At 73.1% G+C, this 57,671-nt stretch carries 54 protein-coding genes and 1 pseudogene (2 of these 55 cut by a window edge); 13 read left to right on the top strand and 42 right to left on the bottom strand.

All coding sequences use genetic code 11. The annotated features are described in order from the left end of the window. The 3 genes from ABD352_RS44740 to ABD352_RS44730 all read right to left on the bottom strand — a co-directional run. Positions 1-311, bottom strand: partial view of a hypothetical protein gene (locus ABD352_RS44740; RefSeq protein ID WP_344618687.1) — the beginning only. Its footprint begins 421 nt before the window's first position; only the first 311 of its 732 coding nucleotides appear in the window; its start codon is at positions 309-311; its stop codon lies off the left edge, out of view. A gap of 52 nt (positions 312-363) precedes the next feature. Next, positions 364-1,272, bottom strand: a complete 909-nt coding sequence (locus ABD352_RS44735; protein WP_344618686.1) for a hypothetical protein — start codon at positions 1,270-1,272, stop codon at positions 364-366. An 80-nt stretch (positions 1,273-1,352) separates the two neighbouring features. Continuing rightward, positions 1,353-2,138: a hypothetical protein gene (locus ABD352_RS44730; protein WP_344618685.1), complete on the bottom strand. Its 786-nt coding sequence runs from the start codon at positions 2,136-2,138 to the stop codon at positions 1,353-1,355. A 173-nt stretch (positions 2,139-2,311) separates the two neighbouring features. Here ABD352_RS44730 and ABD352_RS44725 point away from each other — a divergent pair, with 173 nt between their 5' ends. From ABD352_RS44725 to ABD352_RS44715, 3 genes are all read left to right on the top strand, one after another. After that, complete coding sequence (locus ABD352_RS44725) at positions 2,312-3,571, top strand: bifunctional pyridoxamine 5'-phosphate oxidase family protein/GNAT family N-acetyltransferase (protein WP_425553912.1); 1,260 nt, start codon at positions 2,312-2,314, stop codon at positions 3,569-3,571. After that, positions 3,547-4,188, top strand: a complete 642-nt coding sequence (leuE, locus tag ABD352_RS44720) for a leucine efflux protein LeuE (RefSeq protein WP_344618684.1) — start codon at positions 3,547-3,549, stop codon at positions 4,186-4,188. Before ABD352_RS44725 ends, leuE begins: the two co-directional genes overlap by 25 nt. A gap of 155 nt (positions 4,189-4,343) precedes the next feature. Continuing rightward, positions 4,344-8,852 carry an ATP-dependent helicase gene (locus ABD352_RS44715; RefSeq protein WP_344618683.1) on the top strand — a complete coding sequence of 1,503 codons (4,509 nt, stop codon included), beginning with the start codon at positions 4,344-4,346 and terminating at the stop codon, positions 8,850-8,852. 12 nt (positions 8,853-8,864) lie between these two features. Here the strand turns inward: ABD352_RS44715 and ABD352_RS44710 are convergent, their stop codons facing one another. Further along, complete coding sequence (locus ABD352_RS44710; protein WP_344618682.1) at positions 8,865-9,632, bottom strand: SAM hydrolase/SAM-dependent halogenase family protein; 768 nt, start codon at positions 9,630-9,632, stop codon at positions 8,865-8,867. Positions 9,633-9,650: 18 nt separating this feature from the next. Here ABD352_RS44710 and ABD352_RS44705 point away from each other — a divergent pair, with 18 nt between their 5' ends. From ABD352_RS44705 to ABD352_RS44680, 6 genes are all read left to right on the top strand, one after another. After that, positions 9,651-10,583 carry an LLM class F420-dependent oxidoreductase gene (locus ABD352_RS44705; RefSeq protein WP_344618681.1) on the top strand — a complete coding sequence of 311 codons (933 nt, stop codon included), beginning with the start codon at positions 9,651-9,653 and terminating at the stop codon, positions 10,581-10,583. 264 nt (positions 10,584-10,847) lie between these two features. Beyond that, positions 10,848-12,050 (top strand): glycoside hydrolase family 5 protein, encoded by a 1,203-nt coding sequence (locus ABD352_RS44700; protein WP_344618680.1) that lies wholly within the window; start codon positions 10,848-10,850, stop codon positions 12,048-12,050. Between the two features lies 1 nt (position 12,051). Continuing rightward, a complete protein-coding gene (locus tag ABD352_RS44695) occupies positions 12,052-12,516 on the top strand; it encodes a GNAT family N-acetyltransferase (protein ID WP_344618827.1) in 465 nt (154 codons plus the stop codon). A 12-nt stretch (positions 12,517-12,528) separates the two neighbouring features. Beyond that, positions 12,529-12,984: a hypothetical protein gene (locus tag ABD352_RS44690; RefSeq protein ID WP_344618679.1), complete on the top strand. Its 456-nt coding sequence runs from the start codon at positions 12,529-12,531 to the stop codon at positions 12,982-12,984. 20 nt (positions 12,985-13,004) lie between these two features. Further along, on the top strand, positions 13,005-13,814 hold the full coding sequence (locus tag ABD352_RS44685) for a DNA-formamidopyrimidine glycosylase family protein (protein ID WP_344618678.1): 810 nt from the start codon (positions 13,005-13,007) through the stop codon (positions 13,812-13,814). Positions 13,815-13,985: 171 nt separating this feature from the next. After that, positions 13,986-14,813, top strand: a complete 828-nt coding sequence (locus ABD352_RS44680; RefSeq protein ID WP_344618677.1) for a hypothetical protein — start codon at positions 13,986-13,988, stop codon at positions 14,811-14,813. Between the two features lie 148 nt (positions 14,814-14,961). Here the strand turns inward: ABD352_RS44680 and pspM are convergent, their stop codons facing one another. From pspM to ABD352_RS44585, 19 genes and pseudogenes are all read right to left on the bottom strand, one after another. Further along, positions 14,962-15,723, bottom strand: a complete 762-nt coding sequence (pspM, locus tag ABD352_RS44675; RefSeq protein WP_344618676.1) for a phage shock envelope stress response protein PspM — start codon at positions 15,721-15,723, stop codon at positions 14,962-14,964. A gap of 31 nt (positions 15,724-15,754) precedes the next feature. Beyond that, complete coding sequence (locus tag ABD352_RS44670) at positions 15,755-16,609, bottom strand: PspA/IM30 family protein (protein WP_344618675.1); 855 nt, start codon at positions 16,607-16,609, stop codon at positions 15,755-15,757. A 142-nt stretch (positions 16,610-16,751) separates the two neighbouring features. Continuing rightward, positions 16,752-17,573 (bottom strand): hypothetical protein, encoded by an 822-nt coding sequence (locus tag ABD352_RS44665; RefSeq protein WP_344618674.1) that lies wholly within the window; start codon positions 17,571-17,573, stop codon positions 16,752-16,754. 31 nt (positions 17,574-17,604) lie between these two features. Then, entirely contained in the window at positions 17,605-19,428 is a 1,824-nt protein-coding gene (locus ABD352_RS44660) for a substrate-binding and VWA domain-containing protein (protein WP_344618673.1), read from the bottom strand. A gap of 611 nt (positions 19,429-20,039) precedes the next feature. Continuing rightward, on the bottom strand, positions 20,040-20,555 hold the full coding sequence (locus tag ABD352_RS44655; RefSeq protein ID WP_344618672.1) for a helix-turn-helix domain-containing protein: 516 nt from the start codon (positions 20,553-20,555) through the stop codon (positions 20,040-20,042). A gap of 93 nt (positions 20,556-20,648) precedes the next feature. After that, positions 20,649-21,146, bottom strand: a complete 498-nt coding sequence (locus ABD352_RS44650) for a CinA family protein (protein WP_344618671.1) — start codon at positions 21,144-21,146, stop codon at positions 20,649-20,651. Between the two features lie 580 nt (positions 21,147-21,726). Then, a pseudogene (gene pgsA / locus ABD352_RS44645) lies at positions 21,727-22,281 on the bottom strand (CDP-diacylglycerol--glycerol-3-phosphate 3-phosphatidyltransferase); the annotation flags it as partial. Beyond that, positions 22,278-23,720, bottom strand: coding sequence for a 30S ribosomal protein S12 methylthiotransferase RimO (gene rimO / locus ABD352_RS44640; RefSeq protein WP_344618670.1), 1,443 nt, complete (start codon positions 23,718-23,720; stop codon positions 22,278-22,280). The pseudogene pgsA and the gene rimO, both read right to left, overlap by 4 nt. 38 nt (positions 23,721-23,758) lie before the next feature. Beyond that, positions 23,759-24,202 (bottom strand): DUF3291 domain-containing protein, encoded by a 444-nt coding sequence (locus ABD352_RS44635; protein WP_344618669.1) that lies wholly within the window; start codon positions 24,200-24,202, stop codon positions 23,759-23,761. Between the two features lie 9 nt (positions 24,203-24,211). Further along, positions 24,212-24,853 (bottom strand): helix-turn-helix transcriptional regulator, encoded by a 642-nt coding sequence (locus tag ABD352_RS44630; protein WP_344618668.1) that lies wholly within the window; start codon positions 24,851-24,853, stop codon positions 24,212-24,214. Positions 24,854-24,860: 7 nt separating this feature from the next. Beyond that, on the bottom strand, positions 24,861-25,781 hold the full coding sequence (locus tag ABD352_RS44625) for an AEC family transporter (RefSeq protein ID WP_344618667.1): 921 nt from the start codon (positions 25,779-25,781) through the stop codon (positions 24,861-24,863). Positions 25,782-25,790: 9 nt separating this feature from the next. Beyond that, the gene (locus tag ABD352_RS44620) at positions 25,791-28,454 is read right to left on the bottom strand and encodes an FtsK/SpoIIIE family DNA translocase (RefSeq protein ID WP_344618666.1); all 2,664 of its coding nucleotides are present in this window, start codon (positions 28,452-28,454) and stop codon (positions 25,791-25,793) included. Positions 28,455-28,456: 2 nt separating this feature from the next. Next, the gene (locus ABD352_RS44615; protein WP_344618665.1) at positions 28,457-28,846 is read right to left on the bottom strand and encodes a DUF2784 domain-containing protein; all 390 of its coding nucleotides are present in this window, start codon (positions 28,844-28,846) and stop codon (positions 28,457-28,459) included. Between the two features lies 1 nt (position 28,847). After that, the gene (locus ABD352_RS44610) at positions 28,848-30,536 is read right to left on the bottom strand and encodes a ribonuclease J (RefSeq protein ID WP_344618664.1); all 1,689 of its coding nucleotides are present in this window, start codon (positions 30,534-30,536) and stop codon (positions 28,848-28,850) included. After that, positions 30,533-31,486, bottom strand: coding sequence for a 4-hydroxy-tetrahydrodipicolinate synthase (gene dapA, locus ABD352_RS44605; RefSeq protein ID WP_344618663.1), 954 nt, complete (start codon positions 31,484-31,486; stop codon positions 30,533-30,535). The genes ABD352_RS44610 and dapA overlap by 4 nt, the downstream gene beginning before the upstream one ends. A 36-nt stretch (positions 31,487-31,522) precedes the next feature. Next, positions 31,523-32,260, bottom strand: coding sequence for an FAD-dependent thymidylate synthase (thyX, locus tag ABD352_RS44600; RefSeq protein ID WP_344618662.1), 738 nt, complete (start codon positions 32,258-32,260; stop codon positions 31,523-31,525). Positions 32,261-32,278: 18 nt separating this feature from the next. Then, the gene (locus tag ABD352_RS44595) at positions 32,279-32,833 is read right to left on the bottom strand and encodes a DUF2752 domain-containing protein (protein WP_425553911.1); all 555 of its coding nucleotides are present in this window, start codon (positions 32,831-32,833) and stop codon (positions 32,279-32,281) included. Positions 32,834-32,877: 44 nt separating this feature from the next. After that, positions 32,878-34,089 carry a winged helix-turn-helix domain-containing protein gene (locus tag ABD352_RS44590; RefSeq protein WP_344618660.1) on the bottom strand — a complete coding sequence of 404 codons (1,212 nt, stop codon included), beginning with the start codon at positions 34,087-34,089 and terminating at the stop codon, positions 32,878-32,880. Positions 34,090-34,172: 83 nt separating this feature from the next. Continuing rightward, on the bottom strand, positions 34,173-35,483 hold the full coding sequence (locus ABD352_RS44585) for a glycosyltransferase family 87 protein (RefSeq protein WP_344618659.1): 1,311 nt from the start codon (positions 35,481-35,483) through the stop codon (positions 34,173-34,175). Positions 35,484-35,710: 227 nt separating this feature from the next. Here ABD352_RS44585 and ABD352_RS44580 point away from each other — a divergent pair, with 227 nt between their 5' ends. After that, complete coding sequence (locus ABD352_RS44580) at positions 35,711-36,343, top strand: GNAT family N-acetyltransferase (protein ID WP_344618658.1); 633 nt, start codon at positions 35,711-35,713, stop codon at positions 36,341-36,343. A 58-nt stretch (positions 36,344-36,401) separates the two neighbouring features. On the opposite strand, the gene dapB is transcribed toward ABD352_RS44580, so the two are convergent. The 17 genes from dapB to rimP form a co-directional block, all read right to left on the bottom strand. Then, positions 36,402-37,160, bottom strand: coding sequence for a 4-hydroxy-tetrahydrodipicolinate reductase (gene dapB, locus ABD352_RS44575; RefSeq protein WP_344618657.1), 759 nt, complete (start codon positions 37,158-37,160; stop codon positions 36,402-36,404). 32 nt (positions 37,161-37,192) lie between these two features. Further along, entirely contained in the window at positions 37,193-38,515 is a 1,323-nt protein-coding gene (locus ABD352_RS44570; RefSeq protein WP_344618656.1) for a M16 family metallopeptidase, read from the bottom strand. Positions 38,516-38,518: 3 nt separating this feature from the next. Continuing rightward, positions 38,519-40,912, bottom strand: a complete 2,394-nt coding sequence (locus ABD352_RS44565; protein WP_344618655.1) for a polyribonucleotide nucleotidyltransferase — start codon at positions 40,910-40,912, stop codon at positions 38,519-38,521. 223 nt (positions 40,913-41,135) lie between these two features. After that, a complete protein-coding gene (rpsO, locus tag ABD352_RS44560) occupies positions 41,136-41,405 on the bottom strand; it encodes a 30S ribosomal protein S15 (protein WP_344618654.1) in 270 nt (89 codons plus the stop codon). Between the two features lie 107 nt (positions 41,406-41,512). Next, a complete protein-coding gene (locus tag ABD352_RS44555; RefSeq protein ID WP_344618653.1) occupies positions 41,513-42,460 on the bottom strand; it encodes a bifunctional riboflavin kinase/FAD synthetase in 948 nt (315 codons plus the stop codon). An 18-nt stretch (positions 42,461-42,478) separates the two neighbouring features. Next, positions 42,479-43,369 carry a tRNA pseudouridine(55) synthase TruB gene (gene truB, locus ABD352_RS44550; RefSeq protein ID WP_344618652.1) on the bottom strand — a complete coding sequence of 297 codons (891 nt, stop codon included), beginning with the start codon at positions 43,367-43,369 and terminating at the stop codon, positions 42,479-42,481. 252 nt (positions 43,370-43,621) lie between these two features. After that, positions 43,622-44,908, bottom strand: coding sequence for an MATE family efflux transporter (locus ABD352_RS44545; protein WP_344618826.1), 1,287 nt, complete (start codon positions 44,906-44,908; stop codon positions 43,622-43,624). A 603-nt stretch (positions 44,909-45,511) separates the two neighbouring features. Further along, a complete protein-coding gene (locus tag ABD352_RS44540) occupies positions 45,512-45,715 on the bottom strand; it encodes a DUF6186 family protein (RefSeq protein ID WP_344618825.1) in 204 nt (67 codons plus the stop codon). Between the two features lie 11 nt (positions 45,716-45,726). Next, a complete protein-coding gene (locus tag ABD352_RS44535; protein WP_344618651.1) occupies positions 45,727-46,128 on the bottom strand; it encodes a hypothetical protein in 402 nt (133 codons plus the stop codon). Positions 46,129-46,193: 65 nt separating this feature from the next. Beyond that, positions 46,194-47,258, bottom strand: a complete 1,065-nt coding sequence (locus ABD352_RS44530) for a DHH family phosphoesterase (protein WP_344618650.1) — start codon at positions 47,256-47,258, stop codon at positions 46,194-46,196. A 380-nt stretch (positions 47,259-47,638) separates the two neighbouring features. After that, positions 47,639-48,127 (bottom strand): 30S ribosome-binding factor RbfA, encoded by a 489-nt coding sequence (gene rbfA / locus ABD352_RS44525; RefSeq protein ID WP_344618649.1) that lies wholly within the window; start codon positions 48,125-48,127, stop codon positions 47,639-47,641. 126 nt (positions 48,128-48,253) lie between these two features. Next, positions 48,254-48,550, bottom strand: coding sequence for a DUF503 domain-containing protein (locus ABD352_RS44520; protein WP_344618648.1), 297 nt, complete (start codon positions 48,548-48,550; stop codon positions 48,254-48,256). Between the two features lie 109 nt (positions 48,551-48,659). Beyond that, positions 48,660-49,052: a hypothetical protein gene (locus tag ABD352_RS44515; protein ID WP_344618647.1), complete on the bottom strand. Its 393-nt coding sequence runs from the start codon at positions 49,050-49,052 to the stop codon at positions 48,660-48,662. A gap of 101 nt (positions 49,053-49,153) precedes the next feature. After that, on the bottom strand, positions 49,154-52,219 hold the full coding sequence (gene infB, locus ABD352_RS44510; protein WP_344618646.1) for a translation initiation factor IF-2: 3,066 nt from the start codon (positions 52,217-52,219) through the stop codon (positions 49,154-49,156). 158 nt (positions 52,220-52,377) lie between these two features. Next, positions 52,378-52,683 (bottom strand): YlxR family protein, encoded by a 306-nt coding sequence (locus ABD352_RS44505; protein ID WP_425553918.1) that lies wholly within the window; start codon positions 52,681-52,683, stop codon positions 52,378-52,380. A gap of 35 nt (positions 52,684-52,718) precedes the next feature. Next, positions 52,719-53,753, bottom strand: coding sequence for a transcription termination factor NusA (gene nusA / locus ABD352_RS44500; protein WP_344618645.1), 1,035 nt, complete (start codon positions 53,751-53,753; stop codon positions 52,719-52,721). Continuing rightward, on the bottom strand, positions 53,750-54,289 hold the full coding sequence (gene rimP / locus ABD352_RS44495) for a ribosome maturation factor RimP (RefSeq protein WP_344618644.1): 540 nt from the start codon (positions 54,287-54,289) through the stop codon (positions 53,750-53,752). The genes nusA and rimP overlap by 4 nt, the downstream gene beginning before the upstream one ends. 474 nt (positions 54,290-54,763) lie before the next feature. Between rimP and ABD352_RS44490 the strand changes: the two genes are divergently transcribed. Continuing rightward, the gene (locus ABD352_RS44490) at positions 54,764-55,258 is read left to right on the top strand and encodes a hypothetical protein (protein ID WP_344618643.1); all 495 of its coding nucleotides are present in this window, start codon (positions 54,764-54,766) and stop codon (positions 55,256-55,258) included. After that, positions 55,255-55,686, top strand: coding sequence for a ferritin-like domain-containing protein (locus ABD352_RS44485; protein WP_344618642.1), 432 nt, complete (start codon positions 55,255-55,257; stop codon positions 55,684-55,686). Before ABD352_RS44490 ends, ABD352_RS44485 begins: the two co-directional genes overlap by 4 nt. 257 nt (positions 55,687-55,943) lie before the next feature. Here ABD352_RS44485 and ABD352_RS44480 read toward each other — a convergent pair whose 3' ends face one another. Together ABD352_RS44480 and map are read right to left on the bottom strand one after the other, a co-directional pair. After that, complete coding sequence (locus ABD352_RS44480; RefSeq protein WP_344618641.1) at positions 55,944-56,648, bottom strand: VIT1/CCC1 transporter family protein; 705 nt, start codon at positions 56,646-56,648, stop codon at positions 55,944-55,946. Between the two features lie 34 nt (positions 56,649-56,682). Beyond that, entirely contained in the window at positions 56,683-57,540 is an 858-nt protein-coding gene (gene map, locus ABD352_RS44475) for a type I methionyl aminopeptidase (protein WP_344618640.1), read from the bottom strand. Positions 57,541-57,593: 53 nt separating this feature from the next. Here map and ABD352_RS44470 point away from each other — a divergent pair, with 53 nt between their 5' ends. Further along, positions 57,594-57,671: the beginning of a hypothetical protein gene (locus ABD352_RS44470; RefSeq protein WP_344618639.1), read on the top strand. The gene runs 108 nt beyond the window's last position; 78 of the gene's 186 nt are visible here — the first part of the coding sequence; it begins with the start codon at positions 57,594-57,596; the stop codon falls past the right edge of the window.

Here is a 57,671-nt window from a genome sequence, read left to right as displayed (position 1 = left end):
CCGGTGATCCGCGTGTACGCGCTGCCCCGCACCTCGACGGTGTCGATCTTCAGCGAGGCGCCGCTCGAACTCACGCTCACGCTGGCGTCGAGCACGTTGGCCCCGGGGTCGATCGCCCCCGTGTAGCTGCCCTCGTTCGCGGTCACCTTGAACCGGTAGCTCCCGCCGGCCAGCCCCAGCGCCCCGGCGGCCAGGCCCGTCGGCGACGGCCTGACGCTGCCCTGGGCTCCTGGGGCGGCCGTTTCCTTGGCCGCGGTACATCCACTCAGCCCCGCCACCAACAGGACGAGCGCCAGCCCTCGCCTCAGCACCGCCGCAGCGTATCGGGTCCGGCGCGCCCGCCCGAGCCCCCAAAGCCGGGTTTCAGTTGTTCAACAGGTTGTACACAGCCGCGTTGGCCTGCGCGACCTCCGCCGTCTTGGGCACCGCCACCTGCACCGTCATGCCCTGCTTCTGGTAGTCCACGGCCAAGGTCCGCTCGGGCGTGCTGCCGACCGCCGGCACCGTGATCCGCACCGAGCTCAGCCGCCCCTGCCCGTCGAGCCCGACCACGAACGGCGCCCGCTTCGCGCGCTCGCCGAGCGCCGCGATCGCCCCGCGGTCGGCCAGCCCGAGGTCGCCGCCCCGCGTGAGGTCGTACGTCCCGGTGATCCGCCCGTTCTCCAGCTTCGCGGACCCGACCCGCCCGGCCAGGTCCCGGCTGCTGGTGGGGTCATCGGTCTCGAACAGCCCGATGATCCCCGTCTTGCTCACCTTCGTGCGGTCGAACCGGTACCACTTCTTCGCGTTGACCCCCGTCGCCGGAATGCTGGTGCGGAAGTACCGCTCCCCACCGCCGAGCACGATCCCCTCGATCGAGAACCGCACCCCGGACGCCATCCCGTCCAGCCGCGCCTGGCGCTTCCCGCTGCTCTCCACCACGCCGGTGACGGTGCCCTGGTCGATCTTCATCGTGTACGCGTACCCCGACTCGCCCAGCGCCTTCACCGCCGCCGCCAGCGCCTCCTTCCCCGCGACGGCCGCCGGTTCCCCGGACGCCGCGGCCGAGGTGGCCCCGCCGTCGCCCGCTCCCCCGCACCCCCCGAGCAGCACGGCCGCCAGCAGCGCCACGACCAGCGCAACCCCGCGTCCGGCCCGCCGCGCCGCCCCGACGGTCCCGATCGGGGCAGGGACCGGCGGCGCGGCGGCGGCCGGCGGCGCAGCGGAAACGCCCGGGACGAGCGGCGAGGTCAAGGGGCCCGGGGTGGGCGTGGACGGGACGTCGGTGCGCAAGCTCTTCCTCCTTGAACGAGCGAGCGGCAGCGCCGGGAATCACCCGATTTGTCCGAGTCATCCCCCTGTAGCGGTGCCGCCTACTTCCCGTTCAACAGCGAATAGGCCGCTGTGGGTGCGTCGATCACCTCGGAAGCCGCCGGCGACGGTGCCTGCAGCGGGGCGCCGAAGCCTCCGTAGGACACCGCGACCTCGTCGGCCTTGGCCTGGGCGTAGGCCGGAACGCTCACCTTCACCGAGGTCAGGTAGCCCTGCGCGTCCACCGTGGCGGTGAACGGCACGGCCCGGGCCAGGTCGCCCAGGCCCTTGGCGGCGGCCGGCCCGACGATGCTGTAGCCGCCCTTCGTCAGGTCCAGGGCGCCCTTGAACTCGCGGCCGTCGGTCGTCGTGGCGCTGGAGACCACGTCGGGCAGCCCGGAAAGGCCGGTCGGGTCCTTCACGGAGGCGGCGCCCAGGGGGTCGGCGCCCTGGAGCTTGGCGCGGTCGACGCGCAGCCACTTCTGGCCGTCGACGCCGGGCAGGCCGGTGATGCGGACCAGATAGGTGCCGGCGGTGAACAGCGACTCGAAGGCGATCGTGGCCTTGTCGACGGTGATGACGGCCTTGCCGGTGCTGGTCGGGCCGGCCGGGTCGGCGGCGCCGTCGACGGTCAGGGCGGCGGAGGTCATCTTGAAGGTGTAGGTGCCGCCGCCGGTCTTGGTGGCCGCCGCGGCCAGGCGGCCCGTCGGTGCGACGCTGCCGGCCGGGGCGGCGGCCGCGGTTGCGCCGGCGGGGGACGACGAGGCGCCCGGCGCGTCCTCGCCCTCGGCACTGCAGGCACTGACGAGGACGAGCGAGGCCACGGCGGCAACGACGGCGATCTTCACGGCGGGTTCCCCCTTCGATGCGGGGCACCGCACGCCCCCGTATTTTGCGCGCGGTGCCCTGATGCCCGGGACAGTAGCGGGAGGGTCCGACATTTTTCGGTTGTGGCTGCTCATGGGGCGGCTGCTATTGTACTGCCACAAGAGGAGCTTTGTACTAGAACAAAGGAGCCGACGTGGTGGACACGTTTCAGCAGACGGCGCGCAGCACGCCGCGGCGCAAGCCCGACCGGGCCTCCTACGACGTCGAGCTCGCGCACTCGGTGCTCGACGAGGCGTACGTCTGCCACTTCAGCTTCGTCGTCGACGGGGAGCCACGCGTGCTGCCCACGCTGCACGCCCGGGTCGGCGACACGCTGTACCTGCACGGCTCCACCGGCAGCCGCCCGCTGCTCGCGGCCCGCGAGGAGGGCCTGCCCGTCTGCGTCGCGGTCACGCTGATCGACGGGCTGGTGCTGGCCCGCTCGCAGTTCAACCACAGCGCCAACTACCGCTCGGTGATCGTGCACGGCGTCGCGCGGCTGGTCGAGGACGAGGAGGAGCGGTCCCGGGCGTTCGCGGCGCTGGTGGACAAGGTCGCGCCCGGGCGGGCCGCGGACAGCCGGCCGCCGGACCGCCGCGAGTCGGCGCAGACCGCGATGCTGGCGCTGCCCCTGGACGAGGTCAGCACGAAGGTGCGGGCGGCCGGCGCGGTCGACGACGCCGAGGACGTGTCCTTGCCGCACTGGGCCGGCGTCGTACCGCTGACGCTCACCCGGGGACTGGCGGTGCCCGCGGAGGCGGTGGACGTACCGTTGCCGGATTATCTGCGTCCGCGGCTCGACCCCTGGCACAGCCCGACCACCTTGCGCGGCCGCCTCGTCACGCTCGAGCCGCTCGAGCACTGCCACGCCGCCGGGCTGTTCGAGGCGGTGGACGACGCCGAGGTCTGGACGCACCTGACCAGCCCGCGACCGGCCTCGGTGGCGGACATGGCGGCGATCGTGGCCACCGCGCTGGCCGACACCGACCGCGTGCCCTTCCTGCAGCGCGAGACCGCGACGGGACGGATCATCGGCACGACCTCGTACTACTCGCCGAACGCGGTGCACCGCTCGGTGGCGATCGGGCACACGATGGTCGGCCGGCCCTGGTGGCGCACGGGCGTCAACACCGAGTCGAAGCTGCTGCTCCTGCGCCACGCCTTCGACACGCTCGGCGCGGTGCGGGTGGAGTGGCACACGGACATCCGCAACGAGCGCTCGCAGAAGGCGATCGCGCGGCTCGGCGCGCAGCGGGAAGGGGTCATCCGCGCACATCGGCGACGCCCCGACGGCAGCCAGCGAGACACCGTGCTGTACTCCATGATCGCCGAAGATTGGCCCGCCGCACACGACCGGCTGGCCGCGGCGCTGGAAGCAGGAGGCATTTCGTGCTCGGTGTCACCAACCCCCTGACGTACGTGCTCGGCACGGCGGCCATCGTGCTGCTGCCGGGGCCGAACTCGCTGTACGTGCTGTCCATGGGCGCCCGCCGCGGCGTGCGCGACGGCTACCGGGCCGCGGCCGGGGTCTGGCTCGGCGACGCCGTGCTGATGACGCTGTCCGCGGGCGGGGTGGCCTCGCTGCTGCACGCCTATCCGTGGCTGTTCGGGATCGTGAAGTACCTCGGCGCGGCCTATCTGGCCTATCTCGGCGTCCGGCTGATCATCAGCACCCTGCGGCGCCGCCGCGATCCCGAGCAGGCGACGGCGGTGGCCGAGCCCAAGGCCGACCGGCCGTTCCGCCGGGCGCTGGTGATCAGCCTGTTCAACCCGAAGGCGATCCTGTTCTTCGTCTCGTTCTTCATCCAGTTCGTGGACCCGGGCTATCCGCATCCGGCGCTGAGCTTCCTGGTCCTCGGCGTCATCGCCGAGGTGCTGAGCGCCCTGTACCTCACGCTGCTGATCTTCGGCGGCAGGTACCTGGCCGGCCAGTTCCGCACCCGGCGCAAGCTGGCGGCCGGGCTCACCACGCTGGTCGGTGGCGCCTTCCTGGCCTTCAGCGTGAAGCTCGCGACGGCCAGCCTGTCCTGAGCACAGGGTCCCTCGCCGCACCCGGCGAGGGACCCCTTCGCTGCCCGGCCAGGCACGTCAGGTTGGGGATTGGAATACAGTAGCCAAACGGCCCAATTCGGGCAAATCGCCACCGCTAACGAGAATTGTCGTACCCCCGGTGCAGGATTGGGGGCATGACAGAGCTGGCAGGATTCGGGGTGGCGACGCGCGAGTGGTTCCGCGCGGCGTTCGCGGCGCCGACCAGGGCGCAGGCGGGTGCGTGGCAGGCGATCAGCGCCGGCCGGCACGCGCTGGTGGTGGCGCCGACCGGCTCCGGCAAGACGCTCGCCGCCTTCCTGTGGTCCCTCGATCAGCTGGCGGCCCACCCGCCCGGGGACCCGGCGCGGCGGTGCCGGGTCCTCTACGTGAGCCCGCTCAAGGCCCTGGCCGTCGACGTGGAGCGCAACCTGCGGGCGCCGCTGGCCGGCATCCGGCAGGCGGCCGCCCGGCTCGGGCAGGAGCCGCCGGACATCCGGGTCGGGATGCGCACCGGCGACACCCCGGCCGACGAGCGGCGGGCCTTCGCCAAGACCCCGCCCGACATCCTCATCACGACGCCCGAGTCGCTTTACCTCCTGCTGACGTCGCAGGCGCGCGAGTCGCTGCGCGGGGTGGAGACCGTCATCGTCGACGAGGTGCACGCGGTCTGCGCGACCAAGCGGGGCGCCCATCTCGCGCTGTCGCTGGAGCGGCTCGACGCGCTGCTGGAGCGGCCCGCGCAGCGGATCGGGCTGTCGGCCACGGTGCGGCCCATCGACGAGACCGCCCGCTTCCTCGGCGGGGCCGCCCCGGTCGAGATCGTCCAGCCGCCGAGCGCGAAGACGATCGAGGTCGAGGTACAGGTGCCGGTGGAGGACATGACGGCCCTGGGCGAGGCCGCGCCCGGCGAGGACGACGACGGGGCGCCGCGGCAGGCCTCCATCTGGCCCGCGGTCGAGGAGCGGGTCCTCGACCTGATCGGTGAGCACCGCTCCACGATCGTGTTCACCAACTCGCGGCGCGGCGCCGAGCGGCTCTGCGCGCGGATCAACGAGCTGGCCGGGGCCCGGGCCGGGGTGCCGCGGCCCGACGCGCCGCGCACGCCCGCCGAGATGATGGCGCAGGCCGGCACCGCGCACGGTGCGCCGCCCATGGTGGCCCGGGCGCACCACGGCAGCGTCTCGCGCGAGGAGCGCAAGCAGATCGAGGAGGCGCTCAAGTCCGGGCAGCTGCCGGCCGTGGTCGCCACCTCCAGCCTGGAGCTGGGCATCGACATGGGCGCCGTCGACCTGGTGGTGCAGATCGAGGCGCCGCCGAGCGTCGCCGCCGGCCTGCAGCGGGTCGGCCGGGCCGGGCACCAGGTCGGGGCCGTCTCCCGCGGGGTGGTGTTCCCGAAGCACCGCGGCGACCTGGTCTCCTGCGCGGTGGTCGCCGAGCGGATGGTGGAGGGCGGCATCGAGGAGCTGCGCTACCCGCGCAACCCGCTCGACGTGCTCGCCCAGCAGATCGTGGCCATGGTGGCGATGGAGCCGTGGCACGTGGACGAGCTGGCCGCGATCGTGCGCCGGGCCGCGGTCTTCGCCGACCTGCCCGACTCGGCGCTGTTCGCGGTGCTCGACATGCTGGCCGGGCGCTACCCGTCGACCGCGTTCGCCGAGCTGCGGCCGCGGGTGGTGTGGGACCGCACCGAGGGGGTGCTCACCGGCCGGCCCGGCGCCCAGCGGCTCGCCGTCACCAGCGGCGGCACGATTCCCGACCGGGGCATGTTCGGGGTGTTCCTGGCCGGCGCGGAGAAGGCGGCCCGGGTCGGCGAGCTCGACGAGGAGATGGTCTACGAGTCCCGGGTCGGCGACGTGTTCCTGCTCGGCTCCACGTCGTGGCGGATCGAGGACATCACGCCCGACCGGGTGCTGGTCTCCCCCGCGCCCGGGTCCGCGGCCAAGATGCCGTTCTGGAAGGGCGACTCGCCGGGCCGGCCGGTCGAGCTCGGCCGGGCGATCGGCGCGCGGCTGCGGGGCCTGGTCAAGTCCGGCGACGAGGCCGCCCGGGCCCACCTGCGCTCCGGCGGGCTGGACGACTGGGCCGCCGACAACCTGCTGGCCTACCTGCGCGAGCAGCGCGAGGCGACCCGGCACCTGCCCGACGACCGCACGGTGCTGGTCGAGCGGTTCCGCGACGAGCTCGGCGACTGGCGGATGACCGTGCACTGCGTGCTCGGGGCCCGGGTCAACGCGCCCTGGGCGCTGGCGATCGCGGGGCGGCTGCACGAGCGGTACGGAGTGGACGCGCAGGTCCTGCCCAGCGACGACGGCATCGTGGTCCGGCTGCCCGACGTGGCCGACGAGCCGCCCGGGGCCGACCTCGTCGCGTTCGACCCCGACGAGATCGCCGGCATCGTGGAGGAGACGGTCGGCACCTCGGCGATGTTCGCCGCGCGGTTCCGCGAGTGCGCGTCCCGGGCGCTGCTGCTGCCGCGCCGCGACCCGCGCCGGCGCCAGCCCCTGTGGCAGCAGCGGCAGCGCTCCGCCCAGCTGCTGGACGTGGCCCGGGAATACGCCGACTTCCCGATCACGCTGGAGGCCGCCCGGGAGTGCCTGCAGGACGTGTTCGACGTGACCGGCCTGGTCGGCGTCATGCGCGACATCGCCGGGCGGAAGCTGCGGCTGGTGGAGGTGGAGACGCAGCGGCCGTCGCCGTTCGCCCGGTCGCTGCTGTTCGGCTACGTCGGGGCGTTCCTCTACGAGGGCGACGCGCCGCTGGCCGAGCGGCGGGCGGCCGCCCTGGCGCTCGACCCGACCCTGCTGGCCGAGCTGCTCGGCCGGGTGGAGCTGCGGGAGCTGCTCGACCCGGCGGTGGTCGTCGAGACCGAGCAGACCCTGCAGTGGCTCGGGGCGCAGCGCACCCCGCGCGACGCCGAGGACGTGGCCGAGATGCTGCGGGTGCTGGGCGACCTGTCCGACGCCGAGCTGGCCCTCCGCGGGGCCGACCCGGCGTGGGCCGTCGAGCTGGCCGCTCAGCGGCGGGCGATCCAGGTCCGGGTGGCCGGCGAGGACCGGTGGATCCCGGTCGAGGACGCCGGGCGCTACCGCGACGCGCTCGGGGTGGCGCTGCCGGTCGGGCTGCCCACCGCCTACCTGGAGCCGGTGGCCGACCCGCTGGGCGACCTGGTGAGCCGCTACGCGCGCACCCACGGGCCGTTCACCGCCGCCGTGTCCGCCGCCCGCTTCGGGCTCGGGGTGTTCGTGCTGGAGCAGGCGCTGCGCCGGCTGCCGTCGGTGGTGTCGGGCGAGTTCTCCCCCGGTGGGGCCGGCACCGAGTGGTGCGACGCGGAGATCCTGCGCCTGCTGCGGCGCCGGTCGCTGGCCGCGCTGCGGCGCGAGATCGAGCCCGTGCCGCCGCGGGCGCTGGCCCGGTTCCTGCCCCAGTGGCACCACATCGGCGGCGCCCGGGCCCGCGGGATCGAGGCCGTGGCGTCCGCGATCGAGCAGCTGCAGGGCGTGGCGCTGCCGGCCTCGGCGCTGGAGCGGCTCGTCCTGCCGGCGCGGGTGGCCGACTACAGCGCGGCGTACCTGGACGAGCTGACCGCCTCCGGCGACCTGGTGTGGGCCGGCGGCGGCGGGATCGGCGAGCACGACGGCTGGGTCAGCCTGGCCTTCGCCGACGCCGCGCCGCTGCTCCTGCCGCCGCCGTCCGAGGTCGGCGGGCCGCTGCACGAGGCCGTGCTCGACGCCCTCGGCGGCGGGCAGGCGCTGTTCTTCCGGAGCATCGCCGAGCACATCCACGCGCCCGAGGACGAGCTCCTCGCCGCGCTGTGGGACCTCGTCTGGGCCGGGCACCTGTCCAACGACACGATCGCGCCGCTGCGCTCGAAGCTCAGCGCCGGCGGGGCACACCGGTCGCGGCCCTCGGCGCCGCGGTCGCGGTATCGGCGGCCGGGGGCTCTCGGGCGCGGGGCGCTCAGCCGGGGCTCGCTCGCCACGGCCCGCAGCGGGCCACCGCAAGCGGCCGGGCGGTGGTACCGGCTGCCGGAGCGCGACCTCGACCCGACCCGGCGCGCGACCGCCAACGCCGAGCTGCTGCTCGAGCGGCACGGCGTGGTCACCCGGGGAGCGGTCATGGCCGAGGACCTGCCGGGCGCGTTCGCCGGCGTCTATCCGGTCCTGGCGGCGATGGAGGAGCGGGGCGCGGCCCGGCGCGGCTACTTCGTGGAGGGGCTGGGGGCGGCCCAGTTCGCGCTGCCGGGGGCCGTGGACCGGCTGCGGGGCGGCACCGAGCACCGCGACGCGCTGGTGCTGGCCGCGACCGACCCCGCGAATCCGTACGGGTCGGCGCTGCCCTGGCCGGAGCGGGTCGTGGACGCGGGCGACGGCGAGCGGGCCGGGCACCGGGCCGGCCGCAAGGCGGGCGCGCTGGTGGTGACCGTCGGCGGCGACCTCGTGCTCTACGTCGAACGGGGCGGCCGGACGCTGCTGTCCTATGTGGACGACCCCGACCTGCTCGCGCTGGCGGCGAAGGCCCTCGCGGACGCGGTGCACGGCGGGGCGCTGGGGGCGCTGTCGGTGGAGCGGGCGGACGGGGAGTCGATCCTGCACTCGCCGCTGCGCGACGCGCTGGCGGCGGCCGGGTTCCGGAGCACACCCAGGGGGTTGCGGCTGCGGGGTTGAACAAAGTGCCCGTCAGGGCGCGATCACGACGCGGCCGCCGGGGTTCACGTCGAGCAACGCGGCGGCGCTGCCGCCGTTGACCGCAACCGCCAGATAGCCAGCCGAGTCGGTAAACAGGACCAGGGCGCCCTCTGGGACGTCGCCGAAGGTCGTGCCCCGGGTGGCGGGGACGCCGTTCACCGTCACGGCCCCCGGGAGGTCGGCGTCCCTGGCCGCCAGCTGGATGTTGCCGAAGTGGTCGACGGTCAGGATCTCGGACTCCAGGCGGCCGTCGACGAAGGCGACGTACGGGGGCGGGAGCGTCACCGGGTCGTCGATCGGGTCGCCGGCCTCCGGCAGCGGGGCGCCGGTGGCCAGGCGGGCGGCGACCGGGGCGAAGATGTCGCGGCCGTGGAAGGTGGCCGAGACCGGCTCGGCGAACCATGCGCGGTTGGTGAGGTGGACCGCGGTCGCGATGCCGCCCAGGGCCTCGGCGGCCGGGACGAGCAGGCCGTTGTCGGGGCCGACCAACAGGCTGCCGTCCACGGTGGACAGCGCGATCGGGCGGCGGGCGGTGCCGACGCCCGGGTCGACGACGGCCAGGTGAACCGACGGCGGGAACGCGGGGGCGGTCTGGGCCAGCACCGCGGCGCCGCGGCGGACATCACCCGGCGGGATGAGGTGGGTGACGTCGATGACGCGGGCGGCCGGGGCGAGACGGGCGATCGCGCCGTGGCAGGCGGCGACGAAACCGTCGGCGAGGCCGTAGTCGGTGGTGAATGAGATCGTCCTCGGCGTCATCACGATAGTGTCGGCCTCATGCGGCTTTGCGTGTTCACCGAGCCCCAGCTGGGCGCGGCGTACGAGGACCAGCTCGCCATCGCCCAGCGGGCCGAGCGACTCGGGTTCGACGGCTTCTTCCGCTCCGATCACTTCCTCACCATGGGCGGCGACGGCCTGCCCGGGCCGACCGACTCGTGGGTGACGCTCGGGGCGCTCGCCCGGGAGACATCGACGATCCGGCTCGGGACGCTGGTGACGTCGGCGACGTTCCGGCACCCGGGACCGCTCGCCATCGCCGTCGCGCAGGTCGACGCGATGAGCGGCGGACGGGTGGAGATCGGGCTGGGCGCCGGGTGGTTCGAGCGGGAGCACAGCGCGTACGGCATTCCGTTCCCGCCGGTCACGGAGCGCTTCGCCCGGCTGGGTGAGCAGCTGGAGATCCTGACCGGGCTGTGGTCGACGCCGGCCGGGTCGACGTTCAGCTACGAGGGCCGCTACTACGACATCGTGGACTCCCCCGCCCTGCCCAAGCCGGTGCAGCAGCCCGGGCCGCCGGTGATCGTCGGTGGGAAGGGCCCGAAGCGCACGCCGAAGCTGGCGGCGCGGTTCGCGGACGAGTTCAACGTGCCGTTCTCCTCGCTGGCCGACACCGACGCGCAGTTCTGCCGGGTGGTCGAGGCCATCGAGCGCGAGGGCCGCGACGGCCGGGCGCCGATCGTCTTCTCGTTCGCCCAGACCATCGTGTGCGGGCGCGACGACGCCGAGGTGCGCCGCCGGGCCGAGGCGGTCGGGCTGGACCCCGAGAAGCCGCAGGACGGGCAGCTGTACGGCACACCCGAGCGCATCGCCGAGCAGCTGCGCGACTTCGGCAAGGCCGGCGCCTCCCGCGCGTTCCTGCAGCTGCTCGACATGCGCGACCTGGAGCACCTGGAGCTGATCGCGGCCGAGGTCGCTCCGCTGCTGTCCTGACCCGCTCGGCATGATGTGCCAAAAGCCCCGGCACCGATATGTCCCACTTACCCAGTGACGCCAGGTAAATCGTGAAATGTCGGATATGTCGTGGCGCACCGGCGCCCGACATATCCCGGCGATCCCGCGCCGAGAGCAGGCACACACCATGGGTGCCCGCCGAGCACCCATAAATCCGGAAAAGCCGGGCAGTGCCCCGCCGTGGTGCCGCACAACCCGCCCGGCTTCGTACGGCCGCGACGAGACGCTGCCCCCCTGCACTCGGTGCTGCGCAAGGGCCCCGCGCTCGCCGCGGTGCTGCTGCTGATGGTGGCGGCAATCGCGGTACCGCTGCAGAACCCCAGGCCGGAACGCGTGTTGTGCGTGGCCGACGACGTGCAGGCAAGGGCCGTGGCCGGGCTCGCCAACTTCTCGGCGTGGCTGCGGCGCAACCACGCGAGCGGGTTCATCGGCGAGATCGGGTGGCCGTCCGACAAGGACCAGGCGCAGTGGAGCGCGGTCGCCGACGTCTGGTACCAGGCCGCCGACGCGATCGGGCTCCCGGTCACCGCGTGGGCGGCCGGCACGTGGCCCGCGAACTACCCCATGGCCGTGTACCGGCCGGTCGCGCAGGGGCTGCAGGTCGACGTGGCCGGGCCGCAGGCGCGCATCGTCGAGCGGCACGGCAGTACCGCCGGATATCTGCGCGGCGTGAACCTCGCCGCCGGCTCCTTCGCCGCCTCGGACAGCAACGGGGGCTTCGGCACCGGCAACCCGGGGCGCTACGGGCAGGACTACACGTACGAGTCCCCGTCGAGCTACGCGTTCCTGGCCGGGCGCGGCGTGCGACTCGTGCGGCTCGCGGTGAACTGGGAGCGGCTGCAGCCGCGGCCGTACGGGCCGCTGGACCAGGCCGAGCTGGGCCGGGTGCGCGACGCCCTCGACCACGCGAAGGCGGCCGGTCTGGAGGTCATCGTCGACCTGCACAACTACGGCGACTACGCCTACGGCGGCGGCAGCGAGGGGCCGCTGCGGATGCTGCACCTGGGCGACGCGGTGCTGCCGACGTCCGCCCTGGCCGACTTCTGGGCGCGGCTGAGCCCCGCGCTGAACAACCCGGCCGTCATCGGGCTGGGGCTGCTCAACGAGCCGACCCGGCTGGCCGCCGACGGGCGCGCGGGCGCGCTGATCTGGGAGCGGGCCTCGCAGGAGGCGGTCGACGCGATCCGGGCCGGCGGCGACCAGCGGGCCATCCTGGTCAGCGGGTACGTGCCGATGGGGCCGCCGTCGTGGGGTCAGATGCACCCGCACGCGTGGATCGACGACCCCGTGGGCCGGGTCGCGTACGAGTCGCACGCCTACTTCGACCACGACGGCAGCGGCCACTACTGGATGACCTACGCCGACGAGCTGCGCAGCGTCACCTGGCCGCCGCCGGCACACTGCCAGCGCTTGACGCCGATGGCCCGCCAGGTGTTGGTTGAGTGACGTGATCGAGGTACGCCGCGCGGGGACGGCCGACCTGGAGCCCGCCCTGGACGTCTGGCGGGCGGCCAACGAGGCCCGCGGCCGCGCGCCCACGCCGGCGCGGATCGAGCGGGTGCGGGCCAAGCTGCGGGCGCCGGACGCCGTGGTCGTCGTCGCGTTCGACGGCGCCGGGACGGTCGCGATGGGGCTGGCCGAGCCCGGGCGGGCCGACGACGGCGCGGGCGCGCCGATCCCCGGCTACGGGCACGTGTCGATGGTGTTCGTGCGCCCGGACGCGTGGGGCCGCGGCCACGGCGCCCCGGTCCTCGCCGCGCTGCACGAGCCCTGGCCGCGCACCACGCTGTGGACGCGGGAGGACAACGCGCGGGCGCGGCGGCTGTACGAGAAGTCGGGGTACCTTCCGACCGGGCGCACCGCGCGGCTGGCCGAGGGCGACGGGATCATGCAACTGGAGCGCATCCGCTAGCCTCTAGGCGTCATGAGGCGTTGGTCAATGCTCACGATCGGGCTCGGCGTCGGACTCTTCGCCGGCTCGCAGCTCGCCTCGTCCCGGGCCCAGACGACGGCGGTGTGGGCGGGCGTGGCGGCCACCGTCGTGGGCCTCATCATGTTCGCGGCCAGCCAGCCCGAGGCGGCCGGCCCGGAGGACCAGGACCAGCCGCCCGCGGCCGGCCTCGGCGGCCGGGTCGAGCAGATCCTGCGCCTCGCCGAGCGGCAGGCCGCCGACCACCTCCGCGACGCCGAGAAGCAGGCCCGCAAGGTCCACGCCGGCGTGGAGGCGGGGCTGTGGGTGGTGCTGCGCCAGGACGACGACGGCTCGCGGCACGAGGTGGCCCGCCTCGAGTCCCGCTCGGACGCCGACTCGGTCGTGGCGGCGCTGGAGGCCCGCGGCCACCTGGACCGCTACACGGTCGCCCCCGCCGGCACGCACTGACCGGCGCATAGACTCCGGGGGTGCCCGAGGGCGACACCGTCTGGAACACCGCGCGCGTCCTCGGCGAGGCGATCACCGGCCAGGTCGTGCGCCGCAGCGACTTCCGCGTGCCCCGCCTGGCCACCGCCGACCTGTCCGGCTGGACCGTCGCCGAGTCCGCCTGCCGCGGTAAGCACCTCCTGCTGCGCCTCACCCGCGAGGGCCGCGAGCCGCTCACGCTGCACTCGCACCTGCGCATGGACGGCGCGTGGCGGACGTACCGCCCGGGCGAGCGCTGGACCGGCCGCCCCGCTCACCTGATCCGGGTCGCCCTGCACACCGACGCCGCGGTCGCCGTCGGCTTCCACCTGCACGAGCTGGAGATCGTGCCGACCCGCGACGAGGAGCGCCTGGTCGGTCACCTCGGCCCCGACCTCATGGGGCCCGGCTGGGACGCCGCCGAGGCGGTGCGCCGCCTGCGGGCCCAGCCTGAGCGCTGGATCGCCGACGCGCTGCTCGACCAGCGCAACCTCGCGGGCATCGGCAACCTGTACAAGGCCGAGACGCTGTTCCTGCGCGGCGTGTCGCCGTGGACCCCGGTGGGCGAGGTCGCGGACCTGACCGCCCTGGTCGAGAAGGCGCACGCGCTGCTCAACTCCAACCGTGGCCGCTGGACCCAGGCCACCACCGGCTCCCTGCGCCGCGGCGAGACCAACTGGGTCTTCGAGCGGGCCGGTCAGCCGTGCCGCAGGTGCCGGACCGTCCTGCGCCGATGGACGGGCGGCGACCACGAGCGCATCACGTACTGGTGCCCGCACTGCCAGCCGGGCGCCCTCCCGCCCGGCGGTTGAGCGCGAGCACCCGCTGAGCAGTCCCGGCGCCGCGGCGGACGGCCCTGACCCGTTATCCCACCCCGACCGCCGCGGGCGGATTCCCCGGCACGCGATAGTGTGCTGGTCGTAATCGCGGGGCAACGTCTCCTGGGGAGGGGCGATGAGCGAAGCGGGCAAGGTGGCGAGCCGGTGAACCTCCGGCTGACCCGTCGGGGCCTGCTCGCCGGCGTTCTGGCCGCGACCACGGTCTCGGCCTGCAGCAGCGCCCCGGGTGCCGCCCCCGCCCCGACGATCTCGTTCGATCCTCCGGGCGACGCCCCGTTGGCCGTGTGGGAGCTGACCGGCGGCCTGAGCGCGCCCGGCACGGCCGCCCTGCGCCCGCCCCGCCTCGTGGTCTACGGCGACGGCGAGGCCATCGCCGACGCCACCTACCGCTCCCGCCTCGACCCCGACCAGCTCCGCGGCCTGGCCACCACCCTGGCCGACGACCTGCGCGCCAACGCCGCCGAGAAGAAGCCGACCGGCACCCCGTCGATCCTCGACGCCCCCGTGACGAAGCTCACGGTCTGGTCGGCGAGCGGCACGCTGACCTGCTCCGCCGAGGGGCTCGACGAGCTCAAGCCCGATCACTGGTACCCCGCCGCCCTCTACGACGCCCGCGACCGCCTCGCCACCGTGCACAAGGCGGTGTCCGCGACGGCGCAGCCGTACCTGGCCACTCGCGTCCGCGTCGTCGCCGTCCCCGCCCTGGAGGGCACCGCCGGCGGCGTCGCCGTGGGCACCCCGGTCGCCGCCCTCCCGAGCGCCTCGTCCGCCGCCGCCTGGCCACTCGGCATCGCCCTGCCCTCCCCCGACAACGAGGGCCTGCGCCGGGCGGACCTGGACGGCGACGCGGCCCGCGCCGCCGTGCGCATGCTGACCCGGGACCTGGACCAGCGCGGCGCCTGGCCGACCTACCGCCTCCAGGACGGCACCGTCCTGCGCGCCAGCTGGCGCTACCTGCTCCCGAACGAGTGACTTTCCTGCCTTCCACCAGCCTCGGCCGCCATCGACATCGAGGCCGCCCGGCGAGACCTGCGAGCCGCCACGCGGGCACTCGACGACCTCAGCCGACGGCTCGGCTCCGCAGCCTGAGCCGAAGAGACCCGGGCGGTACGGACGCGGGTCAGGCGGTCTGGGGGCGCGGGGTGGGCTGCGGGGTGCGCAGGTCGGCGAGGCCCTCGGCGACGCCGCGCAGGAAGGCGGTCGCGTCGGTCAGGTTGCCGACGGCGGTGGTGTCCTCGGCGACGCAGCCGGCGGCCGCGGTCACGAACTGCTCGTAGGCGGCGACGCCCTGCTCGAGCTGCTCGGCAAGGGCGCGGTGGGCCGGGCGCAGGTTGTCGCCGGCCGGGCCGATGCGCATGGCGCGCTCGACCGAGGCGCAGCGCTGGGCCAGGTCGCGCAGCTGGCGCTCGGCGACGGCGGCGTCCAGGACGGCGGCCTCGGCGACCGGGCCCAGGCGGCCGATCAGGCCGCTGAGCATGGCCGCGGCGCGGTCCAGGCGGCGCCACGGCTCGGCCACGGTGAGGCCCCGCAGCTTGAAGGACTCGCGCTGCCGGTCGAACTCGGCGACGGCGGTGCGGCCGGCGGGCAGGCGCTGGACGAGCCCGACGAGCTTGTCGCGGGCCATCGCGCCGGCGAGGGCCGGGTCGGGCTCGGGCGGTACCGGCAATGCTCGGAAGGCCCGGTAGTCCAGCCACCGCCAGACGGTCATCGCGATGGAGCCGCCGGCCGCTGCGGCCCAGAAGGCGTCGGGCAGGCCCAGGCCGCTGTACGGCACCAGGACCGCGGTCGCCCCGGTGAGCAGGCCGGCGCGCACGGTCCAACCCCGGGCGGAGCGGTGCAGCCGCCGCAGTCGCTTCAGGTGCTTGGCCCTATCGCTGGCCATGACCGCCCCCCGGGGTTCGCCGTCGTGTCGGTCAGCCGGCGCTGGCCGAGTCTCCCGCCTGCTTGTCCTTCATGCTCGCGCGGATCTCGTCGAGCCGGGCGACGCTGGCGTCCTTCGGGCCGGTCGAGGCGACGGCCGGGGACTCCGGCGCAGCGGCGAGCTTCTCGCCGGCCATGCTGGCCCGGATCTGGTCGAGGCGGGAGCTGCCGGCCATGTCCAGCGTCGAGCGCTGTACCTCAAGCATGCGCCCCTCGACGGAGTTGGAGGCCAGCTCGGCGCGGCCCATGGCGTTGGCGTACCGCCGCTCGATCTTCTCCCGCACCTCGTCCAGCGACGGGGTGTTGCCGGGGGCGGCGAGGCCGCTCATCGACTCCAGCGACTTGGCGACGGTCTCCTGCATCTTCGCCTGCTCCAGCTGGCTGAGCAGCTTGGTGCGCTCGGCGAGCTTCTGCTGGAGCATCATGGCGTTGTTCTCGACCGCCTTGCGCGCCTGCGCGGCCGCGTTGAGCGACTGGTCGTGGAGGGTCTTGAGGTCCTCCATGCCCTGCTCGGCGGCGACCAGCTGGGTGGCGAACACCTGGGCGGTCTGCTCGTACTGCGTGGCCTTCGCCTCGTCGCCCTCGGCCCGGGACTTGTCCGCCAGCACGAGCGCCTGGCGGGCCGAGCCCTGCAGCTTCTCGACCTCGGACATCTGCCGGGACAAGCGCATCTCCAGCTGGCGCTGGTTGCCGATCACGGCCGCGGCCTGCTGCACCAGGGCCTGGTGCTGACGCTGCGCGTCCTCGATCGCCTGCTGGATCTGCACCTTCGGATCGGCGTACTCGTCGATCTTGGCGCCGAAGAGCGCCATGAGGTACTTCCAGCCCTTAGCGAACGGATTCGCCATCTCGCGGTCCTCTCTCGGCCTGCACTCGTTACGTGCGGCTTCTATCGTGTCAGGCGTGCGCTACAGCGTCACGCCTACCTTGGCGGCAAAGCCCCGACAATTCGTACAGAACCTGATATAGCGGACACAAGTCAGGGAGAAGTCAGGGCTCGGTGCCCGGGACATCCCCCCCGGACAGCGTCGTCTGAGACAGCCGCTCCGCCTCCGCGAGACCCGCGCGCAGGCCCTCGAGGTCACTGGTGAGCTCCGCTACCTTCGTCGCCGTCAGCGGCGCGCCGCCGACGGTGGTCGCGTGCAGGGCCACGAGCTCGGCCATGCGCGCCACCAGTCCTTCCATTCCCAGCACCGCAGACTGCATGCGGGCCAGGAGCATCTCGCGGGCGTCCCGCAGCCGCTTGCCGACATCGAGCTGGTCGGCCACGGCCTGCAGCGCCCGCCGCCGCTCGTCGCGCAGCGGCCCGGCCGACAGCCCGGACAGCCCGCGCTGCAGCTGGTTGTACTCCTGGCGCAGCTGCTGGGTGTTGATGCCCGACGCGCTGCGCTCGATGAGCGTCACCTGACCGGCGAAGCGGGCCAGGTCCCCCAGCGCGCCGGCGGCGTTGTCGTCGACCTCGCCGATCTGGCCGCGCAGCACCGGGTCGCCGACGCCCTCGGCCTGCCGGCGCAGGGTGCGCACGGCCGCCTCGGCCCGGCGCAGCCAGCGCTCGGCGTCGCTGCCCTTCGGGGGCGCGGGCAGGCTCGGCGGGGGCGCCGCGGTGATCGCGGGGGACGAGGACCCCCGGTCGCCGAGGGCGCCCAGGGCGACCCGGATCCCGTACACCGCACCGGCGACCCCTAGGCCGACCGGCAGGCCGACGAGCAGGCCCGCCGGGGCGAGGGCGGCCGCGACCGCCCCGCCCATGCCGCCGAGGAGCCCGGCCGCGACGAGGCCCCACGGCTCAGTCAGCTGTTCCTTGACGCCCACGACCGTAAGTGTGCCTTCTCAGCCCGTCGAATCAGAAGTTGCTCAGGACGTTGACGAGAACCTTGTCGATGGTCGTCGGGTCGCTCGCGTCGTACGCCGCCGCCCGGGACGCCGCCGAGATCTTCTGCAGCGTCGCGAGGTCGGCCTGCCCGCCGTACGCGATGGTGAAGACCCGGACCGGGATCTCCTTGTCGGAGGTGTCCACGTCGCGGACGAGGGCGTTGAGGTCGCTGTCCTTCGGGTACTCGTTCTTGCCGTCCGTGAGGACCACCACCGCGTTGATCCGGCTGGGGTCGGCCATTGACGCCATCTTGGTCTGCGCGGCCCTGGTGGTGGCGTACAGCGCCGTGCCGCCCTCCGCGGCCAGGGAGTTGACGACCTGCTCCAGCTTCTTCCGGTTGGCGTTCAGCGCGCCGACGGGGACCTGCTCGGTGTACGGCGTACTCGCCCCGCCGACCTCGGTCGAGAAGGTCCAGAGCCCGACCTCGTCGTCCGGGGCGAACAGGGTGAGCGCCTGCAGCGCCGCCTGCTTGGCCAGCTCCATGCGGCTGTGCCCGTTGCCGGCGTCGTTGTTCATCGAGCCCGAGACGTCGAGCACCAGCAGCACCTTGGCCCGCTTGCGCTGCGCGTCCCACGTGGCCAGCGCCTTCTCCATGACCTGCGGCGACGGCGGGTCGATGATCGTGAACTTCGCGTCCGGCGACAGCCCGTTCTCCCGCGTCAGCCCGGCGCCGGGCTTGCCCTCGTACGTGCGGAAGGCGAGGTCGGTGAAGCGCTTCTGCTGCGGCGCGTCGCGCACGTAGGCGAGGAAGTCGGCGGCCGCGGCCTTCTGCTCGTCGCTGGCGTTGCTGAGCACCACGTAGGGGTGGTCGCTCACCAGGGTGCCCTCTTTGGGGTAGACGGCGACGAGCGGCACGCGCGGCTTGGGTCCCTTGCCGGCCAGCGCCGGGTCGCCCGTCGGGTTGCCGGTGTTGTAGTCGTACACCGACTTCTCCTCGATGGCGACGGCGCTGATGTAGTTCAGCCCCCGCCCGGCCTGGTCGGCCGCCATGAGGTTGGACAGGAACGTCAGCGAGATGTCCCCGTAGTGCACGACGCCGGACTCGACCGCCTTGACGTACTGCAGGACCTTCGGGTCGGCGAGATCCTTGTCGGTGAGGTCGGTCGAGCGCCCGGTGGCGGCGAAGTAGGCGCCCACGGTCGCGTTCAGCCCCGACGTGGAGAAGTGCGGGTTGGTCTTGCCGAGCTTGAACCGGCCCCACTCGGGGTGGCCCTTGGCACCCCAGCCGTTCGGGTCGTTGGTCAGCCCGAGCACGTCGTCCCAGCCGATGGGCTTGTCGGGCCAGCCCAGCGCCTCGGCCATCGGCTTGGGCATGGCGAGCACCAGCGGCGACTGCGCGACCATGGGCAGCTTGCCGTCGGGCACCAGGGCACCCTTGTCGGTGCTGGCCAGCCGCTGCTTGAGCAGCGCCACCCAGGACGCCGACGCGGGCGTCCAGACCGCCGGCTGCGGCCCGTCGCGCTGCGCGTCCCACCCGGCGGCGAGCGCGTCTAGGGCCGCGCCGGAAGCCTTGGACTGCACGACCGGGTCGGCGCACTTGCCGTCGAAGCGCCGGTCGGACTCGATGTAGCTCTTGGCGAGCTGCGTCATCAGCGCGGCCTTCTCGCTGGACGCGGTGACGTTCAGCGAGATGCACCCCTCGCGGCGCGGCGACGAGCCGTTCTTGTTGTCGTCGCTCTTGCCGCCCCGGTTGGCCAGCACGAGGTACACCGCACAGATCGCGAACACGCCGATGACCGCGGCGATGATGATCGGCAGGGGGTTGCGCCGCCGGTTGGGGGCCGGGTAACTCACGTGTCGCTCGCCTCCACGCTGGTGCGTTCGTGGTGCGCCTCCTGCGGGCGCGGCATCAGTGTGTCAGGTCGCGTCGAACCGCGATCAAGCCACGTGGTTGATCGTCGGTGCTTCGGACTTGCCGGATTGTTCGCTGACGTCTGGCAAATCCGATATGGGCGGGCGAACTTCTCATTGGGCGGCGGTTCGATAAGTCGGGCGCTCCGCGCCACGACTTATCGGATTTATACCCCCGACAGGCGGAATGTCCGATCCTGGCGCCGTTGATCATCCCCGCTCAGCGAGTCCCGGCCCGGCTAGGACGCGCGACCCGCTGGTGAATGGGTCTGGGCGCCGAGGCCCACCATCACCGTGACGCCGCTTCGAGCCTCGGTGTGGCCCCGGTCGAGCAACGCCGAGGCGGCCGGGCGCGGGATTTGCGGCAGGTGGCATCAGGCGACGGAGACAGCGTCGCGCGGACGACGCCGATGCAGGCGCGCGGAAGGTACGCCCAGCGCAGGACTTGCTGCAGGCGGCCTCAGGCGACGAGGACAGCGTCGCGCGGGCGCGCAAGCCACCCCGATGCAGGCGCGCGGAAGCTACGCCCGGCGCAGGACTTGCGGCAGGTGGCCTCAGGCGACGAGTACGGCGTCGCGCGGGCGGTCGGACGAGCCGCGGGTGCCGCGCAGCGTCGTGCGGAGCGGCCCGGTGTGGTGGACCGCGACCGACAGCTTGGCGTCGACGGAAATCTTGGACTTCGGCGCGTCGCGGCGCACCAGCCGGGCCTGTGGCGCGTCGCCCGAACCGCCGCTCGCCGCGGGCACGGGCTCCGCCTGCATCGGCACGCCGTCGGCCCCCGAGCCGTCGTCCGGCTTGGAGTCGGGACCGCCGACCGGCACGAGCACCGGCGACAGGTCCTCGGACAGGGCGAGCGTGTCGCTCACATCGCGCAGCACCTCGGACAGCGCCGCGCCCAACGCCTCACAGATCGCGGCCAGCAGCTCGCTGGACGCTTCCTTCTGGCCGCGCTCGATCTCCGACAGATACCCGAGGCTCACATTGGCCGCGGTGGAGACCTCGCGGAGCGTCCGATGCTGGGCCTGCCGTCGCGCTCGCAGCGCGTCACCGATCACCCGACGAAGCAGCACGGTGGCACCCCCTCTGACGCAGCTGGCAAGACCGCGAAAACTGGTACTCGTCACGGTACCTGGTACAGCGCCGATCGACACCCTGCCCCGCCGTTATGAGACGCCGAGGGTCTCCGCGAGTAGCCCGACGGCCGCCTCGACCGCCCCGGACCGCACCGCCGCCCGGTCGCCCGGCAGCGTCAGTTCCCGCACCTCGACCCGCTCCGGCTGCCCGTGCGCCGCCGGCGGCCCGACGACCGCGATGTAGACCCGTCCGACCGGCTGACCTGCTTGGGGGTCCGGTCCGGCGACCCCGGTCGTGGCCGCCGCCCAGTCCGCGCCACACCGTTCACGGGCCCCGGCGGCGAGCGCGGCGGCCACTGAGGGATCGACGGGCCCGTGCGATGAAAGCAGCGGCGGCGGTACGCCGAGCAGCCGCGCCTTCAACTCTGTTGCGTACGCCACGATGCCGCCCCGGAACACCCGGCTCGCACCGGGCACCTGGACGAAGGCCGCCGCGAGCAGCCCTCCGGTCAGCGACTCGGCCACGGCGAGCGTCTCGCCACGCTCCTGCAATGCCTTCAGTACCGCGGCCGCCTGCTCCTCGGTCACCGCTCCCCCTCACGATCGCCACCGCCCGGCTCCGCTCCTCAACCTCCCACACTCGCCAGCCCCGCTCGACCTCCCACGCCTATCGCCACCTACCTACACGCCCTACGGCGCCCTATATACCCCTCAAATATCATCGCATATCAGACATATCCGGCCACCATTGGTCAGCGGCCAGCAGGTCGGATATCCGATCCGGACGCGGCAGCAAGCGTCAACGGCCACCGGCCACCAGACAGACCGGAGGCCAACACGGACGCGAGGCGCAGGCACGTGCAGGAAGGCAGCCGAGCGGAAGCTGAGACGGAGACGGACGCGGGAGGCGTCGAGGCGTTGGACGGCCGACCGCGGGCGCGGAAGCGCAGACACGAAACGCGGGCGGCAAGACAGCACCGGCGGCAAAGACGGCGCGGGCACGCCGACGCCGAAGTCGCCCAGCGCTCCGCAAGCAAGTGCCGCAACAGCCAACCCAGAACGCCACAGGGCGCCGGGTCAGGGATCAGGCGACCGGCTCGTCCGCCTGCGGAGCCACGGCCGGAGCCTCCGGCGGGGCCGGGTACACCCCACCAACGGCTAAGGACGCCCTGCGAATCCGAATGGCCCGCGCCACATAGTCCAGCCCGGTGACCACCGTCACGACAAGGGCGGCGGCCATGATCCAAGGGCCGACGGCGGCCAGGGAGGGGGGCAGGGGGGTGAGGTACCAGCCGATGGCGAGGATCTGCAGGGCGGTCTTCACCTTGCCGCCGCGGCTGGCCGGGATCACGCCGTGCCGGATCACCCAGAAGCGCAGGGCGGTCACCCCCCACTCGCGGATCAGGATGAGGGCCGTCACCCACCAGGGCAGCTTGTCGTAGAAGGACAGCAGCACGAGGGCGGCGCCGGTGAGGGCCTTGTCGGCGATCGGGTCGGCGACCTTGCCGAAGGAGGTGACCAGGTTGTGGGTGCGGGCGATCCAGCCGTCGACGTAGTCGGTGGCGGAGGCGACCACGAAGGTCAGGCCGGCGGCGAGCTGCCAGCCGTCGTGCGTCATCCGGCTGGCCACCACGCAGACGACGAAGACCGGGACGAGCACCATCCGCGCGACCGTGAGGACGTTGGCCGCGTTGAGAAGGGGGACGGGCTTCGCGGGCGTCATGGCGAGGCCGGGCTGATCAGCTCGATCGGGGTGGCGACCAGGTCGACGCCGACGCTGTCGGTGACCTTGGCGCGCACGAGGTCGCCGGGGCGCAGGGTGGCCGGGTCGAGGGCGGCGCCGGGGACGAGGGTGGTGGAGCCGTCGACCTCCGGGGCCTGGTGGGCGCCGCGGCCCTCGACGTCGACGCCGTCGGCGTGGGGCTCGACGGTGTCGACCAGCACGTCGATCAGGGAGCCGATGCGGTCGCTGGCGCGCTGGGCGCAGAGTTCCTCGGCGAGGGCGCTCATCCAGTCGTACCGCTTCTTGATCGTCGCCGCCGAGACCTTGTCCGGCAGGCTCGCCGCCTCGGTGCCGTCCTCGTCGCTGTAGTCGAAGACGCCGATCGCGTCCAGGCGGGCCTCGGTCAGGAAGCGGGCGAGCTCGTCGACGTCCTCGCGGGTCTCGCCCGGGAAGCCGACGATCACGTTGCTGCGCGCGCCGGCCTCGGGGTCGAGCTTGCGGGCGGCGGCGAGCAGCTCCAGGAAGCGCTCCGTCGAGCCGAAGCGGCGCATCCGGCGCAGCACCGGCTCGCTGGAGTGCTGGAAGGACAGGTCGAAGTAGGGCGCGACGCCCGGCGTGGTGGCGATCGCCTCGATCAGGCCGGGGCGGGTCTCGGCGGGCTGCAGGTAGGACACGCGCACCCGGACGATGCCGGAGGTGGCGGCCAGCTGCGGCAGGAGCTTCTCCAGCAGCCGCGGGTCGCCCAGGTCCTTGCCGTAGGAGGTGGAGTTCTCGCTGACCAGGACCAGCTCCCGCACCCCGTTGGCGCCGAGCCACTCCGCCTCGGCGAGCACCTCGTCCGGCGTGCGGGAGACGAAGGCGCCGCGGAAGGACGGGATGGCGCAGAAGGTGCACCGCCGGTCGCAGCCGCTGGCCAGCTTGAGCGGGGCGACGGGGCCGTTGTCGAGCCGGCGGCGCAGCACCCCCTGCAGGTGGGCCGGGAGATGGCCCGGGGTGACGACCGCGGTGGCGGCGCGCCGCTCGACCGGGGTGATGGGCAGCAGCGTGCGCCGGTCTCGGGGGGCGTGGGATGGGATCGTCTCGCCCGCCAGGATGGCGTCGAGCCGGGCCGCCATGTCCGGATAGTGGTCGAAGCCGAGCACCGCATGGGCCTCGGGCAGCTCACCGGCCAGCTCTTCGCCGTAGCGCTCGGCGAGGCAGCCGGTGGCGACCACCTTGGCGCCGGTGTCGGCCGCGGCCAGCAGGGTGTCGATCGAGTCCTGCTTGGCCTTGGCCACGAAGCCGCACGTGTTGACCAGCACCACGTCGGCGTCGGTGCCGTCGGTCGTCACCGACCATCCACCGTCGGCGAGGCGGGCGGCCAGCTCCTCGGAGTCCACCTCGTTGCGGGCACAGCCCAGGGTGAGCAGGGCTACGCGGCGGTCAGCGTTGGTGGACATGCTGTCGAGGGTACCGACAGGCACCGACATTTTCGGCCTCAGGGCGCCGGGAACGGATCCCGGAAGGTGAACGCCCGCGCCGTCGGCCCTTCGCGTCGCAGCAGCTCCAGCCGCTCCCCCGCCTCCCCGACCGTCGGGGTGTGGCCCGCCGGCACCCACCAGACGACCGTGACGGCCTCGCCGAGTGGCCGGAACCACTCCCGGCGCCGTCGCAGGACGTCGAGGTGACCGCTGCGGAACGTGAAGTCGCGCAGTGATTCGAGGCTCTCCCACACGGAGAGGTTCACCATGGTGTCGCCGCCGAAGGGGCGCAGCGACGTCGCGTCGGCCCCCTCGTCGTCGACCAGTCGCCAGACGAAGCCGGGCCACCCGTCGGCGATCGCGTTGATCCGGTCGAGTTCGCCGTAGAACCCGGCCATCCGGGGGTCCTCCCGAGGCCCCACGGGCACGCCGATGTTGAGCTGCGCGAGATGAGCGGTCATGCCGGCAGTCTAAAACAAAGATTCATTGTTTTTGGTACCGCATGTGCCGCGATCCACAACCACGCAGCACCCCTCGGGCCCCGGGTCGATCCGCACCCCGCCGCCGAGGGCCGCCTTCAGCAGCTCGAGGTTGGCCCCGCACACGGCGCCGGGATGGTTGCGGGCCACCCCGTCGAACGGGCAGTTGCGCAGCCGCCACACGCCGCCGTCGGCGTAGGGCTCGTACCCCAGCCCCCGCAGCGTCTCCTCGACCGGCGCCCCCTCGCGCGCCAGCCGCTCCCCCTGCCGGCGCGCGGCCGCGTACAGGGCCGGCTCGGCGCCCGCCTCCTCGACCGCGTCGGCGAGCACCTCGGCCAGCACCCGGTACCCGCGCGGGGGCAGGCTCACGGCGTGCTCGGCGGCCGAGCGCTCGTACAGCTTCGAGGGCCGCCCCGCACCCGGCCCGCTCCTGCCGCCGAGCCGCGCGAACGACACGTCGAGCAGCCCGGCCTCGGCCAGCTTGTCGAGGTGGTGCGCGGCGAGGTTGCGCCCGATCTCGAGCGCCTCGGCCACCTGATCGCGGCTCACCGGACCGCCGGCCGCGGCCACGTGCTCGTACACGGCCCGCCGCCGCGGGTCGGCCAGCACGGACAGCGCATCGAACCCCTGCACAGGTCAACTATCGCAGCAGCGTGGCGGCGATCGTCAGGGTCGCCATCGACAGGGCCGTCGACGCGACGATGACGTCCCGGGCGAACGTGCCGTCCACGTCATACGCGCGGGCGAAGACGAAGGTGTTCTGGGCCGTCGGAAGGGCCGCGCACAGTACCGCGCCGAGCAGCGCCGCCCCGTGCAGCCCGAGGACCGGCCCGGCCAGGACCCAGCACACGGCGGGCTGCACGACCGACTTCAGCAGCACCGACAGGACGACTTCGGCCGGGCGCCTCGGCTCGCCGCCGGGGAGCTCTCGCGGTACCAACGACAAACCGAGCGCGACGAGCGCGGTCGGCACGGCGGCCCGCCCGAGCAGCGCCACGGCGTCGGCCACCAGCCTGGGCAGGTGCGGGCCGGACGCCCCGAGCAGCACGCCGGTGACGCAGGAGAGCATGACCGGGCTGCGCAGGGGCACGGTCAGCAGCCGCCGCCACCGCCCGGCCGGGTCCTCGGCGGTGGCCACGTCGAGCGTCGCGAGGATGATCGGGGTGAGGATCGCGGTCTGGATGAGCAGCACGACGGCGATGAGGCTCGCGTCCCCGGTCACCCGCACGGCGACCGGGACGCCGAGGTTGGCGGCGTTGACGTACCCCGACGCCATCCCCGCGATCGCCTGCTCCTCCAGCGGCCGCCGGAACACCCAGCGGGCCGCGGCGAAGCCGGCTCCCCCGATGAGCACGGTCGCGGCGGCGAAGGCGGCGACCGACCGGGCCGCGGTCCCGCCCACGGGCTGGCGGGTCAGCGTGTCGAGCAGCGCGGCCGGCATGGCGACATAGAAGACGAACCGCCCCAGGACGTCGACCGCGGCCGGTCCGAGCACGCGGGTGCGCCCCGCGAGATAGCCGACGCCGGTGAGCGCCCAGATCGGCACGAACGCCGCGAGCATGCCGCCGGGTCAGTCGTCCTCGGGCTTCAGGGTGGCGAAGACCTCGGCGAGGGCGTCGGGCTTGATGAGGACGTCGCGGGCCTTGGAGCCCTCGGACGGGCCGACGATGCCGCGGCTCTCCATCAGGTCCATGAGGCGGCCGGCCTTGGCGAAGCCGACCCGCAGCTTGCGCTGCAGCATGCTCGTCGAGCCGAACTGGCTGGTCACGACCAGCTCGATGGCCTGGACCAGCAGCTCCAGGTCGTCGCCGATCTCCTCGTCGATCTTCTTCTTGCCCTCGTCGCGCTTCTGGGTGACGCCCTCGCGGAACTCGGGCTCGCGCTGGTCCTTGCAGAACTTGACGATGTCGCTGATCTCGGTCTCGCTGACCCAGGCGCCCTGGATGCGGACCGGCTTCGACGCGCCCATCGGCAGGAACAGCGCGTCGCCGCGGCCGATCAGCTTCTCCGCGCCGGGCTGGTCGAGGATGACCCGCGAGTCGGCGAGGCTGGAGGTGGCGAACGCGAGCCGGGACGGCACGTTGGCCTTGATCAGGCCGGTGACGACGTCGACGCTGGGCCGCTGGGTGGCCAGCACCAGGTGGATGCCGGCCGCGCGGGCCAGCTGGGTGATGCGCACCACCGAGTCCTCGACGTCGCGCGGCGCCACCATCATGAGGTCGGCCAGCTCGTCGACGACGACCAGCAGGTACGGATACGGCCGGATCACCCGCTCGCTGCCCGGCGGCGCGGTGATCTGCCCGGCCCGCACCTTGCGGTTGTAGTCGTCGATGTGCCGGACGCCGGCCGCGGCCAGGTCGTCGTAGCGCATGTCCATCTCGCCGACCACCCAGTCGAGGGCGTCGGCCGCCTTCTTCGGGTTGGTGACGATCGGGGTGACCAGGTGCGGGATGCCCTCGTAGCTGGTCATCTCGACCCGCTTGGGGTCGACCAGCAGCAGCCGCACCTCCTCGGGCGTGGCCCGGGTCAGCAGCGACACCAGCAGGCTGTTGAGGCAGGACGACTTGCCGGCGCCGGTGGCCCCCGCGATGAGGATGTGCGGCATCTTGGCCAGGTTGGCCACGACGTAGCCGCCCTCGATGTCCTTGCCCAGCGCGACCAGCAGCGGGTGGTGGTCGCTGGTGGCCGCCCGGGAGCGCAGGACGTCGCCGAGGGCCACGTTCTCCCGGTCGGAGTTGGGGATCTCCACGCCGACCGCGCTCTTGCCCGGGATCGGGCTCTGGATGCGTACGTCGGCGGACTTCACCGCGTAGGCGATGTTCTTGGACAGGGCGCTGATCCGCTCGACCTTGACGCCGTGGCCGATCTCCACCTCGTACCGCGTCACCGTCGGGCCCCGGGTGAAGCCGGTGACGATCGCGTCGACCCCGAACTGCTCGAACACGCCCTGCAGCGCGTTCATGACCTCGTCGTTGGCCCGGGTGCGCCCGCGCGGGGCGTCGCCGGTGCCGAGCAGGGTGGGCGGGGGCAGCTTGTAGTCGGCGTCGGTGAGCGCGAGCTGCTCGGCCCGGGTGGGCAGCGGCCCGTGCTCCGGCGGGTTCCGGTCCGCGGCCGGATCGGGCTCCGGCTCGCCCTTCCTGCCCTTGCGCCGCCCCGCCGCGGGCATGCGCTGCAGGACCACGGTGTCGTGGATCAGGTCGGGCTCGAGGTCGGGGGCGGCCGCGTCGAACTCGTCGGGGTCCAGGCCGAGCGGGTGCGGCAGCGGCGGGGGGCCCTGGTCGGCGTCGGCCTTGGCGCCCTGCCGGCGGCGGGCCGGGCGGCGCGCGGGGGCCGGCTCCGGCTCGTCGTCGTAGAGCTCCTCGTACTCCTCATCGTCGTCGACGAGGGTGGGGTCCTCGACCCGGCCGAGGGCGAGGTCGCGCAGCTGGCGCCAGCGGTGCGGGATGTGGGCGATCGGCGTCGAGGTGACCACCAGGAAGCCGAAGATCAGCAGCAGGAGCAGCAGCGGCACGGCCACCCAGGCAGTGACGGCCATCTCCAGCAGCCCGCCGCCGCCCCGACCGAGCAGGCCGCCGGCCTTGTCCATCTTGGCGGGGACCGTCGGGCTGCCGGCGGCCAGGTGCAGCAGGCCGCAGCCGGCGACGAAGACGGCGCCCCAGCCGACGAAGCCGCGGCCGCGGCGCTCGTCGGGGTCGCCGGAGCGCATCACCCGGATGCCGCTGATGAGCAGCAGGACCGGCAGGACCGTGGCGGCGGCGCCGATGAACGTGTGGATGATCCCGGCCAGCCAGCGCCCGACCGGCCCGGCGGCCTGGAACCACAGGGCGGCGGTGAGCAGCACGGCCGCGCCGATGAGGGTCAGCCCGGCGCCGTCGCGGCGGTGCTCGGGGTCGAGGTCGCGGGCGGTGGCGGCCTGGCGGCCGATGGCCCGGGCGCCCCAGCCGACGCCGTGCGCGAGGCCCATCCAGAGGGCGATCATGCCCCGGCCGAGCAGGCCCAGCGGGGTGGCGACGGCGGCGCCGCTGCGGCGGCGGCGCACCGGCGCGACCCGGGCGGCGGCCCGCGGGGTCGCCTTCGCCCTGGTCCGGGTGCCCGTCGTGGCCTTGGCCGGGGTGGCGGTCGCGGCCCGCGTGCGCGGTGTCGCCCGCTTCTGCGCGGTCGCACGCGTGTTCGAACCGCCGCGCGCGTTGGACGTGCCTCCGCCGCGGCCGGCCTGGGAGGTGCGGCCCGCCATGGTCACACCGTAGCGGGGGGCTCCGACATTTTTCGTTCGGCACGCCGGTGGCGATACTTCGCAAACGCCACCGCGTAGGAGCCGACGACGACCACGCCCACGAGGACCTGCAGCACGTGGGTGTAGCGCTCCGGGTAGAGGACATTCTCGATGTAGGTGTCGACGAAGCCGCGGTCGCTCACCGCCTGCCCGGCCTGGCGCCGCGCCCAGTGCTCGAGCACGGTGAGGGGGCAGGTCAGCGGGATCGTGACCACGGCGAGCCCCCATGCGGCGGCGGCCAGGTGCGGCCAGAAGGCCCACGGCCACCGCCAGACGAGGAACCCGCCGAGCACGATGTACGCCACGAAACAGAAGTGCAGCACCAGTACCGTAGTCGCCAGCGCCGCATACATGTCACACCTCGACGACCGTCGGGACGATCATCGGCCGGCGCCGGTAGGCCTCGTTGACCCACCGCCCGACGGTGCGCCGCACGATCTGCTGCAGCTGGTGCGGGTCGGTGATGCCCTCGGTCGCGGCCTTGTTCAGCGCATCGGTGACCAGCGGCAGCACCGCGTTGAACACCGCCGGGTCGTCGGAGAAGCCCTTGGCCGACACCGTCGGACCGGCCACCACCTTGCCGGTGACCGAGTCGATGACCACGGTCGCGGCGATGAACCCTCCGTCGCCCAGGATGCGCCGCTCGGTCAGCAGCGACTCGCCCACGTCCCCGATCGCCAGACCGTCGACGTAGACGTACCGCGACCGGATGTGACCGACCAGGCGGGCCTGGCCCTTGACGAGGTCGACGACGTCGCCGTCCTCGCAGAGCACCACGTTGTCGGCGGGCACGCCGGCCTCCCGGGCCAGCTGGGCGTGCGCCCGCAGGTGCCGCCACTCGCCGTGCACCGGCATGAAGTTGCGCGGCTTGACCACGTTGAGCAGGTACAGCAGCTCGCCGGCCGGGGAGTGCCCGGAGACGTGGACCTTGGCTACGTCCTTGTGCACCACGATCGCGCCGGCCCGGGACAGCTGGTTGATCACCCGGTAGACCGCGGTCTCGTTGCCCGGCACCAGCGACGAGGCCAGCACGATGGTGTCGCCCTCGCCGATGACGATGTGCCGGTGGTCGCCGTTGGCCATGCGGCCCAGGGCGCTCATCGGCTCGCCCTGGGAGCCGGTCGACATGAGCACGACCCGCTCGGGCGGCAGGCTCATGGCCTCGTCGATGGCCACCACCAGCCCGTGCGGGATGCGCAGCAGCCCCAGGTCGCGGGCGATGCCCATGTTGCGCACCATCGAGCGGCCGATGAGGGCGACCTTGCGGCCGTGCGCGTGGGCGGCGTCGAAGACCTGCTGCACGCGGTGCACGTGGGAGGCGAAGGAGGCGACGATGATCCGCCCGGTGGCCCGGCCGAAGATGCCCTCCAGCACCGGGCCGATCTCCCGCTCCGGGGTGACGAACCCGGGGATCTCGGCGTTGGTCGAGTCGGACAGGAGCAGGTCGACGCCCTCGGCGCCCAGCCGGGCGAAGCCGGCCAGGTCGGTGATGCGACCGTCGAGCGGCAGCTGGTCCATCTTGAAGTCGCCGGTGTGCAGCAGCGTGCCGGCCGCGGTGGTGACCGCGACCGCGAGCGCGTCCGGGATCGAGTGGTTCACCGCGAAGAACTCGCACTCGAAGGGCCCGAGCCGCTCGACCTGGCCCTCGCGGACCGTGAGCGAGTAGGGCTCGATGCGCCGCTCGGCGAGCTTCGCCTCGACCAGGGCGAGGGTGAACTTCGACCCGACCAGCGGGATGTCCGGCTTGTGGGCCAGCAGGTACGGCACCGCGCCGATATGGTCCTCGTGCCCGTGGGTGAGCACGATCGCCTGCACCTCGCCCAGCCGGTCGAGGATCGAGGAGAAGTCCGGCAGGATGAGGTCGACGCCAGGCTGTTCAACGTCCGGGAACAGCACGCCGCAGTCGATGATGAGCAACTTGCCGCCGAACTCCAGCAGCGTCATGTTGCGGCCGATCGCGCCGAGCCCACCCAGGGGGGTCACCCGCAGGGTGTTGGGCCCCGGAGGGGGCGGCGGATCGAGTTCGACGTGCGCCACCGTCATAGGGCCACTCCGAGTTCGTTGTGATGCGCCATCTGGTCGGCGGAGCCGATGATGCGGCCCGCCTCCGCGCAATCTTCCCGCAACCGGCCCAGTTCCGCCGCATTCGCCGGCACCAGCGGCGGACGGACGGAACCGGCCGGCAGGCCGAGCAGCGTGAGAGCAGCCTTGGTCAGGATGACACCCTGGGTGCGGAAGAACCCGCAGAACGCCGGCAACAGCTGGAGGTGCAGCTCGCGGGCCCGGGCGACGTCGCCCTCCTCGTACGCGAGGATCATCGCCTTGGTCTGCGGCCCGAAGACGTGCGTGGGCACGCCCACCACGCCGACCGCGCCCACGGACACCAGGGGCAGCGTCAGCTTGTCCTCGCCCGAGTAGTACGCCAGGCCGGTGCGCTTGATCACCCAGGCGCTCTCCCCGAGGTCGCCCTTGGCGTCCTTCACGGCGACGATCCGCTCGTGCTCGGCGAGCCGGCACATCGTCTCGGTCTCGATCGCCACGCCGGCCCGGCCCGGGATGTCGTAGACCATCACGGGCAGCCCGGAGGCGTCGGCGACGGTCCGGAAGTGCTGCAGCAGCCCCGCCTGGGGCGGCTTGTTGTAGTACGGCGTCACCACGAGCAGCCCGTCGGCGCCGGCCTTCTCGGCGGACCGGGCGAGCTCGACGGTGTGGGCGGTGTCGTTGGTGCCGACGCCGGCGACCACGGTGGCCCGATCACCGACGGCCTCCACGACGGCGCGGAGCACCTGGTCCTTCTCCGCGTCGCTGGTGGTGGCCGACTCGCCGGTGGTGCCGTTGATCACCAGGCCGTCGTGCTCCTGCTCGTCCACCAGGTAGGTGGCGAGTCGGGCGGCGCCGTCGACGTCGAGCGAACCGTCAGGCCCGAACGGCGTGACCATCGCGCTGAGCAGCCGGCCGAAGGGCCGGCCGGGGACGGAGCCGGTGCGTGTCATACGGACAACTTAGCGGAAGGCTCGGGGACGCATTTTTCAAGATTCCCAGGTGTACTGCGCGGTCGCCACCTCACTGCCGTCCTCCAGCGTCGAGATCGCGAAATCCCCGAACACGCTGGGCGCGATGCGCTGCAGTTCCCGCAGGCAGGCGACGGCCACCTCGCGGATCTCCACGTCGGCCCCCTCGCTCGCGCGCATGGTCACGAAGTGCCGCCAGGCCCGGTAGTTCCCGGTCACCACGATCCGCGTCTCGGCCGCGTTGGGCAGCACCGCCCGCGCCGCCTGCCGCGCCTGCTTGCGCCGCAGCGTGGGGCTGGCCACGTCGGCGAACTTGGCCTCGAGCCCCTCGAGCAGCTCGTTGTAGGCCCTGAGCGCCGCCTCGCTCGCTTCCACGAACGTCTTGTGCAGCGCCGGGTCCTCGGCGATCACGGCCGGCTCGACCATCGCCGCATCGCGCCCGGGCACATACCGCTGCGACAGCTGCGAGTAGGAGAAGTGCCGGTGCCGCACGAGCTCGTGCGTGAACGAGCGCGACACCCCGGTCATGTAGAACGTGACGGTCCCGTGCTCGAGCACGGAGAGGTGCCCGACCTCGAGGATGTGCTTGAGGTACCCCGCGTTCGTGGCCGTGGCCGGGTTCGGCTTGCTCCACGACTGGTAGCACGCCCGCCCGGCGAACTCGGCAAGCGCCTCCCCGCCATCCGCGTCGGTCGACCACGCAACATCAGCGGGCGGCTCGAAGTGGGTCCAGGCAATGGCTTTGACGGAGAGCATTCGGTGAGCCTACAGCCGCTAGACGAAGAAGTAGGTGAACGGTGCCCAGGGTAGGTTGCGCAACACACTGAAGGCGAGCCACGCCACCAGGAACCCGATCAGCGCCCCGTTGGAGATGCGCAGCATGGGCAGTTTGAACGGCAGGTTGAGGCGGTTCACCGTCCAGGCCACGTAGAGATACGCCAGGAACGGCGCCGCGAACACGAGCGGCGCGTGGTGGTGCGCCGCCGCGGGGATGTCCCCGTGCAGCAGATACCAGCACGCCCGCGTCCCGCCGCACCCGGGGCAGTCGAACCCGGTCAGCAGCTTGACGATGCAGGTCGGCTGGTCGGACGCCCCGGCGGACGCGGGCTTCATGAGCAGCGTGTAGGCCACCCCGCCGGAGATCACCGCGGCCACCCCGGCCGGCGCCACCCACCGCGGCAGCCGCGCCACGAGCCGCGCGAATCGCCCGGGCTGGTAGGCCGGGTACTGGTGGTACTGGTACACGGGCGGCGGCGCCATCGCGGCACGCTCCGCCACACCATCGGCCTCGACGGCTTCCACCCCGGTCAACGGTGACGTCACCCTCATTACGCTACACCGCCCCCGCCTCTCGTCCCCCTGTCAGAAACTGCTCACGCAAGGGCCTTGGCCAGCGGCTCGGCGAAGTCCCCGCGCACCGGCAGCTCTACCCCGGAAAGCCCCAACCAGCCCGCGAACCGCCGCAGCTCGTCCGCCAGCGCCTCCGCCACCTCCCCCGGCGACGACTTCAGGCCGGGCTCGATCCACGCCGCCGGCACCTGCAGCACCCCCGCCTTACGGTCCGCCTTGAGGTCCAGCCGCGCCACGAGCCGGTCGCCGAGCAGGAACGGCAGCACGTAGTAGCCGTACAACCGCTGCAGCGGCGGCACGTAGATCTCGATCCGGTAGTTGAACCCGAACAGCCGCTGCACCCGGGCCCGCTCCCACATCAGCGGGTCGAACGGGCTGACCAGCGTCGCCGCCGCGATCCGGCGCGGGATCCGGGCCTCGTGGTGCAGATAGGCCCGCGCCGTCCAGCCCTGCACCTCGACCGGGACCAGCTCCCCCGCCTCCACCAGCTCGGCGATCGCCTGGCGGGCGCCGGCGAGGGGCAGCCGGAAGTAGTCGCGCAGCTCCGCCTCGGCCGCCACCCCGAGCCCGCGGGCGGCCACCCGCACCAGTTCCCGGAACGCGTCGGCCGGCTCGGGCGTGGGCGCGCCGACCACGTCGGCCGGCAGGATCCGCTCCGGGACGTCGTAGACCCGGGCGAAGGAGGAGTTGCGCCGGGCCACGCTCACCTCGCCGCTGTAGAAGAGCCACTCGATGGCGGTCTTGGTGTCCGACCAGTTCCACCCCCAGTGGTCCTTGCGCCGGGGCTGGACCAGGTCGCCCTCGACCTCGGCCGCGCTCATCGGCCCCTTGGCCCGGATCTCCTCGAGCACCCAGCGCACCAGGTCGGGCTGCTCCCGGGCGATGCGGACCATCCGCCCCCAGGCGTCGCCGGAGGCCATCCGCCAGCGCAGCATCGGCTGCAGCCGGACCGGCACGAGCGAGGCCTCGTGCGCCCAGTATTCGAACAGCTCCCGCGGCCGCCGATAGGCCAGCCGGTCCAGCAGCGCCGGGTCGTAGGGGCCGAGCCTGCTGTAGGCGGGCAGGTAGTGGGCCCGCTGCACGACGTTGACGGAGTCGATCTGGAGCAGGCCGGTGCGCTCCAGGACCCGCCGCACGTGCCGGCGCTCGGGCTCGCCCGACGGGACCCGGTCGGCGAAGCCCTGGGCGGCCAGGGCGACCCGCCTGGCCTGCGTGAGCGTGAGGTACTCGGTCACCCATGGAGGCTAACGCGGGGGTACGACAAAAAATCGGACGGCGACCCCCGCGCGGGGGTCGCCGTCCGACAAGGTATTGCGGGCTAGGCGCCGACCAGTGGCCGCGAGGGCTCCCCGCCCACGCTGCGCATCGTGCCGTCGACGTCCTTCGCGTCGAAGGCGGCGGTGACCTTGCGGTCGAGGTCGACGAGGTCCGGCACGTCCTCGACGGCCGGGCCGCTGGAGCGGCCGGGGTCCTCCGAGGGCCGCTGGGCGGCGCCGGTGTCGGCCGGCTCGCGGATCGGCAGGCCGAACAGCAGGCCGATCATGAGCAGGATGTAGGCGTTGCTGCCGATGAGGCCGAGCCCGTCGAACTTGGCGTGGAACGCCCACGGGGTGCGGCTGCACAGCAGCGCGAACGAGAAGCCGAAGGCGATCGCCAGGTTGCGCTTGCGGCGCGGGTCGAGCGAGCGGTCGGTGGCGTAGTCGAACAGCACCACGATCGAGGGCAGCACCCAGACCAGGTGGTGGATCCACGTGATCGGGCTGACCATGCAGCCGACGAGGCCGGTGAGCGCGAGGCCGGCGACCTCGTCGCGGGCCTTGATCGCGCGGCGGGCCCGCCAGTACCAGACGGCCAGGGTGATGAGCACCAGCAGCGCCCACAGCGGCTTCATCGGGTCCGGGTTGAACAGCCGCCCGACGAGCCCGGTGAGTGCCTGGTTGGACACGAACGTCGGCGAGCCCACCCGGTCGGTGTTCCACATCGCGTCGGTCCAGAAGACCCGCGAGGCGTCCGGCGCGAACGTGGCAGCGGCCCAGGTCGCGGCCGTGGCGGTCGCGGCCGAGACGGCGGCGGCCCGCCAGCGCTTGGTGATGAGCAGGTAGAGGATGAACACGCCCGGGGTGAGCTTGATCGCGGTGGCCAGGCCGATGCCGATGCCGCCGAGGCGGTTGCCCTTGCGCACCAGCAGCATCAGGTCGCCGACGACGAGGAACAGCAGCAGGATGTTGACCTGGCCGAAGTTCACCGTCTCGCGGATCGGCTCGAACGCGGCGGCCATCGCCCCGGCGATGCCCATCGCGTACCAGAACGACCAGCCCTGGCGCTGGAACACCGGCTTGAGCAGCCAGGTGAGGATGGCCAGCATGGCCAGGACGTTCATGGCGACGCTGATGACGATCGCGGTGTTCCAGCTGATGAGCACCATGGGCGACATCAGCGCCGCCGCGAACGGCGGGTAGGTGAAGCCGTACTGGGTGCCGGGCGTCAGGTAGTCGTAGATGTCGCCGCCGCGGTCGATCCAGTAGTGCATCGCCCCGTAGTAGACCTTGAGGTCGAAGAACCCGTTGTGCGCCGCCGCCACTGCCAGGAACCCGCCGACGGCGAGCCACACGCCCGCCACGGTGAGCATCTTCCTGACCGCGGGCCTCGGCTTGGGTCGGACGGCCGTCGACTCGGCGATCCGTCCTTGCTCCGCCACCTGTTCTGCCCTCCCAGTCGCTCGCTGCTGCTGCCGGTTGTCTGGTGCTGCTGCCGGTGTTCTCCCTGCAAGACTCAACGGTCCCGCGGGCCAACTGTGACGTGCGGGCGCTACCCCGCCGCGTTGCGCTTCACACAAAATCCGTAGGCTGCTGCTTCATGACGCTCGGGTTCGTCCGTCCGGCGCGGCTCGACGACGTCGTCGAGATCGCGCGCATCCAACTCACGACCTGGCGGGTCGCCTACCGACGACTACTGCCGCGACACGTCCTCGACCGCTTGGACGAGGAATGGATTACCCGCCAGTGGCGGGAAGCAATCGCGCAACCACCGAGTCCAGCACACCGGGTCCTCGTGGCGGTCGAACAAGTCGATCCGCCGGGTTCGGATCCGGAAGCCGGACCCGAGTCAGCATACGTCGTGGGCTTCGCAGCGTCAGGTCCGGCAGATGACACGGCACTCGCCCCGGACGAAGATCACACGGCCCTTGACAAGGCATTCGAGGCCACCGCCGCCATCACTGACCTGCTGGTCGAGCCCCGCTGGGGCCGCCGCGGCCACGGCAGCCGTTTGCTGGCGGCAAGTGTGGATTTGTGGCGTTCTGACGGATTCACGACAGCGCTTGCATGGACGTTCGCTGACGACCGTGTTACCGGTCGATTTCTGGAGAGCGCCGGCTGGGCCCCCGACGGGGCCCGCCGATCGCTGGACGTCGACGACATGCTGATTCCGCAGCTGCGCTGGCACGTCTCGCTCGAACCGGACTCCGAGGTTCCCGTTACCGGCGCGTGACGCTCCTGCCGCCGAATTTTTGCGAGCACTTCCCGCAATGTGAGACGGCGGCCGGGGCTCAGCCGAGCAGCGGGCCGAGGCCCACGGTCAGCCCGGGGCGCCTGATCACGCTGCGCACTGCCAGCAGTACGCCCGGCATGAAGGAAGTCCGGTCGAGGGAGTCGTGGCGCAGGGTGAGGGTCTCCCCCGCGGTGCCGAAGAGCACCTCCTGGTGGGCGACGAGGCCGGTGGCCCGCAGCGCGTGCACCCGCACCCCCTCCACGTCGGTTCCCCGGGCGCCGGCCATCTCCTCCTTGGTGGCGTCCGGCACCGGGCCGAGGCCGGCCGCCGCCCGGGCCTCGGCGATCACCTGCGCGGTGCGCAGCGCCGTGCCGCTGGGGGCGTCGATCTTCTTCGGGTGGTGCATCTCGACGATCTCGACCGACTCGAAGAAGCGGGCCGCGCGCTCGGCGAACTCCATCATGAGCACCGCGCCGATCGCGAAGTTCGGGGCGATGACCACGCCGACGCCCGGCTTGCCGTCCAGCCAGCCGCGTACCTCCTCGATCCGGTCGGCCGTGAACCCGGAGGTGCCGACGACGGCGTGGATGCCCTGGTCGATGCACCAGCGCAGGTTGCCGAGCACCGTGTCGGGCGTGGTGAAGTCCACGACGACCTGTGCGCCCGCGTCGGCCGCCCCGGCCAGCGGGTCGCCGTCGTCGATCATCGCGACGAGCTCCATGTCGTCGCTCTCGTTGACGGCGCGGCACACCTCGGTGCCCATGCGGCCGCGCGCGCCCAGCACGCCGACCCGGATCGGCTCCACAGCTTCGGTCACGACAACAAACTATCGGGTGGTACGCCCACCCGTCAGTCGAGGGCGCCGGTAAACGCCCCGTCCTCGAAGTCGCCGATCACGGCAAGCGACATGGGCCGGCTGAGCAGCTCCTTCGCCACCCGCTGGACCTGGTCGGGGGTGACCTCGTCGACGCGGCGGAGGATCTCGTCGACGGAGAGCAGCTCGTCGTACAGCAGCTCGCCCTTGCCCAGGCGGCTCATCCGCGAGCCGGTGTCCTCGAGCCCGAGCACGACGGCGCCCTTGAGCATGCCCTTGCCGCGCTCGACCTCGGCGTCGGTCACGCCCTCGGACGCGACCCGGGCAAGCTCGTCGCGGGTGATCGCCAGCACCTCTTCCACCTTGCCGGGGGCGCAGCCGGCGTAGACGCCGAAGAGCCCCGCGTCGCTGTACTGCGAGGTGAAGGAGTACACGGAGTAGGCCAGCCCGCGCTGCTCGCGGATCTGCTGGAACAGCCGGCTGGACATCCCGCCGCCGAGCACGTTGTTGAGCGCGCCGACGGCGAAGCGGTCGTCGTGCTGGCGCGGGAAGCCGGTGCAGCCCAGCACGAGGTGGGCCTGCTCGGTGTCCTTGTTGTGCACCACGATCTGCCCGGAGCGGGCCGGCACCCGGCTGGTGCGCGAGCGCCGCGGCGCCGGGACCGCCGGGGAGTCGCCCCAGCCGGCCCGGTCGAACGCCGCCCGCACCGCCTTGACGACCTTCGCGTGGTCGAGGTTGCCGGCCACCGCGACGACCATGGTCTCCGGGCGGTACCGCCGCCGGTAGAACCCGTCGATCTGCTTGCGGGTCAGCGCCGAGATGGTCGCGACCGTGCCCGAGATCTGGCGGCCGAGCGGGTGGTTGCCGTAGATGGCCTCGGTGAAGACGTCGTGGACCTCGTCGCCCGGCTCGTCGTCGTGCATGGCGATCTCCTCGAGGATCACGCCCCGCTCGGTCTCGACGTCGGCCTCGGTGAGGACGGAGTCGGTGACCAGGTCACACACGATGTCGATGGCCAGCGGCAGGTCGGCGTCGAGCACCCGCGCGTAGTAGCAGGTGTACTCCTTGGCGGTGAACGCGTTCGTCTCCCCGCCGACGGCCTCGATCTCGGCGGAGATGTCCAGCGCCGAGCGCCGCTTGGTGCCCTTGAAGAGCAGGTGCTCGAGGAAGTGCGAGACGCCCGACAGCGCGGGCGTCTCGTCACGCGAGCCGATGCCGACCCAGACCCCGAACGACACGCTGCGCATCGACGGGATGGACTCGGTCAGGATCCGCAGCCCGTTGGGCAGCACGGTGCGCCGCACCGTGCCACCCATCGGGTCGTCGGACAGGGTCTGGGTCAAGGCCCGGTTCGCCATGGGTCAGTCGCGCCGGCTGCGCCGACGACGGAACTCCCCGCCTTCGCCACCCTCTTCGCCGCCGGCGGGGGCGTCGCCCTCGCCCTCGGCCGCGGCCGCGGCGCGCGGGGCACGGTCGCCCCGGTCCCGGCGCGGGCCACGGTCACCGCCACGGTCGCCGCGGGGCTCGCGGGCCGGGCGCTCGCCGCCCTCGGCCGGCGCGGCCGCCGCGACCTCGCCCTCGGCCAGGACCTTGTCGAGGTAGATCTTGCCGCGGTTGTCGATGTCCGCGATCTGCACCTCGACCTTGTCGCCGACGTTGAGGAAGTCCTCGACCTTGTCGACCCGCTTGCCGTTGCCCACCTTGGAGATGTGCAGCAGGCCGTCGCGGCCGGGCAGCAGCGAGATGAACGCGCCGAACGCGGCCGTCTTCACCACCGTGCCCAGGAACTTGTCGCCGACCTTCGGCATCGTCGGGTTGGCGATCGCGTTGATCCGCTCCACCGCGGCCTCGGCCGACGGGCCGTCGGTCGCGCCGACGTAGATCGTGCCGTCGTCCTCGATGCTGATCTCGGCGCCGGTCTCGTCCTGGATCGCGTTGATGGTCTGGCCCTTGGGGCCGATCACCATGCCGATCTTGTCGACGGGGATGCGGACCGTGGTGACCCGCGGCGCGTACTGGCTCATGCCGGCCGGCGACTCGATCGCCTCGGCCATCACGTCGAGGATGACGTGCCGCGCGTCGTGGGCCTGCTGCAGGGCGCCGGCCAGCACGTCCGACGGGATGCCGTCGAGCTTGGTGTCCAGCTGCAGCGCGGTCACGAACTCCCGCGTGCCGGCGACCTTGAAGTCCATGTCACCGAACGCGTCCTCGGCGCCGAGGATGTCGGTCAGCGTCACGTACTGCGTCTTGCCGTCGACCTCGTCGGAGATCAGGCCCATCGCGATGCCGGCGACGGGGGCCTTCAGCGGCACGCCGGCCGACAGCAGGGCCATCGTCGAGGCGCACACCGAGCCCATGCTCGTCGAGCCGTTGGAGCCCAGCGCCTCCGACACCTGCCGGATCGCGTACGGGAACTCCTCGCGGGTCGGCAGCACGGGGATGAGGGCCCGCTCGGCCAGGGCGCCGTGGCCGATCTCGCGGCGCTTCGGGGCGCCCACGCGGCCGGTCTCGCCCGTGCTGTACGGCGGGAAGTTGTAGTTGTGCATGTAGCGCTTGGACTTCTCGGGCGCCAGCGTGTCCAGCGTCTGCTCCATGCGCAGCATGTTCAGCGTGGTCACGCCCAGGATCTGGGTCTCGCCCCGCTCGAACAGCGCCGAGCCGTGCACCCGGGGCAGGACCTGCACCTCGGCGGTCAGCGGCCGGATGTCACGCGGGCCGCGCCCGTCGATGCGGACCTGCTCGCGCAGCACGCGGGCCCGGACCTCGTTCTTGGTCAGCGACCGCAGCGCGGCGCCGATCTCCTTCTCGCGCCCCTCGAGCTGGCCGCCGACGCGCTCGAACGCGGCCTCCTTGATCCGGTCGAGGGCCTCCTCGCGCTCCGCCTTGGCGGCGATGCGCAGGGCCTCGGCGACCTCGTCCTTCACCGCGCCGGCGACGGCCTCGTAGGCGTCGGGCTGGTAGTCGAGGAAGACCGGGAACTCCTGGACCGGCTTGGCGGCCACCTCGGCCAGCTCGGCCTGGGCCCGGCACAGCTCGCGGATCGCGGGCTTGGAGGCCTCCAGGCCGCCGGCCACGACCTCCTCGGTCGGCGCGGGCGCGCCGCCGGCGACCAGGGCCACCGTGTGCTCGGTCGCCTCGGCCTCGACCATCATGATGGCCACGTCGCCGTCGGGCAGGACCCGGCCGGCCACGACCATGTCGAAGGTGGCCCGGGTGAGCTCCTCGACGGTCGGGAACGCCACCCACTGCCCGTCGACGTGGGCCATGCGGGTCGCCCCGATCGGGCCGGAGAACGGCAGGCCCGACAGCTTGGTCGACAACGAGGCGGCGTTGATGGCCACGACGTCGTACGGGTGGGCCGGGTCGAGGGCGAGGACCGTCTCGACGACCTGGACCTCGTTGCGCAGGCCCTTGACGAAGCTCGGGCGCAGCGGCCGGTCGATGAGCCGGCAGGTGAGGATCGCGTCCTCGCTGGGCCGGCCCTCGCGGCGGAAGAACGAGCCGGGGATGCGCCCGGCCGCGTACATGCGCTCCTCGACGTCGACCGTCAGCGGGAAGAAGTCGAACTGGTCCTTGGGCTGCTTGCCGGCGGTCGTCGCGGAGAGGACCACGGTCTCGCCGAGCTGGGCGAGCGCGGAGCCCGCCGCCTGGCGCGCCAGCCGCCCGGTGGAGAAGGTGATCTCCCGGGTGCCGAACGATCCGTTGTCGATGACCGCGGTGCTGCTGTGGTTACCGAGAGTACTCTGCTCGGTCATGTTGTTGAACTGCTCCCTTTGGGTTGTGGTTCGCCCTAGGCGGAGCTGTCTGCGGCCGGTCTTCGATCGAAGCTCACGGGGTTGTGGGGTCGCTGTGGGACCCTCCCGGAAGCCACTACCGGAGACCGGTGCGCCGACCCGCTCGGCGGGGCGCTGCCATTCCAGTGTGTCACTACTCGACGGGGGAGCGGCGCATTGTCGCCACTCCCCCGTCGGTGCGTCGTTATCGCCGCAGGCCGAGCCGCTCGATCAGCGAGCGGTAGCGGGCGATGTCGCTGCGCTGCAGGTAGTTCAGCAGACGGCGGCGACGGCCGACCAGCAGCAGCAGGCCGCGCCGGCTGTGGTGGTCGTGCTTGTGCTGCTTGAGGTGTTCGGTGAGGTCCGCGATCCGCTTCGTCAGCATCGCGACCTGGACCTCCGGCGAACCGGTGTCACCCTCGGCGGTCGCGTACTTCGACATGATCTCGGTCTTCTGCGCAGAATCGAGCGCCATGTTCTCCCTTTACCGTGGATTCGTCGGCCGGCTCCCGCGGCGTCGTGCAGGCAGCCTGACCCCCGCCGGTCACCCGGCGTCAACGTAAGGCTAACAGACCGCCGGGCTCACCCGCGCATCGGACCGCTGCGCAGCACCTCCCGGGCCTGCGCGACGTCCTCGGCGATCTGCGCGATCAGGGGCTCGATCGCCTGGTAGGTGCGCTGCTCGCGCAGCCGCCCGGCGAAGTCCAGGCTCACCCGTTCGCCGTACAGGTCACCCTCGAAATCGAGCACGAACGCCTCCACGCGGCGCTCCCGGCCGGAGAACGTCGGGTTGGTCCCGATCGACACGGCCGCCTGGTGGGCGGTCCCGGTCCGCTCCCGGTTGAGCCGCGCGGCGTAGATGCCGTCGGCCGGCACCGCGGCGTTGGCCGGCACCAGCAGGTTCGCGGTCGGGAAGCCCAGTTCCCGGCCGCGCTGGTCGCCGCGCACGACCACGCCCTCGACCCGGTGGGGCCGCCCGAGCGCGCGCGCCGCCGCCACGACGTCCCCCGCGTCGACGCAGCTTCGGATGTACGTCGAGGAGAACACCGTCCCCTCGTCCGCCACCAGCGTGGCGCCTTCGACGCCGAAGCCGAAGGTCCGCCCGAGCTTGCGCAGCAGCTCCACGTCGCCGGCCTGCTTGTGGCCGAACCGGAAGTTCTCCCCGACCACGATGAGCGTGGTGTGCAGGTGCTCGACCAGCGCGTCGTGCACGAACTCCTCGGGCGAGAGCCGGGAGAACTCGGCGGTGAACGGGATCACGCACAGCACGTCGACGCCCAGCGCCTCGATCAGCTCCGCCTTGCGCCCCGGCTCCGTCAGCACGGCCGGGTGCGACCCGGGCCGCACCACCTCGGCCGGATGGGGGTCGAACGTGACGACCACCGACTGGACACCCAGCTCGCCGGCCCGCTTCACGGCGTGCCCGATGATCTGCTGGTGTCCACGGTGGACACCGTCGAACACGCCGATCGTCGCGACCGCGCGGCCCCAGCCACCGGGCACCGCTTGCGTTCCCCGCCACCGCTGCATGCCCAGAGCCTACTTTTGCTACGGCACCAGCACGATCTCAGGGCGCGCTTTGCCCTCCCGCTCGCTCACGACCGCGAGCACGGTGCCGTCCGGAGCGAACACCGCGTACGGCCCCTCGATCCCGACCGGTGCCAGCGGCCCGCCGTGCGAGAGCGTCCGCGCCTCCTCCTCGGTGGCGTCCCGGCGCGCGAAGCACCGCGCGGCCGCGTCCGGCAGCGGCATCGTCACCGGGTCCGGCCGCTGCGCGAGCTCCTCCAGCGGCACCGCCTCGGCCAGGGTGAACGCCCCGACCGCGGTGCGCCGCAGCGCCGTCAGGTGCCCGCCGACCCCGAGCGCGGCGCCCAGGTCGCGCGCGAGGGCGCGGATGTACGTCCCCGACGAGCAGGCCACGTCCACGTCCAGGTCGATGTGCGCGCCCACGCGCCGGGTCGCCAGCACATCCAGCCGGGACACGGTGACCGGCCGCGCGTCGAGCGTGACCTCCTCGCCGGAGCGCACCCGGTGGTACGACCGCACACCGTTGACCTTGATGGCCGACACCGCGCTGGGCACCTGCATGATGTCCCCGCGCAGCGGCTCCAGCCCCTTGGCGATCGCCTCGTCGCTCACGCCGGCCGCGTCCGCGCGCGCCACCACCTCGCCCTCGGCGTCGTCGGTGACGGTGGCCTCGCCGAGCCGGATCGTCGCGGTGTACTCCTTGGTGCTGCCGATCACGTACGTCAGCAGCCGCGTCGCCTTCTCCACCCCGACGATCAGCACGCCGGTCGCCATCGGGTCGAGCGTGCCGCCGTGCCCGACGCGGCGCGTCCGCGCGAGGCGGCGCATCCGCGACACCACGTCGTGCGAGGTCATGCCGCCGGGCTTGTCGACGACGACGAGGCCGCCCTGGGTCGCCGCCTTCTGTGCCATGCGCGCCACCCTAACGGTTGCGCCCGGGCGGTCCGCGCTCACCGCACGGCGCCCGCTACGGCCCACCACGGTTGCGCCCGGGCGGTCCGCGCTCACCGCACGGCGCCCTCCGCGGCCTGCCGCGGTTGCGTCCGGCCGGTCGGCGCTCACCGCACGGCGCCCGCCACGGCCCACCACGGTTGCGCCCGGCGGTCCGCGCTCACCGCACGGCGCCCGCCACGGCCCACCGCGGTTGCGCCCGGCGGTCCGCGCTCACCGCACGGCGCCCGCTACGGCCCATCCTTCTCCCGAGAGGCGGTACAGCAGGCCGGCCAGGCGCAGCGCGATGAACAGCGTCAGCGCGGCCCACACGCCGCGCAGGCCGTAGTCGAGCAGGTAGGCCAGCCAGATGCCGGGCAGGAAGCCGCCGAGGGCGCTGACCAGCGTCAGGTTGCGCAGGTACCGCACGTCGCCCGCGCCCAGGAAGACCCCGTCCAGGGCGAAGACGACGCCGGCGGCGGGCATCATCGCCACGAAGAACCACCAGGCGTGGCGGGCCTCGGCGTACACCTGCGCGTCCGCGCCGAACCACGGGCGCACGGCGAGCAGGGCCGCGGCCACCAGCGCCGCGAACGCCACCCCCGCCACGAGCCCGGCGACGGTGACGCGGCGGGCCAGGTCACGGGCCTCCGCCACGCGCTCGCCCCCGAGCGCGGCCCCGACCAGCGACTGCGCGGCGATCGCGAGCGCGTCCAGCGCCAGGGCGGTGAAGAAGAACAGCTGGATGGCGATCTGGTGCGCGGCGAGCGCGGCCTCGCCGAAGCGCGCCGCGACCGCGGACGCGGACAGGAAGCAGGCCTGGAACGCCGCCCCGCGCAGCAGCAGGTCGCGCCCGAGCGTGACCTGCCGCCAGATGACCTCGAGCCGGGGCCGCAGCGGCACCCGCTCGGTGGCCAGCGCCCGCACGAACAGCATGCCGACGACGCTCTGCGCGGCCACGTTCGCCACGGCGGACCCGGTGAGCCCCAGGCCGGCCGGGTACACCAGCACCGGGCACAGCGCGGCGGAGAGCCCGTTGGCGGCGAGCACGAAGTACAGCGGGCGGCGGGTGTCCTGCACCCCACGCATCCACCCGTTGCCGGCCGTGCCGAGCATGAGCCCGGGCGCGCCGAGCGCGGCGATGCGCAGCCAGCCCTCGGCATTGGATGCGACGTCGCCGGCCCCGCCCGCGAGGGCGCGGGTGAGCGGCCCGGCCGCGGCCTCCAGGACGAGCAGGATGACCAGGCCGCCGGCGAGGGCCAGCCAGGACGCCTGGACGCCCTCCTCGACCGCCTCCGCGCGCTGGCCGGCGCCGAAGCGGCGGGCCGCGCGGCCGGTGGTCCCGTACGCGAGGACGGTGCCCAGCCACACGGCGAACGACATGACCGAGCCGCCGATGGCCAGACCGGCGAGCTGCGCCCGCCCGAGGTGGCCGACGACGGCGGTGTCGACGAGGACGTAGAGGGGTTCGGCGGCGAGCACCACGAGCGCCGGGACCGCCAGCACGGCGACCCGGCGCATCGTCGAAGTCTGATCGACCGTCACGCGGTCATAGTAAGGCCCGCTGCGCTCAACGGCAGTTACCAAGCAAATGTTCCGGCACAACCTCCGGGAAACCGTGACGTCGTTGCGGGGGCGTCCCGGCTTCCCGGAGCTTGTGTCGACTCGCTGGGCCGGTCAGCCCCGGCGGTCCATCGACATCTGCAGGGCCGCGCGGGCGCGCTCGCGGGTGTCGGTGGCCGGCTCCTGCGGCTTCGGCTGGGGCTTCGGCTGGTCAGCCATGATGTTGGTCTCCTTTGCTGGATGGTGCTGGTGGTGTGTGCGCGCTCGGTCGCGCCGGGGTCACCGGTGGACACGCACAACGCACGGCAAGGAGACCGACGTGGGTGATGTCAGCCTGATTACACGTGTTGTGGCGCACAAGGTCCTCGCTTCCGGCGGCATGGTCGATCGGCCGTTCCCCGCCACCGGGTTCCCGCGCTCAGGTGCGGGCGTCCCAGGGCGGGCAGCGAAGAATTCGTACTGTGCGCATGCCGACTAAGTTATCGTTCAGTTCCAGCATGTGCGACGATATCCCGGAATCTGGAACGGCGTGTCGCACTCCCGTCAGATCGAAATCGCAGCTCAGCGCGCCAGGAAGTGCCAGCCGAGCCACCACCAGAAGCCGAACATGGCGATCCGCCCGACGGGCAGCGGCCCCACCCGGTACCGCATGACGGCCGCGCACACGTCCCCGAGGCCGGGCACCCGCGACCCCTCCCGGCGCGACGCGACCTCGACCGCGGCGAAGAGCCCGAGCGCGACCGTGAACAACGCGGCGACGAGCACCTGCCCGGCGCTCACCGGCGCACCATCGCCCAGAAGGCCCACAGCCAGCCGAAGTACGCGGCCGCGCGGGCCCAGTAGTGCTCCAGCACGGGATCGGCCAGGCGGGACAGCGTCGGATACGCCGACGTCCCGTTCAGGAACGTCGCCCCCTCCACCAGCCCGAAGAGCAGCACCGGCAGCAGCCACCAGGCCGCACCGCGGGGCAGCCGCGCGGGCGCGGGCCGCCGCGGCACCGCGGCCGACACGCCGAGCCAGAACAGCGCGCCCCCGGCCCCGAGCACGAGCAGGTTCGCGCGGAGGCTGAAGGAGGGCAGCGCCCCGCCGACGAGCGACACCAGCGCGAAGACGGGCGTGAGCACGACCGGCCGGGCCCAGACCCGGTCGACCTCGGCAGCCAGCTCGGGGCGGTCCATGTATCGATTGTCACCGCCGCTGAAGCCCTCCGGCCAGCCGCCGTCACCCGGATATTCCCCTGGGGTTAACCCTGACCGGCCTGGCCCCGGGCGGCCGGCGAGGGCAGCAGCGCGCGGATGCGCTCCAGGACCTCCGCGACCGTGCCGGTGGCGCCGAACCCGGCGGCGAAGCGGTGCCCGCCGCCCCCGAGCGCCACGGCGACCGCGGCCACGTCGGTCGCGCCCTTGCTGCGCAGCGACACGGACCACTCCCCCGCGCGCACGGGCTTGACCACGCAGGCCACGTCGGCCTCGGCGACGCACCGCACGGTGTCGATGAGCGCCTCGACCGCCGACGGCGGCTGGGCGTGCTCGGCGAGGTCGTCCATCGTGAGGTACGTCCAGGCCAGCCCCAGCCCGCCCGCGCCCTCGCGTTCGAGCACGGTGCGCTCCAGGGCGACGCCGAAGAGCCGGACGGCGCCGAACGGCCGGGTGTCGAAGAGTCGGCGGGAGATCTCGCCCACCGGGATGCCGGTCGCGATGAGCCGCGCGGCGAGCCCGTGCACGGCGGGCGTGGTGGAGGCGAACTTGAAGGAGCCGGTGTCGGTGGCCAGCGCCACATAGAGGCACTCGGCGATCTCGGGATCCAGCGGTACGCCGAGCCGCCGCAACAACCCGTCGGACAGCACCGACGTCGCGGCGGCCGTGGGGTCGACGAGGTTGATGGCCCCGAAGCCGGGGTTCGACGCGTGGTGGTCGAGGACGATGCCCACCGGCGCGGCCCGCAGGCGGCCGGCGAGACCGCCGAGCCGCTCGATGCTCGCCACGTCGAAGACCAGCATCGCGTCGGGCGCCGGGTCGGCGTCCTCCTCCGCGACGAGCAGTCCGGCGCCCGGCAGCGAGTCGAACGGCTCGGGCAGCCGCAGCGGGCCCGGGAACGTCGCCGCGAGGTGCCCGATGCCGAGCTCGCCCGCGATCCGGCGCAGGCCCAGCGCCACGCCGAGCATGCTGCCGAGCGCGTCGCCGTCGGGATTGACGTGGCACGCCAGCAGCACCCGGGCCCCGGACGGCAGGCCGCGCAGTGCCGCCACCGCCGCCGCCCACTCCGACTCGTCCGGCCGCGCCTCGCCGGCGCCCGTCACAGCCGCCACTCCAGTCTCAGCACCCGGCCCGGCGGCCGTCACAGCCGCTGCTCCGGTCTCAGCATCCGGCCCGCCGGGCGTCACAGCCCCTGCTGCGGCACCGGCCTCAACGCCCGGCCCGGCGGCCGTCACAGCCCCTGCTGCGGCACCGGCCTCAACGCCCGGCCCGGCGGCCGTCACAGCCCCTGCTGCGGCACCGGCCTCAACGCCCGGCCCGGCGGCCGATCCGGCCGCCGGCAAAGCATCTGCACCGGCCTCAACGCCCGGGACGGGCGGCGCGTCCGGACCGCCAGCCCGCGCGGCGCCCGGGCCTGTGGCCGGGGCGCCGAGCGGGGTGGCGGGAGTGGCAGCGGAGCCCGCGCCCGGTACGTGGCCAGGCGCGAGCCCGGTCACCGCCGGTCCTGGCCGACGACCACCTCGTCGTCGGCGCCGCCGACTCCAAGGTCGTCCGCGTCGTCCTCGTCGTCCACCTTGTACGGCTGGGAATCGCCCGCGTAGTGCGCGCCGGCGGCGAGGCGCTGGACCTCGGCGTCGGCGCTGCGGGCACTGGCCAGCAGTTCGTCGATGTGCTTGGCGTGCTCGGACACGTCGTCGTGCACGAACGTGAGACTCGGCGAGTGACGCAGGCCCAGCGCCTTGCCCACGGTGGAGCGCAGCAGACCCTTGGCGCTCTCCAGGGCGGCCGCGGTGCCGGCCTGGGCCGCCGCGTCGCCGAGGACCGTGTAGAACACGGTGGCCTCGCGCAGGTCGGCGGTGATCCGTGCGTCGGTGATCGTGATCATGCCGAGCCGGGGGTCCTTGATCTGCGTCCGTACCACCGATGCGACCAGTTCGCGCACGCGCTCCGCGTGCCGCCGCACCTTCGCCGGATCCGTCATCTCGAACACCTCCGCAGCCAAACGGCCCGCCGGGCGGCCTCCCGGCCGGCCCGTGAACCTGATGATCTGACCAACGCCTTGACAGTACCCGCGCGCCGCCCGTGGGGCCGCGCCGAGAAGCCAGGATTACTCGTCGTCGCCGCCGTGCAACCGGCGGCGCACGGAGAGCAGCTCGAACTCCGGGCGGCCGGCTACGGCACGCTCGCAAGTGTCGAGCACTTCGCGCACGTGGGCCGCCTCGGCGGCCACGACGGCGATACCGACCTCGGTCCGGCCCGTCAGGTCGAGGGCCCCGACCTCGGCGACGGAGACCTCGAACTTGCGCAGGTAGGCGATCAGAGGCCGGACGTACGAACGCTTGGCCTTGAGCGATCGCGAGTCATCTGGCAGGAGAAGGTCGAAGACCGCGGTACCGGTATACACGGCGCAAGATCCTATCCCCCAGCCTGGCGGATCCGCCGCCCGTTTTTTCGCTCGCCCGCTTGACCGGAATGTCGGATGCGTCCGGTCTCTGCCGGGAAGGGCGGAGCACCTACAGGGCGTCGGCGAGCACCCGCGGCCGGGCGACGATCATCGGCTCCGGCTCCACCGGCAGGGCGGCGGCCCCGGCGGCCGGCAGCGGCCCTCGACGGCGCCGTTGCACCGCCCCCGCGCTCCCACCCCGCCCGCGGTACACGTACAGGGAATCCGGCGCGACGGCGTCCAGCGCCGCCACGACCGCGGGCAGCTGCCGGAAGCGCTGCCAGTCCTCGGCGTCGGCGAAGCCGATCTCGAAGACCATCCCGAAGTCCTCAGAGCGCCACGACCAGTCGCCGGCGCCATGGGTGACCGCGGCCTCGATGAGTGGGGCGCTGTAAGCGTCGCGCCACGCGCGGGCCGGGTACTCCCCGTCGCGCACCTCGATCGACCACCACGAAAGCTCCATGATGTGACCGACGTTACGCCGGTGGCCCTGGAGCTTCGAGGAGTGCCGTATGCCAAAAGGGGCCGCGGACAAGGTCCGCGGCCCCCAGAGGTCGATACGCGTCAGGTACGCGGCTTCTCGCGCAGCTCCCACGTCTCGATGACGTCACCGACCTGGATGTCGTTGTACGACCCGAGCGTGATACCGCACTCGAAGCCCTCGCGGACCTCGGTCGCGTCGTCCTTGAAGCGGCGCAGGCCGGCGATCGACAGGTTGTCGGACACCACCGCACCGTCGCGGATCAGGCGCGCCTTGCTGTTGCGCCGGATCAGGCCGGTACGGACGATGCAACCCGCGATGTTGCCGAAGCGCGACGAGCGGAAGACCTCGCGGATCTCCGCCTGGCCGAGCTCGACCTCCTCGTAGACCGGCTTGAGCAGGCCCTTGAGGGACGACTCGATGTCCTCGATGGCCTGGTAGATGACGGTGTAGTACCGGATCTCCACGCCCTCGCGGTCGGCCAGGTCGCGCGTGCGGCCCTCGGCCCGCACGTTGAACCCGATGATGATCGCGTCGGAGGCGCTGGCCAGGTTGACGTCGTCCTGCGTGACGGCACCCACACCGCGGTGGATGATCCGCAGCTGGACCTCGTCGGACACGACGATCTTGACCAGCGCGTCCTCGAGCGCCTCGACCGAGCCCGAGCCGTCACCCTTGAGGATGAGGTTGAGCGTGGTCTTCTCGCCCTGCTTGAGCTGGTCGAACAGCGTCTCCAGGGTGACCCGGCCGGTGCGCGCCGCCATCTCGGCCGCGCGGCGGCGGGCCTGCCGCTGCTCGGCGATCTGACGCGCGGTGCGGTCGTCGTCGGCGGCGAGGAACGTGTCGCCGGCGCCGGGCACCGAGGTCAGGCCGAGCACGAGGACCGGACGGGCCGGACCCGCGTGCGGCACGGGCTTGCCGTTCTCGTCGAGCATCGCGCGGACGCGGCCGTAGGCCCGCCCGGCGACGATCGAGTCACCGACGTTGAGCGTGCCCTTCTCCACCAGGACGGTGGCGACCGGGCCGCGGCCGCGGTCGAGGTGCGACTCGATCGCGATGCCCTGGGCCGGGCCGTCGACGGGCGCGCGCAGGTCGAGCGCGGCGTCGGCGGTGAGCAGGACCGCCTCGAGGAGACCCTCGATGTTGATCCGGCTCTTGGCCGAGATGTCGACGAACATCGTCTCGCCGCCGTACTCCTCGGCGACCAGGCCGTACTGCGTCAGCTCCTGACGCACCTTGGCCGGGTTGGCCTCCGGCTTGTCGATCTTGTTCACCGCGACCACGATCGGCACCTCGGCCGCCTGGGCGTGGTTGAGCGCCTCGATCGTCTGGGGCATCACGCCGTCGTCGGCCGCGACCACCAGGACCACGATGTCCGTGGCCTGGGCACCACGGGCACGCATGGCGGTGAACGCCTCGTGACCCGGGGTGTCGATGAAGGTGATCGCGCGGTCCTCGCCATCGTGGTCGACGCGGACCTGGTAGGCACCGATGTGCTGGGTGATGCCGCCGGCCTCGCCCGCCGCGACGTTCGTCGAGCGGATCGCGTCGAGCAGCTTCGTCTTACCGTGGTCGACGTGACCCATGACGGTCACGACCGGCGGCCGGATGACCAGGCGCTCCTCGTCGACCTCGGCGTCGAGGTCGATGTCGAAGCGGGCCAGCAGCTCGCGGTCCTCGTCCTCGGGGCTGACGATCTGCACGTCGAAGCCGAGGTGCTCGCCGAGCAGCTGCAGCGTCTCGTTGGTGCACGACTGGGTGGCCGTCACCATCTCGCCCAGGTTGAACATCTCCTGGACGAGCGAGCCCGGGTTCGCGTTGATCCGGTCGGCGAAGTCCGACAGCGACGCACCCTGCGGCAGGCGGATCGTCTGACCCTGCCCGCGCGGGGCGCCCGAGCCCATGGTGGGCGCGGAGAGGTTGTCGAACTCCTGTCTGCGCTGCTTCTTGGACTTGCGGCCACGGGTCGGCCGGCCACCCGGACGCCCGAAGGCACCCGCGGCGCCGCCGCCACGGCCGCGACCGCCCGCGCCGCCGCCCGGGCGACCGGCACCGCCGGTGCCCGCCGGGGCACCGGCGCCACCGCCACCGGGGCCGCCACGGAAGCCGCCGCCACCGCCGCCGCCCCCACCGGGACCGCCACGGAAGCCACCGCCACCGCCGCCGCCCCCACCGGGACCGCCACGGAAGCCACCGCCACCGCCGCCGCCCGGACCACCGGGACGGCCGGCGCCACCGCCACCGGGGCCGCCACGGAAGCCGCCACCGCCGCCGCCCGGACGGGCCGGACGGTCACCGCCGGGGCCGCCGGGACGACCGGGCCGCTGGCTCGGCATCTGCGACGGGTTGGGCCGGGGGCCGCCCATCGAGGCCGGGTTGGGCCGCGGGGGCATGGAGGACGGGTTGGGCCGCGGGATGTTGCCCGGCGACGGCGGGCGCGGGGTAGCGCCGCCGGAGACGCCGAACGGGTTGTTGCCCGGGGACCGGGCCGGGGGACGCGCGCCACCCGGGCGCGGACCCTGACCGGGACGCGGACCGCCCGGAGCCGGCGTGCCGGCCGAGGACGGACCAGGCGCCGGGCCCGGACGCGGGCCGGGCGTGGGCGCGGACGAAGCGCCGCCGCTGGGCGGCTGCGGCGTGTCGCGCCGGGTGTTCTCACGCTGACGGGCCTGCTGGGCGGCCTTGAGGGTCGCCTCCTGCTCAGCCTTCAGCGCGGCGGCACGCTGCTCGGCCGCCGCCACCTCGATGTCGTGTGCGCTCGTCGGACGAACCGCGGGCGGCTGCGGGCGCGGCGGACCGGGCACGGGGCCACGGCCGCCCCCGCCTCCGGAACCGCTCTGTCCGCCGCTGGCCTGCGGCTGGGGTCGCTTCGGCGGCGCAAAGGGCTTGGCTGCCGGCGTCGGGCGCGGGGCCGACGGCACGGGGGCCGACGACGGAGCCGACGGGGCCGGCGCAGGAGGTGCGGAGGGCGCCGAAGCGGATCCCCCACCGTTTTCGAAGCTCGCACGCAGCCGGCGCGCCACTGGCGCCTCGACCGTGCTGGATGCGGACTTCACGTACTCGCCAAGCTCCTGCAGCTTCGCGAGCACGGTCTTGCTTTCGACCCCGAGCTCTTTCGCCAGCTCGTGTACGCGGGCCTTGCCTGCCACTACACTCCTCACCTCGAGGCCGGGCGGCAAGTTCCGCTCCGACCTCACTCGTGCACTTGAAGCCTGGTCATCTCAGGGACTTCATCGTGTGCTCATGTCCGTCGTCCTACCTTGCGTGTCCGGGTGGGGCGTCGCGCTCCCACCACCGGCGGTTCCGGTCACTGCGTATGCTCCGGCTCCGTCACCGCCGCCGAGGCGACGGCTTCGGCCAGCGGACCGGCGTCGAAGACCCCGGTGAGGCGCAGAGCACGCCCGAAGGCGCGCCGACGCTCCGCTAGCGCGAGGCAAGCCGGATCAGGATGCAGGTGCGCTCCCCGACCCGGCCGTCTGCGAGCCGGATCGGGCACCGCCCTGAACTGGCCAGGGGCTGACTCGATCGCGACAAATCGCAGCAACTCGGAGGATGACGCACGCTTCCGGCATCCGATACATGTGCGAACCGGCGTAGCCGGAATCGCGGGCATGCCAGCCGGGGGCGTGCGACGTACCGTCAAGAAGTCTACCCTGCACTTTCGGCGCGCGCCGCGCCCGGTCCGGTGACGTGATCGACGTTGCTGTCCGCAGCGTTGTCCGGTCTGATATCGATCCGCCATCCGGTGAGCCGCGCGGCGAGCCGTGCGTTCTGGCCCTCTCTGCCGATGGCCAGGGAAAGTTGGAAGTCCGGGACGGTCACCCGGGCGGCCCGGTTGGCCGCGTCGACGACCTCGACGTTGAGCGCTTTCGCGGGAGAAAGGGCATTTCCGACAAACTGCGCCGGGTCTTCCGACCAGTCGATAATGTCGATCTTCTCACCGTGCAGCTCGCTCATGACGGCCCGCACCCGCTGGCCCATCGGGCCGATGCAGGCCCCCTTCGCGTTCACCCCGGCGACGGTCGAACGTACCGCGATCTTCGTCCGGTGTCCGGCCTCGCGGGCGATCGCGGCGATCTCAACGGTCCCGTCGGCGATCTCCGGCACCTCGAGCGCGAAGAGCCGCTTCACCAGGTTCGGGTGGGAGCGCGACAGCGTGACCTGCGGACCGCGGAAGCCCTTGGCCACGTGCACCACGATGGCCTTGATCCGCTGGCCGTGCTCGTAGCGCTCGCCCGGGACCTGCTCGGCGGCCGGCAGCATGCCCTCGATCTTGCCGAGGTCGATGGTGACGATGCCCTTCTCGGCCCGCGCCTCGTGCGCCTGGATCACGCCGGTGACCAGGTCGCCGTCGCGGCCGACGTACTCGCCGAAGTGCGCCTCGTCGGTCGCCTCGCGCAGCCGCTGCAGGATGACCTGCTTGGCCGTCATCGCCGCGATCCGGCCGAAGTCGTGCGGGGTGTCGTCGTACTCGCGCACGATGGCCCCGTCCTCGTCGAGGTCCTGCGCGAGCACGGACGCCGCGCCGGTGCGCCGGTCGATCTCGACCCGGGCGTGCGGGTTGGCCCCGTCGGTGTGCCGGTAGGCGGTCAGCAACGCGGTCTCGATCGCCGCGAGGATGGTCTCGAACGGGATCTCGCGCTCGCGCTCCAGGGCGCGGAGGGCCGCAAGGTCGATGTTCATTCCCCGTCCTCCCCTTCCTCGTCGTCGTCTTCTTCGTCGATGTCTTCATCTTCGGGGTCGGGCAGTTCGGCAAGGCGCTTGAGCTCGACCTGGACCCTGCCCGGGCCGAGGTCGGCGTAGGGGTGGGTCTGCCGGTCGCCGTCCACGTCGAGGGTCACCCCGGCGTCGTCGGCGGCGAGCACCCGCCCGGTCAGCTCCTGCCCGGCCGCGTTCACCTTGACCAGCCGGGTGCGGTTGCGCCGCCAGTGTCGCGGGAGCGTGAGCGGGCGCTCCACCCCCGGCGAGCCGACCTCCAGCTCGTACTCGCCCGCGATCAGCTCGTCGCCGCCCGCCTCGGCCGCGTCGAGCGCGGACGAGATGCCACGGGACAGCTCGGCCACCGCGTCCAGATCCACCCCAGCGTCGCTGTCGACCGCGATGCGCAGCAGGTGCCGCCGCCCGACGCGGGAGACGGTGAGATCCTCGAGGTCGTATCCGCCGGCCGCGACGACCGGCTCGACCACCGCGAGGAGGCGCTGTCGATGCTGCTGCGCCATTGATCGACACCCCTCCTTCTGGCACCCGCTCGGGCGCACGCCTCAACGCCGCCTGCGTCTGCACGCGCGGGCGGCTCGTGCAGAGCGTAACGCGACGCGACTCGGAACGTCTCAGCGGCGCTCCGAACGCCACCCGGCCGCGCGCCCCCGCACGCCCGCGCCCCACGTCACCCCCGGAATCCGGACCCGAAAGCGACAGCCCACGCCGCCGCCGGGCAGCCGAAAACGAGAGCCGCGCCGCCGCCGGGCAGCCGAAGGCAGCCCCAACGCCGCCGCCAGGAAGCCGAAGGCAGGCCCTACGCCGCCGCCAGGAAGCCGGATGCACGCCGCGCATCGTCGGCGGCGGAGGCCGCGATCAACGCCCGGCCGCGGGCCCGCGACGGCCCCCGCGCGAGCCCGCCAGGAAGCACCACCCGCGGAACCACCCCGGACGCGGTGCCGCACAAATCGCCTGGATGGTGTTCACTAGGCGGCGTGCTGATCCACCGACGCGCCTTCCTCGCCGCCGCCGTGGCGGCCTCGGCCGGCTCGGTGGCGGCCTGCGACCCGCTCGGCACGAAGCCCGCCGCGCAGCCGAGCCAGGCTCCCGACGTACTGCTGCCGCTCTTGCATCGCACGGTGGCGCTTCGCGACCGGTATGCCGAGGTCCTCACCGCCTTCCCGGCCCTGCAGGACCGCCTCGGCCCGCTGAAGGACGACCACGACCAGCACGTCGTCGCGCTGGCCCGCGAGATCGGCGTGCCCGAGAAGGGGCCCTTCCCGGCGGCGTCGGAGTCGGCCGACCCCAGTGCCGCCGCGTCCGCGCCCGTGCCGACGGAGCAGAGCGCGGCGCTGTCCGACCTCGCCGCCCGCGAGAAGACCGCCCGCCAGGACGCGGAGACCGCCTGCCTGGCCGCGCCGTCCTACCGCGCCGCGCTGCTGGGCTCCATCGCCGCCTGCCGGGCCGGCCACCAGGAGGTGCTGCGGTGACCCCCGCCGACGAACGGCTCGTGGCCGCGCTGCAGGCCGAGCACGCCGCCATCTACGGCTACGGGGTGCTCGGCCCCAGGCTCGACGCCGCGGCGGCCGCCCTGGCCCACGACGCCGACAACGCCCACCGCACCCGCCGCGACGCGCTCACCGTCCGGCTGGCCGGGGCCGGGGTCAGCCCGCCGCCGACCGCCGCGTCGTACCAGCTGCCGTACGCCGTCACCGACCGCGCCTCCGCGCTGAAGCTCGCGGCGCTGCTGGAGGACCGCACGGCGGCCCAGTGGCGCCTGGCCCTGCCGGCCACCGACGGCGACGTGCGCAAGGTGGCGCTCGACGCCCTCGTCGACTGCACAACGCGCGGCGTGGGCTTCCGCAAGGCCGCCGGAACCACCCCGCTGGTTCCGGCATTCCCGGGCAAACCCGAGTAGAACTCCGAGGACTCCCGAAGTCGTGCCACTGCTCCGCCGCGTCCCCCCGCCGGGGAGTCGGGCAGGCGACGATCGTTGCATCACGCCACGAGCGTCAAGACGAGAGGAGGACCCGATCATGCGCCGCACCGCGTGGGCCGGTCCGACGATGCAGCCGCGTCGTTGAGGAAATGCTGCATCGTTCAACGACAAACGCCGTCTCGTGAGCCTGCCGTCTCGGGGAACACCTGCCCCCGGGGCGGCACAGGCCGCGAGACCTATGCCGCCACCCCGATGAGATGACCGATGAGATAGGTAGCCCCGGCCGCCGCCGCTCCCAGCAGCAGCTGCCGGGCCCCCGAACTCCACCAGGGGCGCCGGGTGAAGCGGGCGACGAGCGCGCCCGCCACGAACAGCCCCACCCCGCCCGCTCCCAGCGCCACCGGCAGCGACGCCGCGCCCAGCAGGTACGGCAGCAGCGGGACGAAGGCCCCCAGCGAGAAGCAGATGAACGAGGAGATCGCCGCCGTCCACGGTGACGGCACGTCGGCCGGGTCGACACCCAGCTCCTCCTGCGCGTGCACGCGCACGGCCGCGTCGGGATTGCGCCCCAGGATCGTGGCCACCTCGAGCGCCAGGTCGGCCGGCACGCCGCGGTCCTGCCAGATGCGCGCCAGTTCGGCGGCCTCTGCCTCGGGGTACCGCTGCAGCTCCTGACGCTCCTTGAGCACCTCGGCCGCGACCTGCTCGTTCTGCGCGCGGACACTGGTGAACTCGCCCAGCCCCATGGAGATCGCGCCGGCCACCAGCCCGGCCGAGCCCGTGAGCACGATGTCGCGCGTGGCCACCCCGCCCCCGCCGACCCCGGCGATCAGCGCGATGTTGGTGACCAGCCCGTCCATGGCCCCGAAGACCGCGGCCCGCAGCCATCCGCCCGAGACGTCGGAGTGATGGTGCGCGTCGTCCGCCGCCGGGTGGCTCACGCCGCCGCCTCCGCTTCGCTCAGCTCCAGAACGCTCACGGCAGCGTCAGGATCTCGTACCCGTCCTCCGTCACGAGGATCGTGTGCTCGAACTGCGCGGTCCATTTGCGGTCCTTGGTGACGACGGTCCAGCCGTCCTTCCACATGTCGTACTCGTGCGTCCCCAGCGTGATCATCGGCTCGATGGTGAACGTCATGCCGGGCTCCATGATCGTGGTGAGCCGCGGGTTGTCGTAGTGCGGCACGTAGAGCCCGGTGTGGAAGACCTCGTTGATGCCGTGCCCGGTGAAGTCGCGCACCACGCCGTAGTGGAAGCGCTTGGCGTACGCCTCGATCACCCGGCCGATCGCGTTCAGCGGGCGCCCGGGCGCGACCGCGCGGATGCCGCGCATCATCGCCTCGCGGGTCCGCTCGACCAGCAGCCGGTCCTCCTCGGCGACGTCGCCGACGCAGAACGTCTGGTTGGTGTCGCCGTGCACCCCGCCGATGAACGCGGTCACGTCGACGTTGAGGATGTCGCCGTCCTCGATCACGGTCGAGTCCGGGATGCCGTGGCAGATGACCTCGTTGAGCGAGGTGCAGCACGACTTCGGGAAGCTCTTGTAACCCAGCGTCGACGGGTACGCCCCGTGGTCGCACAGGAACTCGTGCACCACGCGGTCGACCTCGTCGGTGGTGACCCCGGGCTGGGCGTGCTCCCCCGCCAGCACGGTCGCCTGCGCGGCCAGCTTCCCGGCGACGCGCATCTTCTCGATGATCTCCGGCGGCTGCACGTCCGATCCGCGATGCTTGGCGGGCGCGCGCTTGCCGACGTACTCGGGTCGCACGATATTGGCGGGAACCTGCCGCCAGGGAGTCTGCGTGCCGGGGGCGAGCGGGGCGCGAACCTTCATGGCCCGAAGCCTAACGCGCATCAACTCCAGGCTGTCCGGGTAACCACCCAGGCATGATCGATGACGACCGCATCCGCGAACGTGCCCAGCTGCTGCCGGAGGAGCGCACCGCCGGCAGCGACGACCCGAAG

It is taken from the genome of Dactylosporangium salmoneum (genome assembly GCF_039532525.1).
Lineage (GTDB): Bacteria > Actinomycetota > Actinomycetes > Mycobacteriales > Micromonosporaceae > Dactylosporangium > Dactylosporangium salmoneum.
The sequence above is the reverse complement of the archived record's forward strand: the minus strand, read 5'-3'. Positions and strand labels throughout refer to the sequence as shown.

Coding starts and splice junctions, on each gene's coding strand:
- ABD352_RS44715 (WP_344618683.1), top strand. CDS start 4,344: ATGACAGAGCTGGCAGGATTCGGGGTGGCGACGCGCGAGTGGTTCCGC.
- ABD352_RS44710 (WP_344618682.1), bottom strand. CDS start 9,632: ATGACGCCGAGGACGATCTCATTCACCACCGACTACGGCCTCGCCGAC.
- ABD352_RS44705 (WP_344618681.1), top strand. CDS start 9,651: ATGCGGCTTTGCGTGTTCACCGAGCCCCAGCTGGGCGCGGCGTACGAG.
- ABD352_RS44690 (WP_344618679.1), top strand. CDS start 12,529: ATGAGGCGTTGGTCAATGCTCACGATCGGGCTCGGCGTCGGACTCTTC.
- pspM (WP_344618676.1), bottom strand. CDS start 15,723: ATGGCCAGCGATAGGGCCAAGCACCTGAAGCGACTGCGGCGGCTGCAC.
- ABD352_RS44670 (WP_344618675.1), bottom strand. CDS start 16,609: ATGGCGAATCCGTTCGCTAAGGGCTGGAAGTACCTCATGGCGCTCTTC.
- rimO (WP_344618670.1), bottom strand. CDS start 23,720: ATGTCCACCAACGCTGACCGCCGCGTAGCCCTGCTCACCCTGGGCTGT.
- ABD352_RS44635 (WP_344618669.1), bottom strand. CDS start 24,202: ATGACCGCTCATCTCGCGCAGCTCAACATCGGCGTGCCCGTGGGGCCT.
- ABD352_RS44625 (WP_344618667.1), bottom strand. CDS start 25,781: ATGCTCGCGGCGTTCGTGCCGATCTGGGCGCTCACCGGCGTCGGCTAT.
- ABD352_RS44620 (WP_344618666.1), bottom strand. CDS start 28,454: ATGGCGGGCCGCACCTCCCAGGCCGGCCGCGGCGGAGGCACGTCCAAC.
- ABD352_RS44615 (WP_344618665.1), bottom strand. CDS start 28,846: ATGTATGCGGCGCTGGCGACTACGGTACTGGTGCTGCACTTCTGTTTC.
- ABD352_RS44610 (WP_344618664.1), bottom strand. CDS start 30,536: ATGACGGTGGCGCACGTCGAACTCGATCCGCCGCCCCCTCCGGGGCCC.
- dapA (WP_344618663.1), bottom strand. CDS start 31,486: ATGACACGCACCGGCTCCGTCCCCGGCCGGCCCTTCGGCCGGCTGCTC.
- thyX (WP_344618662.1), bottom strand. CDS start 32,260: ATGCTCTCCGTCAAAGCCATTGCCTGGACCCACTTCGAGCCGCCCGCT.
- ABD352_RS44595 (WP_425553911.1), bottom strand. CDS start 32,833: ATGAGGGTGACGTCACCGTTGACCGGGGTGGAAGCCGTCGAGGCCGAT.
- ABD352_RS44585 (WP_344618659.1), bottom strand. CDS start 35,483: ATGCTCACCGTGGCGGGCGTGTGGCTCGCCGTCGGCGGGTTCCTGGCA.
- ABD352_RS44580 (WP_344618658.1), top strand. CDS start 35,711: ATGACGCTCGGGTTCGTCCGTCCGGCGCGGCTCGACGACGTCGTCGAG.
- ABD352_RS44570 (WP_344618656.1), bottom strand. CDS start 38,515: ATGGCGAACCGGGCCTTGACCCAGACCCTGTCCGACGACCCGATGGGT.
- ABD352_RS44565 (WP_344618655.1), bottom strand. CDS start 40,912: ATGACCGAGCAGAGTACTCTCGGTAACCACAGCAGCACCGCGGTCATC.
- rpsO (WP_344618654.1), bottom strand. CDS start 41,405: ATGGCGCTCGATTCTGCGCAGAAGACCGAGATCATGTCGAAGTACGCG.
- ABD352_RS44555 (WP_344618653.1), bottom strand. CDS start 42,460: ATGCAGCGGTGGCGGGGAACGCAAGCGGTGCCCGGTGGCTGGGGCCGC.
- truB (WP_344618652.1), bottom strand. CDS start 43,369: ATGGCACAGAAGGCGGCGACCCAGGGCGGCCTCGTCGTCGTCGACAAG.
- ABD352_RS44545 (WP_344618826.1), bottom strand. CDS start 44,908: ATGCGCCGGGTCGCCGTGCTGGCGGTCCCGGCGCTCGTGGTGCTCGCC.
- ABD352_RS44535 (WP_344618651.1), bottom strand. CDS start 46,128: ATGGACCGCCCCGAGCTGGCTGCCGAGGTCGACCGGGTCTGGGCCCGG.
- rbfA (WP_344618649.1), bottom strand. CDS start 48,127: ATGACGGATCCGGCGAAGGTGCGGCGGCACGCGGAGCGCGTGCGCGAA.
- ABD352_RS44515 (WP_344618647.1), bottom strand. CDS start 49,052: ATGGAGCTTTCGTGGTGGTCGATCGAGGTGCGCGACGGGGAGTACCCG.
- ABD352_RS44505 (WP_425553918.1), bottom strand. CDS start 52,683: ATGCCCGCGATTCCGGCTACGCCGGTTCGCACATGTATCGGATGCCGG.
- nusA (WP_344618645.1), bottom strand. CDS start 53,753: ATGAACATCGACCTTGCGGCCCTCCGCGCCCTGGAGCGCGAGCGCGAG.
- rimP (WP_344618644.1), bottom strand. CDS start 54,289: ATGGCGCAGCAGCATCGACAGCGCCTCCTCGCGGTGGTCGAGCCGGTC.
- map (WP_344618640.1), bottom strand. CDS start 57,540: ATGAAGGTTCGCGCCCCGCTCGCCCCCGGCACGCAGACTCCCTGGCGG.